The organism is Campylobacter sp. P255 (assembly GCF_003627915.1).
Lineage (GTDB): Bacteria > Campylobacterota > Campylobacteria > Campylobacterales > Campylobacteraceae > Campylobacter_D.
The window spans coordinates 1-57671 of sequence record NZ_NREN01000008.1 but is presented as its reverse complement, the minus strand read 5'-3'; the positions used below and the strand labels follow the sequence as shown (position 1 = coordinate 57671).

The window sequence follows — 57671 nt, the reverse complement described above, 5'->3', positions numbered from 1 at the left end:
TTCACGCAAGAAGATGCAGAAAAAGCAAATGCAAAACTTATTGTTGCAGACTTTGGCGCAGAAAGCTGTGGTGATGCGGTTAGATTATACTGGTTAGTAGATGAAAAAACCGATAAAATCATCGATGCTAAATTTAAAAGTTTTGGCTGTGGAACAGCAATAGCAAGTAGTGATACTATGGTTGATCTTTGTATAGGTAAAACCGTAGATGAAGCTGTAAAAATTACCAATTTAGATGTTGAATTTGCAATGAGAGATAACCCAGAAACTCCTGCGGTTCCACCTCAAAAAATGCATTGTTCTGTTATGGCTTATGATGTTATCAAACAAGCAGCAGCACACTATAAAGGGGTAAACCCTGAAGATTTTGAAGATCAAATCATTGTTTGTGAGTGCGCTAGAGTTAGTCTTGGAACCATCAAAGAAGTAATTAGACTTAATGATCTACACACCGTGGAAGAAATCACTCAATTTACCAAAGCAGGTGCTTTTTGTAAATCATGTGTAAAAGCAGGTGGGCACGAGGAAAAAGATTATTATCTTGTTGATATTTTGGCTGAAACTAGAGCTGAAATGGAAAGAGAAAAACTAAAAGATCAAAGTAAAACTGATATAGCTTTTGATGATATGACTATGGTAAAACAACTAAAAGCCGTAGAAGCGGTGCTAGATAGCGATGTGCGCCCAATGCTACATGGAGATGGTGGAGACTTAGAAGTAATCGATATCCAAAAAAGTGACAGTAAAAATATAGATATTTACATACGCTACCTTGGTGCTTGCAGTGGCTGTTCAAGTGGAAGTGGCGCAACTTTATACGCTATAGAAAACATCTTGCAAGAAGAACTAAGTCCAAATATACGCGTTATACCAGTTTAAGCAGTTTTTTTCTGCTTAAACTTTTTAATTTAAAGCCTTTTTATGTTAAAATATTATTTTATTAATTTTTAAAAAGGCTATTTATGCAAAGACTTCAAACCTTTGTTCAAAGCGAAACTTTTCCAGGTGTTTTGCTGATATTCTTTACCGTACTTGCACTCATTTTACAAAACAGTTCTTTAACAGATCAATACACTAACTTTTTAAATATACCTTTTGGTTTTCAAGCGGGAAGTTTAGAAATTTTTAAACCTTTGCTTTTATGGATTAACGATGGCTTGATTGCGATTTTTTTCTTTGCAATTGGACTTGAGTTAAAATACGAAGTAACTAAAGGTCAACTCAACAGTGTTAAAGCTATGTCCTTGCCTGTATTTGCAGCACTTGGTGGTATGATTGTCCCTGCGTTGATTTTTGCATTTTTTAACTATAAAGATCCTTTCGCCCTACAAGGTTGGGCTATACCTACTGCAACTGATGTTGCTTTTGCTGTGGGAATTTTAATGCTTTTGGGCAAACAAGTACCCACCTCTTTAAAGCTATTTTTACTTTCTTTGGCAATTTTTGATGACTTAGGTGCGATTATTGTGATTGCATTGTTTTACACAAGTGAACTTTCAGTATTTGCGATGATTGCTGCTTTGGTTTGTATTTTAGCACTTTACTTACTTAACCACTTCCATGTCACTAAAAAATCTTTTTATATTATCATTGCAATTATTTTTTGGATTAGTATGCTAAAAAGCGGGGTACATGCAACCTTAGCAGGAGTAATCACTGCTTTATTTATACCACTTGAAACTAAAAGCGGAAAATCTTTTCTAAAAGAAATCGAACACGATCTAGCTCCTTGGGTGAGTTATTTTATCTTGCCTATTTTTGCTTTTGCAAATGCAGGGGTGGATTTAAAAGACATGGATCCAAGCTTTATGTTTTCATCAGTAAGTCTAGGGATTATTCTAGGTTTATTCTTAGGAAAGCAAATTGGCGTGTTTTTGTTTTCTTATATTAGTATCAAGTTAGGTTTAGCAAAATTGCCACAAAATGTTAGCTTTAAACAACTCTATGGCGTTTGTATTCTCACTGGTATAGGTTTTACCATGAGCTTTTTTATCGATGGCTTAGCTTATCAAAATAGTGATATTTTTGCATATTCTGACAAACTAGCCATTTTAGTTGCGTCACTACTAAGTGCTGTAGTTGGGTATGTTTATCTCAAGCTCATATATAGCCTTAAAAAATGAAATTTAAAAGCTTCCAAAACTTTTTATCACTTGAAATTTTAGGAGGATTGTTGCTTTTAGTCGCAACCATCCTCGCGCTTTTACTTAAAAATAGCCCTTATGGGGAGCATTATATGCATTTTTTAAGTGTAGAAATGGGCTTAAAAGTTGGATCTTGGGAGCTTTTTAAACCTTCGCTTTTATGGATTAACGATGGCTTGATTGCGATTTTTTTCTTTGCAATTGGACTTGAGTTAAAGAAAGAATTTGTCCAAGGAGAATTTAAAACTCTTAGCAATATCACCTTGCCTTTAATGGCTGCTATAGGTGGCATAGTCGTACCTGCTTTAATTTTTTGTGCTGTAAATTTTAACGATGCATATGTTTTAAAAGGCTGGGCTATACCCACTGCGACTGATACTGCATTTGCTCTAGTAATTCTTGCCATGTTAAAACAACGCATACCGAGTTCACTCAAAGTTTTTCTAGTGTCTTTGGCTATTTTTGATGATGTGGGGGCTATTTTAATTATAGCTATTTTTTATACTAATGAACTTTCAACTCTAGCTTTTTTTGTTGCATTTTGTTGTATTATAGGATTATTTTTACTTAATCGCTTAGGTAATGAAAGAAAATCTTTCTACTACATACTTGGTGCTTTACTGTGGCTTAGTGTTTTAAAAAGTGGTGTGCATGCAACCTTAGCAGGTATTATCACTGCTTTATTTATCCCGGTTTTTACAAAAAATAATCATACATTACTAGAAGAAATCGAACATGGCTTAAAATTTTGGATTGCTTTTGTGATACTACCACTTTTTGCTTTTGCAAATGCAGGAGTAGATCTTTCAAAAATTGAAACACATATGCTATTTAGCGGCGTAAGTGTAGGTATTTTCCTAGGCTTGTTTATTGGAAAACAACTAGGTGTGTTTGGTTTTGCCTATATGGCCATTAAATTTAAACTTGCAAAATTACCCAAAGATGCAAATTTTAAACAACTCTATGGCGTTTGCATACTTACTGGTATAGGTTTTACTATGAGCTTTTTTATCGATGCGCTTGCTTATGAAGTTAGTGATATATTTAATTTTGTAGATAACTTTGCTATTTTACTAGCCTCGTTAGCTTCGGGTGTTTTTGGGTATTTTTACCTACGATTTGTTCGTTAATTAAGTTTTTTTTAAAAAAAATAAGATATAATTTCATTTCTTAATTAATTTTAAAAGGCCCATTCGTCTAGCGGTTAGGACATCGCCCTTTCACGGCGGTAACACGAGTTCGAGTCTCGTATGGGTCACCACTTTTTTAATTTCCTTTTTGATTATCTTCCTTAAAAGAAAATATTGGCAAAGACAATCCATAATGTATCGCTAAAAGACGTGCGATTGTTCCTACGATCAAAGAAGCAAGAATTACCCATAACTCATCTACCCCTAAAACATGCAAAACATAATATAAAGCTCCGGTTAAAATAGCCACACCTGCATAAATTTCTTTGCGAAATACCAACGGGATTCTCGTACACAAAATATCTCTTAAAATACCACCAAACACCCCTGTAATCACCGCCGAACTCACAGCCACAATGAAACCATATCCCATTTGTATAGCAATTTGAGCTCCTAAAACACTAAAAACAACCAAACCAATAGCGTCTAAAATCAAGAAAAGTTTTTCAAGCCTAATCACATATTTAGCTATTTTTGTTGTAACAATTGCTGCAACGCAAATTAAAATCACATATTCTGGGGTTTTTATCCAAGTAAGAGGATGATGGTCTAGTAAAATATCTCTGATTGATCCTCCGCCAATTGCGGTCACAAGTGCTATAAAAATCACCCCAAAAAGATCCATCTTATGGCGACCCGCTGCAATAGCTCCTGTCATAGCATCAACAGTAATCCCGATAATATAAAGCACAGTTAAAAGCATGATGAGTTAAAACCCTTGTTAAAACAAGGGTTAGTTTTTACTTACAATATCAATGATATTTTGAGCCACTTTTTTTGCAATAGGCTCAACAAATTCAGCCGGAGAAGTAAACCCTACACAAGAGCAATTAATCTCACCTAAAACATACTTATCTTTCCCATTTTCATCTGTATCTAAGATAAAATCTGCTGTCCAAATTAAAGGAATATCATAATTTCCAAGTTTAGTACGAATTTCTGGCAAGGTTGCTAAGAACCAATCTACCAATTCTTGCCAATCTTTTGGCTCATCGTATCGATATTTTGCACCTGAAAAAAGTGTTGCTGAAAAAGCATCAGCACCTTCAGCTGGCTTTTTATGCACTACATAAATTGGAGTATGATAGAGCATTAAAATTCTAATCTCCCCTTCTTTGATGCGTGGTAAAAAAGTCATATCTACCAACATGCCATTATCACCTACAATGTATTGCTCACAAAAGTCCATAAATTCACCAAGTTCTCTTTCTTCTGTGTGATTATCTTTTGCTTCAGTACATTTGATTTTTGCATTTAGTGGCACACTCACAGTTCCTGCTGGTAACTCATCTATCAATCTTACACGCCAAATTCCCTCACCTGTTGAACCACGATTTTGCTTTAAAACCCTCTCTCCTTTTGCCAAAGTTTTCACAAAATTTTCTTTAAAACTCTTTATATCATAGTATGCGTAAGTATCTTCTGGAACCAATGCTGTTTTATTTAATTTAGTAAGTGCATCTTTAGCACCATATCCTATCATCGCATCAGGGTGAGGCATACCTATAACGCCATTAGCACAAAGCTTTCTTAGCATATCAAAATACTCATTTTCTTCTTTTAAGTTTCCTGGATTAATCCTAGAAACATAAGCATCGGCGTTATTTTTTACATACTCATAAATTTCATCTTTTTTTGCCACCTCGAAAAAGATTACTTCAGCATTCCAACCTTGCTCTTTTAGGGCATTTACCATAGGCATAGTGTCTTTTCTATGTCCATCTTCACCTTTATCGCTTCCGCCTCTTACTTCAAAAAAAACAATATTTTTTTTCATGCTACTCCTTTTTTTAAAAATACCCTATCATCTTATCTAAATAAGTATTAATTTTTTATTTATTTTTCTTATATATTTGTTTTAAATTATTTAAATTTGAACTAGCGTTTAAAAGCAAAGCATCTGCGATGCATATTGCCACCATAGCATTTACCACCACGCTTCCTCTTATCCCTACACAAGGATCATGCCTACCTTTTAACTCATATATGATATTTTCCCCTTGAATGTTTTGAGTTTGTTGGGGTAAAAATATAGACGGTGTTGGCTTAAAATAAGTTTTAATATCGATAAAATCCCCATTAGAAATTCCACCTAATACCCCACCGCTATGATTACTCAAAAAACGATCATTTTTTAATTCATCATTATTTTCACTTCCATACATATAAGTACTTTGAATACCACTTCCTATTTCTATAGCTTTAACCGCATTGACTCCCATAATTGCATGTGCAAGTTTGGAATCAAGCTTATCATACAAAGGTTCTCCTAAACCTTTAATAGGGTTTTTTACTCTAGTAAAAACTCTTGCTCCTATGCTATTTTTTGCCTTTTTGGCTTTTAAAATTTCATCTTTAAAGCTTTGCTCTAAATTTTGATCCAAAGCAAAAACTTCACTGTTTTTAGCATGATCAAAATCAAATTCATCACTACTCAAACAACTATCAATCTTTCCTACACCAAAAACACCACTCACAACCTCTATATCAAACTCTCTCAAAAGCATACAAGCCAAAGCTCCTGCTGCTACCCTTGCCGCACTTTCTCTAGCGCTAGATCTTCCACCGCCTCTATAGTCTCTAATGCCGTATTTATGATAATAAGTAAAATCAGCATGAGCAGGGCGAAATACATCTTTTTCATAATCTTTCGAACGCGTGTTTTCATTCATTATAATAATACTAATAGGAGCACCTGTTGTATAGCCTTCAAAAACACCACTTAAAACTTGAGCCTTATCTTCCTCTTTTCTTGGTGTGCTAAAAGAATTTTGCCCTGGTTTTCTTTTGTTTAGCATCTCTTGTAATAAATCAAAGTCAAATTTAACCCCTGCAGGCATACCATCTACTACACAACCTATAGCTTGACCATGTGATTCACCAAAGCTTGTAAATTTAAATCTTACTCCGAAACTATTCATAGTTTTCCTAATTTCTCTAATGCAATTTTTGCGCATTGTTGTTGAGCTTCTTTTTTGCTACCCGCGGTTGATCTTGCCACTTCTACACCTTGAATTTTCACTGCAATTTCAAATTGTTTTTTATGATCAGGTCCAAAAGCTTTTACTACGATATACTCAGGAGTTCCTGCCATATTTGCTTGTGTAATTTCTTGTAACCTTGTTTTATAATCCTTAAACAAACTCTGTGTATCAATATGCGGGTAAACTTCTTTTAGTAAAGTCAAAGCTATATTTTTGGTTTTTTCAAAGCCTATTTCCAAATACAAAGCACCCATCAATGCCTCAAAAGCATCTGAAAGTATAGAAGGCTTATTGCGACCATCATTGTTTTCTTCTGCAATAGACATAAAAATACACGCACCAAGATCAAGTTTTTGTGCTAAAGTTGCGAAAGATTTTTCATTTACCAAAGCAGCTCTAAGTTTGGAAAGGTTTCCTTCTGAATCTTTTTGAAATTTAAAAAACAAAAATTCTCCCACTACCAAATCCATCACCGCATCTCCCAAAAACTCCAATCTTTCATTATTATAAGGTTTTTTATAACTCTTATGTGTTAAAGCTTCGATGAGTAATTGCTCGTTTTTAAAATGATAATTAAGCTTGTCTTGGAGTTTTTTAAGCATTTATTGACCTTTCTTCTTGGAGTTTTAAAGCTGCATTTCTAGCCAACTCATCACAGCGTTCATTCAACTCATGACCATTATGTGCTTTAATCCAAAATGCAGTGATTTTATGATCTTTAGCCACTTTTAAATACTCTTTCCAAAGATCGGTATTTTTTTTACCTTTAAAATCTTTTTTCACCCAACCTTCAAGCCATTCATTAATACTTTGCACCATTAAATTTGAATCAGTATAAAGCTTAACCTCACAAGGCTCTTTCAAAGCCTTTAAAGCCTCGATAATAGCCATTAACTCCATGCGGTTATTGGTGGTATTCTCACAAGCTCCGCTTTGTTCTTTTTGGTGGTTTTTGTATATCAAAACATAAGCCCACCCGCCAAAACCAGGATTATTCAAACAAGAACCATCGGTGTAAATTTCAATACTTTTCAAGCTTTTACCTCATAATAAATCTCACATGTACCAAATTCATAACAAAATGGACAATGATAAAAAAACAAAGGACTTTGGTTTTTGCAATTATTACACACATAAGTAAAGCTAAGATTTGCATTGAGTTGATTATCGTTTAAAATTTTTAAAATTTTCAGTTTTTGGTTTTTAAGTGTAGCAACTTGGGTGGTTAAATTTTTAGCATAGAAAAATTCATGGTATTTTTCATCTTCTAGATAAAGCGGACTTTTGCACTCATTAAGCAAATCAATAACATTTTCAAATTTAGGTATGCATTCTAATCTATCTTGATAGTGCAAGAAACACAATCTCAAAACATACTCATTTTCTTTGCTTAATGCTAAAATTTCTTTCATCTTTTGTGTTTTTTCTTTAGAGCTTGCTTGAATTTTTAAAGCCTTAACTAATGCTTTTTCTGCATATATATTTTCTCCTAGCTCAAACAAACACTCCAATACATCTAAAACTTTATCGTAATCTTTGAGTTTTAAATAGACAATTTTTAAAAGCTTCAAGCTTTCTTTATTGCGTGCTTTAATTTTTAAGGCATTTAACAAAGCTTCCACGCTACGCTCTAAAAATCCCGCCTTGAGATAAACCTGTGCTAACGAAAAAAATATAAATTCTTTCTGACTTGCTTCGCTTGATTTTTGTAAAGCAATGAGATAAATTCCCACCGCTTTTTCAAATTCGCCACTTTTGGTAAAAATTTGTGCTAAAAAATTTAAATTTTCTATGCTTAGATTAGCGTTTTTTAAAATTTGCTGATGGGTAGAGTTGATTTCAAATTTTTTAACAAAACGATCAAGCTTGCTTTTTTGATCTTTATTTGCAAAAAAACTCCATATATAGTGCGAACTAGCAACAACAAAAATCAATGCAGTTAGCACAATAAGACCAAATAAAGGATCGCGGTATTCTACAAAGAAAAAATCCATAATCTTACAACTTTAACTTTCAAATTTATAACAATTATAGCTAAATGCTTATATAATTTTCTTTAAGGTTTAAAGATGATAGAACAAGCAAGTATAGAACAACTTTTACAAAAAACAGATATAGTTGATATTATAGCTCATTATGTTGAAGTGAAAAAACAAGGCTCTAGCTATGTGTGCGTTTGTCCTTTTCATGATGATAAAAATCCTAGTATGCACATCAACTCTGTGAAAGGATTTTATCACTGTTTTGCATGCAAAGCAGGAGGTAATGTTTTTAAATTTGTAATGGACTATGAAAAATTAAACTTTGTAGAAGCAGTGGAAAAAGTCGCCTCTTGGAGTAATTTCTCGCTAACTTACACCTCGCAAAAACAAGACAATAAAAAATCTATCATTCATATATTACCCACTCTTAATGCCTTTTATAAGCAAAATTTATCAAAAAACAAAGAAGCCCTTGCTTATCTTTATAAAAGGGGTTTGAATGATGAGGATATTAGAGCTTTTGAACTAGGTTTTGCGCCAAGTTCTAATGAGACACTAAGACTATTACAAAATGAGCAAATTACCCAAGAGGAAGCTTTAGAAGTAGGCGCGATAAAACAAAATGATAATGGGGTTTATGCAAGCTTTATCAACCGCATTACTTTTAGCATTTATGATCATAAAAATTTACTCATAGGTTTTGGCGGTAGAACTCTAGATGAAGCTAATATGGCAAAATACGTCAACTCACCTCAAAGCAAACTCTTTGACAAATCACGTGTTTTTTACGCACTTAATTTAGCAAAAGATGCGATTTACAAACAAAAAGAAATGATAATATGCGAAGGCTATATGGATGCCATAGCATTTCACAAGGCAGGTTTTAAAAATGCTGTAGCGGTTTTAGGAACTGCTTTAGGAGAACATCATATACCTTTAATCAAACGATTTGAAGCAAGAGTGATTTTATGTTTTGATAATGACAACGCAGGACTAAATGCTGCGGTACGTTCAGCACATTTGCTAAGTTTGGCAAAAATTGATGGAAAAGTAGTTTTAATAGAAGGCGGAAAGGATCCTGCTGAACTAGTCGCTACCCATCAAGAAAAACTACTTTTTAATATCTTAGAAAAAGGTTTGGAGTTAGGAGAATTCTACATAAGAAGTTTGATTTCAGGATTTGATCTAAATTCTGCACTGAGCAAGCAAAAAGCTTTAGAAGAAGTACAAAAATATACTTTTAATCTTGAGCCTTTAATAGCTAATTCTTACACTACTTTAGTGGCAAATCTTTTGGGCGTAAATATCACATATATTAAACTTTCTAAAAATACAAGAAAAAATTTTACCCTATCAACCCCGGTTAGACAGAATAAAATCAACAATATAAGCGAACTTGAACTGTTGAAATTCTTATATGAAAATCCAAAAGCCATAGGACTGTTTCAACTTTTAAGCGCAAAAGAGTATTTTTTGCACCAAGATATTGCTAAAGCCATTATTGATCAAAAAGACTTTGAAGATCCAAATATAAGAGAACTTTATGAGGTAGAAAATATAAAAATTCTAAACAACTTGGAAGAATTTCTATATGCCATATGTAAAATTAATTTTGCACACTTTAATAAGCTAAAAAATTTAACTTTAAAGCAAGCTTTTAAAAAACAAATTTACAACCTTCTTAATCAAAATTTAGAAAAAATCAAAAAAACCTATCAAGATGATGAGAAGTTTTTCAACCATCTCATGGAAGTTTTAAAAAATATACAATTTCTTGACGATGAAGACAGTTTGGAATTATTTTTCATCCGCTTACAAAAAAACATCAAAGATAAAAATGCTATTTATCATGAGATCAATGATGAAGTTTTTTAAACAAAAAACCGCATAAAAATTAAAAAACATTCACTACAATGTTACGAAAAATTTGAAAGGACAAAATGAAAGCATTAGCACTTTTTAGCGGTGGACTTGATTCTATGCTTGCTATAAAACTCATAAGTTCTCAAGGCATAGAAGTAAAGGCTTTAAATATCAACATAGGCTTTGGTGGCACAAGCGACAAAAGCGAATTGATGGCAAAACGCGCTGCAATGGCAGGAGCGAGTTTTGAAATGATAGATGTAAGAAATGCGTATTTGCAAGAAGTTTTATTTAATCCTCAATATGGCTATGGAAAACACTTTAATCCTTGCATAGATTGCCACGCATTTATGTTTAAAACAGCTCTAGCTATGTTAAAAGATGAAAATGCAAGCTTTATCATCACAGGAGAAGTGATTGGCCAACGCCCTATGAGTCAAAGAAATGACGCTATGGCAAAAGTTAAAAAACTAGCACTTGATGAGGAAGATTTGATTTTACGTCCTATGTGTGCAAAAAATTTACCCCTAACCAAACCTGAACGCGAAGGCTGGGTAGATAGAGAAAAACTAGAAAACATAAGCGGAAGAAGTAGAAAAAGACAGCTTGAACTTGCTGCAAAATTTGGATTTGAAGACTTTGAAAGTCCAGGTGGTGGGTGTTTACTTACACTTGAAAGTTTTTCAAATAAAATTAGAGATTTTATTCGATTTGATAAAAATATGGAAGTAAATGACGCGCAACTTTTAAAATATGGTCGCCATTTGAGATTGCCTAATGGATCTAAAATGATAGTAGGTAGAAATGAATTAGAAAATCAATTTCTAAAAGAGCTTAAAACTGAAAAATATGAAGAATTAAAATTATTTGATTTAGTCGGCGCTTATTCTTTAGTAGATGCAAATATCCACCCACAAGATCTTGAACTTGCATTAAGCATAGCACTAACTTATGCCAAAACTCAAGATAATACTACCTACAAAATAGGCTTTAAAGATAAAATTTTTCAAAGCATGGCTTTTGAAGATAAAAATAAAATTCAAGCATACTTTATAAATTAAACTACCCTTTAAAGGGTAGTTTTTTAAAATTTCTTTCTTCTTACTTCTGCCACAATTTCAGCTGACATAGAATCAACTTCATTGGCAACTGAGTTAGTTGCATGTGCAATTTGTGAATTTTCTTTAGTTAAGCCGTCTATCACCGAAACAGATTGATTAATTTGTGAAATTCCCAAAGCTTGTTCTTTAATACTTTCACCCATTTCATTGATAGATTGAACTAAGATATTTGTATTAGCTTCAATTTCACCCAAAGACTTTTGAGTTCTTTCAGCTAGATTTCTAACTTCATCTGCAACAACAGCAAATCCTCTACCATGTTCACCAGCACGTGCAGCTTCAATAGCAGCATTTAATGCAAGTAGGTTAATTTGATCTGCAATATCTCTAATCACATCAGTTACATCTTTAATATCACCGCTTTGCTTAATAACCTCTTCTGTTCTTGCCGCAACTGCGTTCATAGATGCACTCATCTCTTCAACTGCTGCTGCACTTTCTTGTAGCGAATCAGCTTGTTTTTGCGCACCTTCATTCAGCTTTAACACACTTTCTTTTAAAGCATCAGCCTTAGTTTGTAGCATCTCACCTTGACTTAGCGAGGCTTGAAGCATTTTTTTAATCTCTTCGCCTACTGAATTGAGTGATTTTTCTATTTTACCTTCTGCATTTTCAAGCTTGTCTGAAAAATCAAGGTTTTGGAAACTTGCAAAAACTCTTTCGATTTCGTTTAAATCCTTACCGATTTTCATTTGCATATCATCAAGCATTTTATTCAATACTTCCTTAAGCTCTACAAGCTTTGGATTTACTGGATTGGATTCTATTCTTTGAGTAAAATGGCCTTTTTCTATATCACAAGATACTTCTAAAATGTTTTGCACTGTTATTTCATCTTTCTCCAAACAATTATGGATATATTGTACATTATCATTAATCATTAATGCCATTTTTCCAAGCTCATCATTGTATCTAGGAACCAAAACTTCAACAGTTGGTATCTCATGGTTTAAGTATCTAAAAAACTTCAATAAATGCGCTTGCAGTCTTTGAACCCTCAAAGTTACGATTTTCTTCACTGAAGTACTTATAACAACAATGATAAATACAACCGCGATAAGGGAACAAATCATAATGATATTTGTAATCTCAACAATAGGTGCATATACGGTTTTATTAGGTACTATAGCAAGCATAGCCCAGTGAATGCCTGTATTTGGCCAAACTTCAAAAACCTTAATAGCTCCATGGTACTCTTCACCATCATCTGCAATATAATTAATAGGTTTTGCTTGAATTGTTTTTTGCTCTTGCAAAATAAATGTTGCATTTCGGTTTACTTCATTGATTTTTTTAGTAACATAATCAGCATTTGGGTGTACCGCTATAGTCCCACCACTAGCTATAACCATTCTCCTAGCACCTTCATAAATTGATCTTGAAGTATCATTCATAAAATCAGAAATAGGCTTAAGATCAAACAACATGCCAACTACACCTATTGGCTTGCCCTTTTTATCTATAATAGGTGCAGCTACATTCAAACCTAAAAATTTGCTTCCATGAATGTTGTACCATCTTGGTTCACCAAAGTAAAGTTTACTTCCGGTCATCAAATTCTTAATGGCTCTTGTTTTTACTATTTCTTCACTCGCAGCTAGGGTTTGCATACCACCTGCATTATGAATATCAGTATCTCTCATTAAGACCATAAATTCACTATTATCAGTAAAGTACTTTGGATCAACTCCTAAATTTTTATACATAGCACCATCTTGCAAATAGTAATATCCATAGGCTATGTCACGGTTTGCATCGATCGCCTCTCCAAGAATATTTTCTATTCTTTTTGGATTAATAGCACCTTCACTAATGAGATTGTTTAAAGTTCTTTGAGTACCTATGGCACTTACAAATAAAGATTTAATAGTAGCCTCTATTTGATTACCATAGCGATGACTTGATGCCACCAAGGTGTTATCGATTTGATCATTTAAAATTTTAGTAGATCTATCTATGATAATCATAGACAAAACACCTAAAATCAACAACACAGTTACTATAGTTATGGCAACAATTTTTGTTCCCAAACCCCAATTACGCATTCACTCTCCTTCAATTTAATTAATTTTTTGTTGTAATTATAAATACTTATTATTAAAAATTAATAAATTATGTTATTTTTTTGTTTATTTTTAAAAATAAACAAAATAAAAAATATATTTTGTCTCAAATAGTGATAAAATGGGGGGGGGGGAATGAGTTTTTTATAAAATAAATTATGGTAATCTTATTTAATATATATTAAATATTACAAAATCACTAACTCCACTCTGACCAATTATATTAAGACTATATTTACCTTTTTTTAAATCTAAAGATAAAAAATCCTCTGAGCCTTCATGAATCAACTCCTGATTTAAATACCAAAATAATTTTTCTTTTTTTGGGTTAAAAAGTTTTACAATCAATTTTTGTTTTTGCTTGAAATCTTTAGGCAAAACGATGTTTAAATGATTCAATGGATATAAAATTTTAAATTTTTCACTTGTATTTTGAATGGTTTGTTTTTCTTTTGCAAAAAATGATTGTGCGTTTGAAGGCAAATTTAAAATGACCTTTTTCTTTGCATAAATAAAGTCCTTATCCAAGGAATTAACTTCTTTTCCATTATATACAAATACTTCTTTTAATAGCGGAGAAACTCTTAACACATTAGCACTTTGAGGATAAAGCACTTCTTTGTAACCAAAACCATGCTTATATCGATAAGCTGTTTGATTTTCTATCTTGATCGAAATCAAATCACCAGGTTGATCAAACTCCAAATTCATATCATCAAGCAAAGATAAAAGCTCGAAAAATAACTCGCCTGCAACACTCACTCCATATAAATTTGCATTTGCTTCGCCACTAAAATTACCCACCCAAACACCTAAAGTGTATTTTGGAGATGTTCCTATAGCCCATGCATCCTTTCTACCATAGCTTGTACCAGTTTTCCACGATACAACTATGTTAGAATCATATTGCTTTAACCCTGCTCTATCTAAGCCTTTTAAAACTTGCAAGGTTAAAAAACTAGCACCGCTACTGATTATTTTTTTGCTTTCTTTATGATAAGCATTTTCTTCGTATAAAAGCTCATTAAAAGTTCCATAATTTCCAATCCCCAAATAAAGTTTAAGCATATCCTCCAAGCTAAATTCTTTTGTCCCTAAAATTAAAGAAAGTCCGTATTTTTTAAAATTATCATCATTAAATTTTAAAATATCTTTGAGTTTAAAAAAGAATTTTTCATAACCATACTCTAAAAGCAAATTTACAAAAGGAATATTAAGTGACTTTTGTAAAGATTCTCTTGCGCTAATTAAACCATGGTATTTTTTATTTGCATTTTGCGGTGCAAAATTAGAAAAAAGTGTAGGCACATCAAGCAATAAAGAATCAGGCACTATAAGCCCCTCATCTATAGCAAAAGCAAAAAGCAATGGTTTTAAAACAGATCCGACGCTGCGTTTTGCTATGACTCCATCAATCTGACCAAAATTTTCAAAATCATAAAAATCATTCGAACCCACATAAGCTAAAATTTTACCGCTTTTAGTATCAGCAAGCAAGATGGCTAAATTTTTTATACCTTTTTGCTGCAGTTTGTATGCATACTCTTTCGCTTTATCTTCAAACCGAATTTGAATGTTTTTATCTATACTCGAAACAACTCTTTCCTTGTTGACTAAAAGTCTTCGGGCTAAATGAGCTGCTATGTTTTTTCTTGGTTTAAAAGTGGGAAGTTTTTCCGCCTTTGCGAGATTTAAAATGTCTTGAGAAAAATACCCTTTTTTGAAAAGTCTATCAAGCAAGGCATTGCGTTTTTTCAAAAGCTTATCTTTATTTTTTTCAAGATTAATCAAACCAGGATTATTTGGAAGCACCGCAAGCAAAGCCGCTTCGCTCCAAGTGAGGTTTTTTAAATCTTTTTCAAAGTAAAATAAACCAGCACTTGCGACACCAACTAGATTTCCACCATAAGGAGCATTATTCAAATAAAGTCTTAAAATTTCATCTTTACTATAAAAACTTTCTAAAGCAAAAGCCTTGATAACTTCATTAAATTTATTAAAATATGTACGTTTATTTTGCTCTAAAAGTTTAATAGTCTGCATAGAAATGGTGCTTGCACCACTTCTTTTGCTTGAAAAAAGATTATTTTTAAATGCTCTTACAAGCGCTAAAAAATCCACCCCATAATGAGAGTAAAAGTTTTTATCTTCATATAAAACCACCGCGCTTTTTAGTTTTTGTGGTATAAATTCACTTTCTAGATGCCACTGTTCATTAGGATCTAAAAACACACTAAGAAGCTCTTTGTTTTTATCCAACAAAACCTTACTATAAGTCCCTTTAAACAAATCCTTGCTATCAAAACTAAAATAAACCAAACCTATATAAAAACACAGGCTTAAAACACATAATGCAAGGCTTATTTTGACTTTCACTGCACCACTTTAACTCTTTTACTCTCACTTAAAGCCTTATAAGCATCATCATACATTGCCTCAGCATAAGCCCCACTTAAAGTATATACACCTGGGATTATAGCACTTAATTTTACAAAAAACTCTCTAGTTTCATCATGATGTAAAGGAAAGAAATACATAATTTTATCATCTCTTATATCCATAAAGTCATAGTAAGAATTTCTTACAAAATCGGGAGTATCTTCTCCCAAAAGATCATGCACGACCTCCCACCCACTTGGTAAAATTTGAGTTAATGCAAAATGAGAAGTGCCTGGATAGTTTTTGTTAGAAATTTTTAATTTCATATAGAAAATTTGAGAGCTTTTAATCGTACTTTCATCGATTGTATTGCCATTTTCATCATAGAAACTTCTTTCTATATCTATACGCTGTCTAAAAGGTTCAGCAATACCCTTTTTAACGCCTTCTATGCCAAAATGCACATAAGTGTCTTCTTTAGCCTCTATCAAAGCACTACCTTGGTTAAATTCAAATTTTGCAAAAGATGAATCAAGCTTTTGATTTTCATGGTTGATTGTTAATTTTGCTTTAATGGTTTTAGAGACATTATCATCAAAACTATTAGCCAAAGCATATAAAGCATAGCCTATGCTTTGAGTGCTAAGCCAGGCATGACCTTCTAAAGTTTTTTTAATATCATCTAACAATACATCGTTATTTTTATCATAGATTATTTTATATGCATTTGCAATAATCGCTTCATCTCTTAAAAAAGACCCATAAGTATCAGCATAGCTATCTTTATTATCAGGTTTTGTGCTTAATTGTTGTGCTATATTTAACGCCACCTCATCAAAGCCTGCTAATTTATATGCTGCACCAAGTTGCCAAAGACTTACACTATCCAAACTCTTCATATACGCTTCATCTTCATAAATAGCATTCATAATGCTTAAATTTGGCTCCTTGGCTAAAGCAAGCAAATATAAAGAATTGATTCTAATGTTTTTATTACTTGTATTTTGAATGTATTTTTTTTCATAATCTAACCATGCTTTAAACATTCCATCGCTTACATAATAGCCTCTTTCTTTAGCCAATATCATAAACATACCCGCATAATTGCTTCCCCATGCATCAGAGTCTTTAAGCCCTTGCCAATAAGCAAACCCACCATTTGCTGTTTGAAAATTTGCATATTTTCCCAATAGCGCATTAATATTGTTGATATTTTTTTGTTCATTTGCTCCCTGATCAAGCTTTTGCAAAAAAAGTTGTGGTAAAACCGCTGAAGTGCTTTGCTCTATACAACCATAAGGATAATGTTGTAAATACTTTAATCTATGATTTATATTTAAAATAGGCTTAGAACTCACACTTAAAAATGCCACTGGGTTTATATAATCATCTTTGATTTCAAATTTCATAGAGCTATTGGCGGGAATTTTGTAAGAATTTCCCTCATACGTGATGGTATTTAAAGCCTTAATGTCAATTTGAGTATTTTGAGTATAAGTATAATTTTTTGCATTCAAGCTAAGTTGTATTTCTTCTACTCCGATCTTACTTGCATTTACTTTTGCATTGATGTAAATATCTTTGGTTTTTTCACCTTTAAAATCAATCTTAATTTCGTTTTTATCAAAATTTATGAGAGAATTTTTAGCATTGAGTTTAAGTGTTGCACTTTGCACATCATCATCTACTTTAAACACTTGTACCAAAAATTTAAATTCATCATTAATTCTTAAGGATCTTGGTAAAGTTTCAAGCATTACAGCAGGTGCGCTAACTTGTATATTTTTATCAGCACTTCCAAAACCCACATCATTGTTTGCCACTACCATAACCCGAAGCGAACCCAAATAAGAAGGCATATTAAATTTTACTTTTGCGTAGCCATTTTCATCGCTTTGCATTGGCTCTTGAAACAAAACAACCGGCTTAAAGCGTCGTGCTTTTTCATCGTTTTTGCTTTTTTCCGCTCTTGAACTTAATAAAACATCACCGCCTGTAGTCAATACCTTTGCAATATCTGAAGTATTTTTAGCAATGATTTTGTCATAAGTATCATATATGCTCATATTAAAACGAATTTTTTGATAAAAATACTCCCAAATATCTGGCGTTTTAAACGCATTAACATCTAATAAACCCTCATCAACAATCGCTATAGTATAAGTGTATTTTTGTTTATTTTCGCTTTGAATTTCTACTTCAAAATCTTGCTTTGGTAAAACTTTACTAGGTGCTTTTATATCTAACTTAATTTTACTTTGCTCATCCGCTACTTTTAAAGCAAGTACACCAAAAAGCCTTAAAGCTCTATCGTTTACATATTGGTTGTAATCTTGAAGCAAAATAACACTAACATACACATTAGGTGTATATTCTTTTAAGATAGGAATTTCAACCTTGGTGGTATCTTCATGTGTATTGATTACAAAACGCTTTAGAATTTTTGTATTGTCATTTAAAGTTACAATAGCCTTTGCACCTTTGACACTTTCAAACTCTACCACGGCAATATCATTTGGATTGTATTCTTTTTTATCACTTTTTATTTTTAAAGAACTTACAATATCTGCATTACTCGGGGCTCCAAAACTATTTACATAAAAAAATTCTCCCGTGCTTGTCTTTCCTTGTATATCCTCAAGCTCTATAAACATCTCACCGTGATAATCTTTTGGATCAAATTCAATTTTAACTGGTTTGTTTTCACTTAAAACCACTCCTTGTGCTACTACTTGCGTATTTTTGTCTTTTTTTAACGATTTTAAAAAATCATCATAATTATCATAATCCCACCACCATGAATAGCTATTTGCATAAATAGTGTATTTGATTTCTCTATTTGAAATTAGCTTTTCGTTTAAATCACTCACAATGGCTTCGAAATTAATTATTGAATTTGAGTTTAGATAACGATTTTCTAAGCGTTTTAATCCTACAAAATCATCATGCAAGATAATTTGGGTTTTTGAGCTTGCTTCTGCTGATCTAGAACCTTTTTCAAAAACCCTTGCTTGAATTGAAGCTTCTAGATTATACGGTGCATTTTTCAAAAATTCTTTTAAAACAAAAACACCTTTTTCTTGCCCTTTTTCATCTAAAACACCTTCTATATTGTCACTATAAGTTTGCATGAGTACACTAGGGTTAGAAAAAACATAATTAGGGTATTTTAAATTGCGATATTCTTGTTTGCGAACCAACAAAGATGCTTGGAAATTCAAAGCACTAGCAGGACTTCCAAAAAGATATCTAGAGCTTAGATTAAAATCCAACTGATCTTTGTTTTTAGTTTCTTTTTCCGTTTGCAAACTCACTTTTATACGATTTGGAATGATATTTTGCACCAAAATTTCTTTATCAAAAATTGAATCAGCAAATTCAACCCTAGCTAAATAAATTCCACTTGGAGCTTGCGGGCTAAGAGTGATTTTTTTATAAAAAGTTCCATTACTCAAAGGAAGTAGTTTGATTTTATCAAGAATTTTTTTATTTTGTGGATCAAAAAAACTTAAAGATATCGGGTGCTTAAGCACGCCTTTGTCATTTCTTGCAACCATGTTTAAGTGTATATCATCACCTGGTCTATACACCCCTCTTTCGGTATAAATAAAAACTTTATTCTGTGAGTTTAACTCCAATCCATCTACATCAAAGCCATCATAAAGCAAAGGAGAACTTAAACGCAAAATAGAAGCTTGTTTGTCTTTTGATGCGATCACAAACAAGGCTTTTGATTTGTCTATATTTTCAAAAATAGCTAAACCGTCTTCATTGCTTATTTTAGAAGCTAGAATTTGATTATTTTTACTAATCACATCAACCTTAACTCCACTTAAAAGCTTTTGGTTGGTATAATTTCTAACATCTACAATAAGTTTTTTATCTAAACTTTGAGCAATGAGCGCTATGTCAGAAAAAATTAAATTTTTACTCACTTTTGCTTTTTGATCAAAAAATCTATACTTTTTCCAACTTTCCATATCCTCATCAAAAACATAATCTACATCTTCTTCTTTAAAATACAACTTAACAATAAAAACTCCACTCAAATCTTTTAAAGCATCTAATACTATTTCGCTTTCTTGCCATTCGTTTTTACTATATTCGATATCAAAATCTCTCTTAAGCACTACTTCGCTGGTATAATCACTCTCTGAAAATATATCACTATCATAATCGCTTACATTTTTAAAACCTTGCAAGTTTTTATACCTTAAATACTCACTTAAATTATTTGAAAAAACTTGCCAAACTTCTAAATGAACTTTTTTTACGTTTAAAGTTTTAAAGGCAATTTTTTTACTTGCTTTACTAGATAAAAAAACTCCTTGATTTGAAAAACTTATAGCTGGCTCATAGTCTTTAAGACTTACTTTGGCTTTAAAGTTTTGCTTAGTGTTAACACCGCTTTCGCTTTTAATGCCTTGAGCTATTTGAATTTCATAGTCTTTATTTGGAACAAATGCTCCTATAAGTTTAATTTTATTACCATAAGCTAATGCCTTAAAATCTACTTCAGGAGAAACAAAAATCAAGTCTTTTAAATTTTGATCTTGCGAAACATTTTGAGAAAAAAGCAATTCTATGTTTTTATTTGCTATATTTGCGCCTTGAAAGACAAAATCGCTTTTTGCTAGCAAAATACATTCATATTTGATATTATTTTCCAAGCCCAAAACTGCTTTATCAAACAAAACTTTTATATTTGTATTAGTGTTTTGGCTTTTTAAAGGCTTAGAATATATACTCGCCATGTTATCTTGGATTACAATTTGATCTATTGTTATATTTTGATTTTCTGCGTGTATTTGAAGTGCTTTACGCAATATATCCTCATCAAACACATAATAACTTTGCAAATTTAAAATCAATACGCTTTCATCATTAGATATATTTTGAAAATACCCCTTAATGTCTAATTTTTCATATGGAGTTTGAAAGTTTAGTTTTATTGTTTCGCCTTTTAATATATCGTTTAGATCTATCATTACATCGTATTTTTGATTTGCTCTTAGCGGGATAAAAATATCCAATCTTTTTGGATGTTCAAGTGTATATTTAGCTTTAATTGTTTGACCATTAACCACAACTTCTCTTTCTTTAATAACACCTAGCTCTTGATTTGTGATATTGGTATTAAATTCTATAAAAATACTTTGGGAGTTTTCATCAAAACCATAAGCTCTTATCATCGAATTTTTTTCTTCGCTTTTAGAGCATGCAGTAGTAAAAATTGCTATAAAAAATATCATTAAACCATATAAAAATCTTTTCATAACCGTCCTTAAAGTAAAGTAAATTTTGCAAATTATATCCAAATTCACTCTTGCTTCACTTAAAAAATTATATAATTCTCGCATAAAAACAAAGGAGAAAAAATGAAAAAGAAAATTGCTACCTTATTAACAGTTTTAGGTCTTTCAAGTGCTGTTTATGCAGATGGAATTTATGGTGTAATTGTAGATGTAAATGATGGTGCAAAAACGATTTTAATCGACACAACTTATGGTCAAAAAATGAATATCAAAATTCTACCAAATACAGAAATTGATATGGATGATTGTGGTATTTTTGGTATGGACAAATACGGTACTTTTAGAGATTTAAAAGTAGGTACTTTTATAGAGGCTGAAGTATTCCATGGATATGCTCAAACTATGCCAAATCCACAAACACCAAATCAGGTACAAAACATAACTGCCAAAGAGATTAAAATTGAATGTAAAAAAAGAGCTTACTAAAATCTTTGCTACAATAACTTCTAAAAAGGAGTTATTGTAATGCGCTTTTTATTGGTGTTATTCCTTGCTAGCACCTTTTCATTTGCTTATAAAATTCAAGGTATCTTAAAACATACCTCCAAACACAGCATAAGCTTACAAACAAGCTTTGATAATAATTTAATCATTACTATATTACCCCAAACTCAAATCACAATTTATAGTTGCGGAATTTTTGGAAGCAACAAAAAGCAAGCTAACACACAAGAATTAAAAATAGGAAGTACAGTTAAAATCAGCGGGAAGAAAAATGGCAGTATTATTATCGCAGATAAAGTGATTGTAGAATGCGATAATAAAAGAAGAGCTTATTAAGCTAAAAGCTCTTCTTTTTGTTCTTTGGAAATTTTTTCAATATAAAGACTTTGTGAAGGGAATGCAAAGCTTAGTTTGTTTCTTTCTACAATTTTCATCAACTCAAGTAAAATACTTTGTCTTGCCTCTCTAAAACCACCTGCATCTACTGCTTTAGTGTAAAAATACACTTCTATATCAATAGAACTTGCACTAAATCCACTTACTGCAACATAGGTGTTATTCTTATACCCTTCTAGATCATTTACTGATACTAAGTTTTGTCTATATTTTGCACGTGTGCCGCCATGATTTAAAGCGCTATCATCTACTTGCGCAATCAAAGGACTTGTTGCTAGTAAATACCTTATGTCTTCTACACATTGCTCAAGTTGCTCAGGTGTTGCATCATAGGTTACACCAATAAACAACTTCACATGACGTCCAATTTTTCTTTTGCTCCAATTTTTGATATTTGTTCCCATGATGGTTGAATTCGGTAAAAACACCAATGAATTATCAAAAGTTCTAATAGTAGTTTTTCTAAGTCCAATCTCAACGATAGTTCCTTCTATACCTGAAATTTCCACCCAATCGCCTTGATTAAAACTATTATCAAAAAGTAAAAGCACAGAAGCAAAGAAATTTGCTATGATGTCTTTAGCTGCCAACGCCACAGCCAAACCACCTATACCCAAAGAAGCAATCAAAGCAGAAATATTAAAACCCAAATGCGATAAAACAAACAAAGCAGCAATAACTATAATAATAAAATATAAAATTTTAATAATCAAATTTACCACTTCACGCTTGCCACTTTTTTCAGCAAGCTTTGCAACAATCACCATGCCATAACTATCAAAAATATTAATCACAAGCCAAGCAGTAAGTATGGTATATATAATAGACAAGATATTGCCAATTCTTATATCCACAGGTGCTGGATAGTAAAAAATAGTAAAACAAATTCCCACTGCATATGCAAATAAAAACCAACCTACAGGCCCTCGAAGTTTTTCAAGAAAATGTGTTTTTATTTCTAAATTTTCTGACTTTTTACCAAATAAATGGATCAAGATAAAATACAAAATTTTCGCAAGATAAAATTTCAACGAATAAAAGAAAATAATCACTGCGATAGAAATAACAATCTTACCAACATTTACTCTAGTTACAGTAGTTTTTTCATTGATATAATTAATCGCATTTTGCAAACCCAAACCTGTAAATAAAAAATTAGTTTCGAGCAAACTTGCATTATTTCTTAAATACGCCAAAATTTCATTGTAAGATTTAATGGTGTTTCTAAGCTCATTTTCATTATTTTCTAAAGTTCTAAGTTGAATAATATCATTGATATTTTCTTTATCTAAAGTAAAATTAAACACCATATCTTCTTTTAGTGAATCAATGCTTTTATCGATGATATTTTTAATCTCTTGACTTTGCGCACCTTGTATGAATACTTTCTCAAGTTCAAAAATACAAAGATAAAAATGCTCCGCAGAAGTTAAACTCAATAGCTTGATTTTGCTATCAACATACTCATAGTATTTTTTACGAGCTTGAGCATTTTCTACGCTTTTTTGAAGCTTGCTTTTTGTCTTTAAAAATTCCTTCGCCTCCTCATCATCGATTTTTTGTGAAACTATTTTCAAAGGCAAAGTAGTTAAAATAGCATTTTTTTGTCTTTCTATCTCTTTAATATTGCCTTGAAATTCACTACTATTGGTGTCACTATTTTTAAAACTCTCCAAAAGCAAATTAAGATCAATGTAATTTTGCACCAAAGCAAAAATACTATCTTTATTTTCTAAAGGGTTTTTTTCTTGTGCATATAAAGTATTAAAAAATAAAACCAACAAAACAATGGAAAATATTTTTTTCATGCTTTTTTTATCCTTTCTTGAATTAAAACAAAATTTTCGAAATTAAAGTCATATTCGTAAATTTCGCCTGTTTCTATGATGTAATACCAAGCGTGGAGTTCGATTTCTTTTTTGTTTAAAGCTTCTTCCACGCCCGGATAAGTTAACAAATTTTGCAAAGAATTGACCAAATTCATTTTTTCAGTCATCCACGCTCGCATAGCAATATCTTCACCCGCTATTTTTAAAACCTTATGCTTTATAGGCTCAAGCAAAGTAAGCCATTTTTTTACATTAGGCATTGTTTTTAAATCACCCTCGCTTGCGTATAAAGCTGCACAACCCCCACAGTTGCTATGTCCACATACGATGATATTTTTAATATGTAAAGAATTAAAAGCATACTCAATAGCAGAAGTTGTTGCTAAAAAATCATCTCCTACTCTATATGGTGGAACGATATTGCCTATATTTCTTACAACAAAAAGCTCACCTGGACCTGTATTGGTGATTAAATTAGGTATAACCCTAGAATCTGCACAACCTATAAAAAGAGTGTGCGGATTTTGCTTGTTTTTCAAACTTTCAAAAAGTTCTGCATGCTCTTTAAAATCCTCTTGCATGAATTTCAAAGCACCTTCGATCAAGTCTTTCAAGAAAAAGTCCTTTTTTGATTTTAATAAAACATTATACTAAATTATTTTTACTTAAAATAAATCCACAAATTTATTTTTTATTTTATTTTTATGCACTTTTAATCTTTCGTTTATCTTTTTTTTGTAAATTTTAGTTTTAAAAATTATTGGAGGATTTTAATGAGTCTTTATGATAGAGATTATTCTAACTCTAAAACTCAAGAATTTGAAGGTTATGCTAGAAGTGATTTAAGCATTTTTATAAAACAAACTTATCAGCTTTTTGCTGCTTCACTCTTAGCTGCAACAGCCGGTGCTTATATAGGAATTTTTGCTCTAGCGCATTTGTTTGCACAATCTCAAGCAACTTTTTGGATTTTATTCATTGTAGAAATTGGATTGTTATTTGCGCTACAATGGAAAAAAAGAGAAGCTCCGCTTAATTTGGTTTTACTTTTTGCCTTTACTTTTGTTTCAGGTCTTACTTTAACACCGCTTTTATATTCAGTTTTAGCCCTACCTGCTGGAGCTAGCATTATTGCGCAAGCTTTTGCTTTAACTACAGTAGCTTTTGGTGCTTTAAGCATATTTGCTATGAATACAAAAAAAGACTTCACCATGATGGGAAAAATGCTTTTTGTAGCTCTAATCGTTATTGTGGTGGCTTCTTTAATTAACATCTTTTTCCAAAGCTCGCTTTTAAGTTTAGCGATTTCTGGTATAGGTGCGATTTTGTTTTCTTTTTACATTCTTTATGATACTCAAAACATCATTAGAGGAAACTACGAAACACCAATCGAAGGTGCTGTTGCGCTTTATCTAGATTTTATCAACCTTTTCATTTCTCTTCTTAATATTTTAAGAAGCTTTAACAGTAGATAATTTTTTGCGAGATTTTTTCTCGCAAAATTTCTTTACCTCTTTCAAGTTTTTATCAAACTTTTTAAGTTAAAATACTCATTTTATTTTCAATAAGGAAAATTCATGACTACTCTTTTAATTATTTTGCAATTTGCAATAGTTGTAATCATTTGTATCGCTGTTTTATTACAAAAAAGTTCAAGTATAGGACTTGGAGCATATAGCGGAAGTAATGAAAGCTTATTTGGCGCAAAAGGTCCTGCTGGGTTTTTAGCAAAATTTACTTTTGTAATGGGTATTTTACTAATCGCCAACACAGTTGCTTTAAGCTATATGTATAATAACACTAATTCTAATTCATTAGCTGAAAAAGCTGAACAAATTTTACCAAAAGCACCTGAAGCAAATACCACTAACATTCCAGTGGCACCAAGTGCACCAACAAGCGAAACCAACACTAGCAAATAAAAGGACAAACTATGCTCAATGAAATTTATGCTAAACAAAAACAACAATCAGATAAAAGTCTAGAGGCCTTGAAAAAAGATTTTACCACCATAAGAACAGGCAAAGTAAACATTAACATACTAGATCATATCCATGTAGATTACTACGGTAGCGCAACTCCACTTAATCAAGTTGCAACTGTTTTAGCCACTGATGCTTCAACCATTAGTATTACTCCTTGGGAAAAATCTATGCTTAAAGCTATAGAAAGCGCAATAGCTGCGGCTAATATCGGAGTAAATCCAAACAACGATGGCGAAAGTGTGAAATTATTCTTCCCTCCTATGACAAGAGAACAAAGAGAAGAAAATGCAAAAAACGCTAAAGCTATGGGAGAAAAAGCTAAAGTAGCGATTAGAAACATTAGAAAAGATGCAAATGATGCGGTTAAAAAACTAGAAAAAGACAAAGCAATTTCTGAAGATGAAGCAAAAAAAGCTTACGATGAAGTTCAAAAACAAACCGACAACTACACTGCTAAAGTAGATGAACTAGTAAAAAATAAAGAAGTAGAACTTTTAAAGGTTTGATAATGAATTTAGAACAAATTTACAAAGATTGCGGGGCGTATTTACAAGGACATTTTTTGCTTAGCTCGGGCAAGCATTCTGAGTTTTATCTTCAAAGTGCTAAAGTTTTAGAAAATCCAAAACTTGCAGGTGAGCTTTGCGATGAGCTTGCAAAAATAATTGCAAGTTTTAATATCAACTTTGATAGCATCTGTTCTCCTGCTTTGGGTGGAATTTTAGCAGGATATGAGCTTGCTAGGGCTTGCAACAAGCGCTTTATCTTTACTGAACGCGTAGAAGGAGTGATGAGTCTTAGACGCGGTTTTGAAGTAAAAAAGGGTGAAAAATTCATTGTTTGTGAAGACATCATCACAACAGGTGGATCTGCACTTGAAAGTGCAAAAATTATTGAAAGTTTAGGTGGAGAGGTAGTAGGTTTTGCAGCTTTAGCAAACCGTGGTTTTTGTGCAGTAAAAAATTTAAACAATCCAAGAAAAGAAAATGCAAAATTACCTGAAAATTTACCATTATTTGCATTAGGAAATTTCGAATTTGATATCTATGAAGCAAATGCTTGTCCACTTTGCGAAAAAGGCACTCAAGCTATCAAACCTGGTAGTCGTGGAAACTAATGAAAGCTAAAGCAAAAATAGCCACTCGTTGGCTTAGATTTAAAGCCTTTTTGATTGATCTATTTTTGCTTTATGTGCCTATTTTGTACTTATTTTATTTTACTCTTGGCTCTAAAGAAGCCTTTTTAAATAATCAATTTATAATTTTTTTATGTTCTTTGATTTTTGGTATCTTACAAGCTTTATTTTTAACCAAAAAAGCTCAAAGCCCCGGTCTTAAAGCTTATGATTTATACTTAGTGGATCTTAAAAATGGCCACAAGCTTAATTTTTTTAGAATACTCTTGCGTTATATTTTTTTTGTTGTAAGCTTTGGCTTTTTGATTGGCTTTTTGGTAAGTTTTTTAAGAAAAGATAGCTTAGCTTTACATGATATTTTAAGTCAAAGTGCGATTGTTACAAAGGTAGAAAAATGAATAGAAAAAGAATTTATAATCCAAAATCAAACGAAACTCTAAATGATAGAAAAGTTTTTAACGGCAATCCTCATGGTATTTTAAATTTTACTAAGGCAAAATACACTTGGGCTTTAAAACTTTGGGATTTAATGGAAGCTAATACTTGGTTTCCTAAAGAAGTAGATACAACCAAAGATGCATTGGATTATCGCTGTAATCTCACAAGTGCTGAAAAAAGAATGTATGATTTAGTTTGGTCTCAACTCATCTCAATGGATAGCTTTCAAACCAACAATCTTGCTGATAATATCAACCCATATATCACAGCACCTGAAATTAATGCAGTTTTAGCAAGACAAGCTTATGAAGAGGCAAATCACTCTAAGTCTTATGCTGTTATGGTAGAGGCTATTTGCGAAAACACAGATTTAATCTATGAGATGGAAAAGCACGATGAAACTTTAAGAGAAAAGAACGATTTTATTTCGAGTATCTATGAAGAATTGGCTGGAGAAGTAGATGATAACAAGCTCTTGCTCGCCATGGTGGCAAATCAAATTCTAGAAGGGGTGTATTTTTATAGTGGTTTTACTGCTATTTATGCCCTTGCACGCGCAGGAAAGATGCTAGGTTCAGCGCAAATGATTCGTTTTATACAAAGAGATGAGATCACACATTTGCTTTTATTCCAAAATATGATCAACTCGGTTCGTAAAGAAAGACCTGATTTGTTTAACGATACCAATGTAAACAAAATCTATGATATGTTTAAAAAAGCAGGTGAACTTGAAATCAAATGGGGTAAATACATCACTCAAAATCAAATCATGGGCTTTACAGATGATATTATAGAAGAGTACATTCACTATCTTGTTGATCAAAGGCTTACTGCTATTAATTTAGATAAAATTTACAATGCTAAACACCCGATTAAATGGGTTGATGATTTTTCTAAATTTAACGATCAAAAAAGTAATTTCTTTGAAAGTAAGGTTACAAACTACTCCAAAGGAAGCTTGAGTTTTGATGACTTCTAAGTCACAAAACTTCTCTTGTTGTATATTTTTATTAAATAATTTCTCTACTTTTATTTAATATTTTTTATTCATTTAATATTTTTTTGTATAATTCTTGGTTTTATTTTTTAATAAAGGGGTAATTATGGAGTTTTTAGAACTTTTGTTAATCTTCATCGCCATAGTTCTCATGATAGTTAAACCTGAAAAAGAAAAACTTGCTTTTTCAATACTTATAATTTCATGGGCTATTATGGTATTTGACTATTTAGGTCGTAAATCAGGCGCAATTTTAGGCCTAATGAATCTATAAGGTGGCAAACATGTGTGATATTAACAAAACTAAATTCTTTTATTTTTTAATGTGCATGGCAGGCTTTTTAGTGATTTTAATGCCTGTTGGAACTGCAAATCTAATTTTTGGATATATGCTAGGGGATAGTCCTTGTACATCGTGTTGGGGGCAAAGAGAATCTATGATTTTTATCGGTGTAGCGGCTTTATTTATCGTTCGCTATGGTATAAAAGGTAAATTTTTAGCTTTTCTTTTAATCGCAACAGCATTTGGTTTATGGCAATCATTCAACCACATAAGCTGGCACGCACATCGTGATCTTGATCAAGGTTTTGGTTTACCTATTTTTGGTTTACATACTTATTTTTGGGCTGAAGTAGTATTTTGGGCTGTAGTTTTACTACTAGGTGTTATTTTTGCATTTGCACCAAAATTTGCTTCTTTTGAAAAAGAAATGGAAGGTGCTAGCTATAGAAAATTAACCAAATTTAATCTAGCTGCTATGGTTATTGTTGCATTTATTGTAGCTTCAAATATATTCCAAGCTTTTGTAAGTACTGGTCCTGTTCCATACAGCGGGCAAGGTGATCCTGTTCGTTTTAGCTTAAATCCAAAATACATCATTTGGTCTGACTCTGGCTGGAGCAAAAGTTGGAAAAGCTTCTCTGTACTTGGACCACGCGATGTAAAAGATCCTGACTTTGCTTTTGCACCTGCAAGTGAAAAACTTGGTATCAAATTTGACAACAACACAAGCAATGCTCCATTTGCAAATATCAATGGTACTTTAAAAATCACAAGCGAAACAAAAATCGATTTTCCAAAAGCAATCAATACACTTGATTACATTCATGGAGAATATGTTGCAAGTTCAAAATGGGAAGTATTTTTCTTAGATGACAACTTCAGTATTAAAACTGATTTTCTTTTAGATCCTTACTACTCAGCAACAATTAATCCTATCGTAAGTATCATTCCTTACTTAGACAACAAATACATCTTAATGGGTTCAAACAAAACTTTCTTAAGATTTGCACAAAATCCTAACGCAGATGATGCGGTACAGTATGCTCATTTTATGAAGGGTGCGGATAAATTTGAAGGTACAGGAAAAGACCTAGGACGCGGTAGAATTGACACAGTAAGAGCTAAATTCAACCACATCTTAAGCACAACAACAGATGGCAAATACATGTACACCGCTACAGTTCCAAACAACAAAGATGCAAAAACTTTTGTTATTTCAAAAATTTCTTTAGCGGATAGAGTTCTTTCGGCAGAATTTACTCCTAAAGCTGATTTAAAAGAAGGTAAAACCTTAGGTGATCTTTACATCACTTCAATGGCGTACAAAGATGGCAAAATTTATGCTCTAAGCAAAAAACACAATGTAATTGCAGTAATTGACTTAGCTAAAGAAGCAATCGTAGAAGCTATTGCGTATCCAGAAAGCATTACTAATGCAAGAAGTTTATTCTTCAAAGATAACAAAATGCATATCTTATCTTATCAAGATGGAGCAAACATCCTTTATACACTTGATTAATCTTAAGGCGTTTTACGCCTTAAGAATTTAAAGCTAGATAAATAAAACTTAAGATAAAATAACACTTTTTATTCAAGGAGTGCTTATTGATTCATTTATTTGAGCAAAAACAATGCCAAACTATGGCAGAAGAAATTCGTAAAAACACCTTTATCAATGAAGAATTATTCGAAGCTTTTTGTTCAACTCCTAGAGAAATTTTCTCTCCCTTGAAAATGCATGCTTATAGACTAGATGCGCTTCCTTTAATGGGTAATCAATGGATAAGTTCACCTTTAACTGTAGCCAAAATGACTATGGCGCTTGATTTTAAAGATGCAGATAGTGTTTTAGAAATAGGCTGTGGCAGTGGGTATCAAGCGGCAATTTTAAGTAAGTTAATAAGAAGAGTATTTACTATAGAACGCATTGAAAAACTTGCAATAAGCGCTATAGAAAAATTTAAAAAACTTAATTATTCTAATATTCATGTTAAATTTGATGATGGCCAAAATGGTTGGAAAAATTACGCACCTTATGATCGAATTTTACTTTCTGCTTACATAGAACATATTCCAAGTATTTTGTTTGATCAACTCGAAGACGGTGGAATTTTAGTCGCTCCTTTACTAATAGGTGAGCAACAATTCATCACTAAATTCACAAAAAAAGAAGGAAAAATTGAAAAAGAGATCTTAGATGAATGTCTTTTTGTGCCTATTAAAGATGGTAAAGAATAGTTAAAATTTCATTTTTAAAACAACGAAGCCATATTCATCTTTATATTCACTCTCTTGTAAAAAACCATTTTTCTGATAAAATTTATATGCCTTATAATTATCTTTATTTACTTCAACATATTTCAAATGATAATTATTTACAGCTTTAGATATTAAAGCAGTGCCTATACCTTGGTTAAAATATTTTGACCTTAAAAACAACATTTCAATTTTATCATCCACAAATGCTAAAAATCCAATCATTTCATCTTTATCATAGCAAATCAAATAATTTAAACTAAAGAATACTTGAGAATTTAAAAGATCATTTTTAATCTTTTCTCTATCAAAATCAGATAAAAAATCATGGGAATGTTTCACACTATCCTCCCATATATCAATCAATTTATCCTTAATATTATCTGTAATTTTTTTAAAATATTTAATTTTAATATAATTATTTTTAAACATAAGCTTCTTATAGGATTTATTTTTTTATAATTATACAAAAAAAGGAATATTATGAGTTTTAAAAAAATACTTTTTGGTTTATTTACAGCCAGTACGCTTTTTGCTTATGAGCAAATGCCTCAAAACGCCTCGCATGGAAATTTTATAGATCAAGACAAGTGGAAAAATTTGGATCCAAATTGGATCTACTGCGAGAGTGGATATAACCAAAATTTTCTCAACTTACACACCAAAAACGCAAAACACTCTCAAAATCTTTCTTTGGGATTTAACTATACCAACGATTCTTTTGGTTTAATTAACGATGGATACACCATAAAAATGCACTTTGCTAGCAATGGAAGTCATATATTGCTCAATGACACAATTTACCACCTATCACATTTTCACTTTCACGCTCCCTCTAAAGTCTCTATCGACAAAAAAACTTACCCTTTAGAGGTTCACTTTAGCCATGTTAGTCAAAAAGGTGATGTGGTTGTAGTTGTGTTATTCTTGCAAGAAGGTGTGGAAAATCCTTTTATCAAAAAGATCATGCGTGCTTTTCCCAAAAAAGAAGGAGATAAACTTTATGTACAAGGCTTAAATGCTAACGAATTACTACCTAATAGCACTCACGATTTTTATCTTTTTAAAAACAAACTTAACAAACCTTGTCAACAAAAAATCACCTGGGTAGTTTTAAAAGAAACATCTCATGCCTCTAAAGAACAAATTCAAACAATACAAGTACTAATGGGTAAAAATAACGAGCTTAAAACTGAAGAAATTCAAACACTAAAACAAAGCGATCATTCTTCTAGCAAGTAAAATAACTTGCTAGATTATAGTTATTCTCCTGGGAAATGATTAGGATTTTTCCAAGGACCATATTTGACTTTAATATATTCTTTTGGATCTAAATTTTGTTGCGGTGAAGCAAAATACTCTGGTTTAAGCGAAGGAGATTTGCTATATGCTGTATCTAGGCCTGCTCTATTTTCTGTAGTTACAATAGGCATTCTTACAAAACCTGTATTTACATATGCTGCTATATCCAAAGCTTCATCATCGCTTAAGATAGGATTATCCGCGCTTGCCCCAAAAGGCATGGTTGATTTTAAAAATCTTGCTAAAAACGGGATCATAGCCATATGTCCACCATCTGGATAAATCAACAATGAAGGGTATAAATGACCACCACCTTTTTCATAATTATCATTTTTAAGTCCTAAACCTCTTTCTCCATGACATACAGCACATTTCTCATCAAAAAGTTTTTTTCCTTTAACTGGATCAGCCATTCTATTAGGAAAATTCATTTTAGCAAAGAAGTCACCTTGTAGTTTTACTCCATCTTTTATACCATAAGCTTGCTTAAGCCATTTAAAATACGCCAAAATAGCCTTCATTTCTTTTGAATTATCTGGAAATTGATGTGAATTTACACCACCCATTCCACGAATTCTATCTTCTAAAGATATAATCTTCATGGTTTCAATATCAAGCTTTGGATAGTTATTAAAAACATTTAAAAATGGGATAACGTATTTTTTTGTACCCGGTAAACCATTACCATCATCTTCCATATGACAGGCAGCGCAATTTACTTCATTTTTTGTTATTTTCAAACTACCATATGGCCCCAAAGTTCCCTCTGTATCTTTTAACAACTTAATACCATAACGGATCAAGTCACCTTCTTTTCCCTTTGGGACATCATCAATACTTAGCTTTTTATTAGGCCATTGTTGCATAGGTCTATTTGAAAAATCTTTAAAATACTCCACACCCTGTTGATCGCTTAGCTCATCGCCTACTTTGTATTTTGCTATATTATTAGCATTTAAAACAAGAGACAAGCTTAGTAAGAATAAAATTTTTTTCATCACTAACTCCTTTAAATATCTTATAGCTATATTCATTAAATAACTAAAGTTTAAATATAAATTTTAAAAATGATCTTTTTACCGTTTTAAGTCTTAATGCATTACAAAAAGTAGCACTATGAAAAATATGAAGTAATATTAAATTTTATCGCAGAAAAGCCTGAATTTTTAACAAATTCACCCTAAATAGTTTAAAGTTTAATTCGCTAGAAATTTTTAAATCCGCAAAAAAAGGATTTCTCAAACTAGCTATAAGCAAATAATCGCCTTTTTTAAATACTCTTTGTGCAGAGAATTCTTTTTCTTTTACCTTATCAAAGATATTTTCACTTGATTGGATATCTTCTTTTAATTTCTTACTATAAAGCAAAATTCCACAAAAGAAATTCCCAAATTCATCTTTAAATTTTACATCGTAAAAACTAAAATCATCAAAAATAAAAGAATTTTGCGAATGATAAGTTTTTAAAGAAAAATCAAAAGCAATTTTTTCAAAATCTTTTTGATCTAAACCTTGCTTGTTAAATCTAGCATTGTTTTGCTCTAGAAAATCTTCACACATTTTAAACACTAACTCATCACGTCCCCACATGAGCTTTCTACCTAAAATTCTAAAAAACAAAACTCCTGCCAATACCGCAAAAAATAAAGCTATAATCACATCTTTACTAAATTGAAAAGCAAGAAAAAATATCACTAAAGCTTCTGCAAATGCTAAAATTTGCAGAGCTTTAAGTCTTTTATTTAAAGCTTGTCTTATGGCTTCAAAATCCATTAAGACTTTGCCTTTTCCATTCTTTTTCTTTGAGTAGGATCAAGATATCTTTTTCTCACTCTAATATTTTGTGGAGTAACTTCTACAAGTTCATCCTCTTCTATCCACTCTAAAGCTCTTTCAAGGCTTAATTTTCTAGGTGGCACAAGTTTAATCGCATCATCACTACCGCTTGCTCTAACATTGGTTAGATTTTTCCCTTTAATAGGATTAACATCTAAGTCATTTGGACGAGAGTGCTCACCTATAATCATACCCGTATATACTTTTGTTTGAGGATCGATAAACAACACCCCTCTATCTTGTAAGTTAAACAAAGAATACCCTAGCGCAACACCATTTTCCATAGAAATCAATGCGCCATTGTTTCTTTTTTCAACCGCTCCACTAAATGGACGAAACTCTAAAAAGCTATGGTTCATCACACCTTCGCCTTTAGTATCTGTTAAAAATTGCGATCTAAATCCTATAAGCCCGCGCGCAGGAATTTCAAACTCAAGTCTAGTTTGACCATCTCCTGTTGGGGTCATGGTTTTCATTTCAGCTTTTCTTTTGCCTAGTTTTTCAATAACCACACCAGTAAAATCATCAGGCACATCAATCACTAAGTGTTCAAATGGTTCGGTTTTTACCCCATCTTCTACCTTAACGATAACTTCTGGTCTTCCCATGCAAAACTCAAAGCCCTCTCTACGCATATTTTCCGCTAAAATGGTTATTTGAAGCTCACCTCTTCCGCTTACTTTAAATTTACCCTCACCTGTGCTTTCGTATTTCATAGCGATGTTGGTTTTCATTTCTGCTTCTAAACGTTCTGCAATTTTATTTGAAGTTACATGCTTACCTTCAGTACCCGCCAAAGGACCATCATTTACTGAAAATACTATACTTAATGTTGGTTCTTCTATGTGTAAAGGATCAAGTGGCATAGGGTTGTTTGGATCCACCACACTATCTCCCACATCTAAAGCTTCAAAACCTGCAATCGCAACGATATCGCCTGTTCCTGCTTCATCAATATCCATTTTTTCTAGACCCATAAAACCAATAAGTTTTGAAATTCTTCCATTGATTTTAGAACCATCTGCCTTAGCTAGCATAACATTTTGATTTTTCTTTACTTTACCGTTAAAAATTCTTGCAATCCCTATCTTACCAACGAAATTATCATAACCTAGAGTAAAAACTTGAAGTTGTAAAGGATTTTCATCGCTACCACTTGGTGCAGGCACACGCTCGAGTATAGTTTTAAACAATGGCTCCATATTTACACTTTCATCTTCAAGCGCAAGTTTTGCATAACCATTTTTAGCCGCTGCATATACCACTGCAAAATCAAGTTGTTCATCATTTGCCTCTAGAGCTACAAAAAGATCAAAAATTTCATTGATTACTCTTTCAGGATCAGCAGCTGGTTTGTCGATTTTATTGATAACAACGATAGGTTTAAGTCCTAAAGACAAAGCTTTTTTTACCACAAATTTAGTTTGTGGCATAACTCCTTCTTGCGCATCAACTAAAAGCAAAACTCCATCAACCATTTTTAAAACACGCTCAACTTCTCCACCAAAATCAGCATGCCCTGGAGTATCTATGATGTTTATCTTGGTACCTTTGTAATTGATAGCAGTATTTTTAGAAAGTATAGTAATACCTCTTTCTTTTTCTATATCATTGCTATCCATTACACGCTCTGCTATTTGCTCGCGCTCACTAAAAGTTCCTGATTGTTTTAAAAGCTCATCTACCATGGTAGTTTTACCGTGGTCAACGTGAGCTATAACAGCTATATTTCTAATATTGTCCAAGTTTTTCTCCAAAGTCTTAAATTTAAAATCTAATATTATATAGAAAAAATGCTTAAAAATTAAGATTAAAAATTTGGAACGCTTGTTGCTTTTGTCTGGATAACAATTATTTTTAAGGAGAAAAATATGTCAAACTTAAACACTCAAATTTTTAATGCTAACTTAGAAAAACAAGGAACTTCAGTTTTAAATAGCAAGTATTTTATGGAACTTTTAAACTATCTAGAAGTAGTAAATTCAAACGAAGAAAAAGAACTAAACTATGCAAAACTTTCAGGAAAAATGAGTGAAATTTTAGATGATACTCATAATGAAAATGCTATCTTAAATGCTAAAAATATAGAAGAATTATTAGTAATCTTTAAAAATTTTAATCTTTCTCATGAAAATTTAAAACTTGATTGTGCAACACAATTACAAAATTTATTTCCAAACTTAGCAAAAAATAATTTTTTAGTAGGTTAATAAATGTCTAATATCCAAGCTAGTGATGCTTTAAATTTACTAAGCATCACTCCACAAAATGAAAACACAAGTAAAGATAGCGCTAACTCCCAAAGCGATGGGGAAGAATTTTTAAATTCTTTATTGCAAGCCATCAATGAAAAAGATGGAAGCTTGCCGAAGGATTTTAAAGCACCTCAAAAAGACAATAATAGTGAAAAAAATTTAAAAGAAACTACTAGCGATAAAACTTCACTAAATGAAAAAGATGCTTTAAAACTTTTCGATGGTGCAAATTTTATGCAAATACTTTCTTTATTGGAAGTTTTACAAAGTGATAGCAAGGATATTAAACTCAACAAGCTAGCCAAGGACAACACGGCTATCTTGAATCTTGAAAAAAACTTACACCAATTAAAAAATATCAAAAATATTAATGAACTTTTAAGTATCGCAAAAGAGTTAGGTTTAAATATAAAAAATATTAAACTAGAACAGATCAAAGAACTAAAAGAAACTTTTCCTAATCTTGACAAAAAAGGTTTTTTTGAAAACTCAAAACACAACAATACTCATATTTTTCAAGATTTAATCAACCAAAAAATGTCAAAATTACTCAAAGAAGAACCAAGCTCTAGCAAGAATATAAAAAGCAAAGAAAGCGAAGGGGTTTCCTTGCTTTCTTCTGCATTAAAAAATATCGAGTTGCCTAAAAAAGAAAAAAACACTCATGCTAAAGAAAAAATCGAAAGTCTTGATTTTAAAGATAATTTACTAGATAAAATCAAAACCCAAGATAACAAAGAAACAATAGACTTAAAAAACACCAAAAATGTCGGTAAAAATGATAAATTAAACAATATAGAACTTATCAATCTTACACAAAATAGTGATTTAAAAAAAGAAATTAAAAATAAAGAAAAAATTGACTTCAAAGACACACTAAAAGAAAGCAAAATAAGTCTTAGTGAAGAAGGTTTTAGTAAAAAAATAAGTTCTGTTTTAGAAAATTCAAAAGACTTAAAAAACGATCTTTCAAGCTCTAAAAACACACAAAATTTACAAAATCAAGACCTGAAAGTGAACTTAGAAAGTCTACTTGCTTCTCAAGATAAATCACAAAAGATAGAAAAAAGTGAATCTAACACAACTTCTTTTAGTGATATATTTAAAAATACCAAAGAAATCTCTAAAGATGATGGCGATCATCATGAGGAAAATTTAAATTCCTATGTAAGAGAAATGAATAGAGTTTCACATAATTTTGTCAAAAATCAAAATATCCCTATGAAAGAAACTTTTAATGATTTTGCACAAGAATTTAAAGAAAAACTAGAAAGCTATAAAGCTCCTATAACACGCTTTAGCATTACTCTTAACCCGCATAATCTTGGAGAGGTAGAAGTAACTTTGGTTCAAAGAGGCTCTAATTTAAATATTAGTTTTAATTCCAACCAAAACACCTTAAATCTTTTCATACAACATCAAGCAGAATTTAAAAACGCTCTTGTAAATATGGGCTTTACAAACCTAGAAATGAATTTCAATAACCAGGAAAGAAAAGAACAAAACAATAACCATCAAAAACAAAAAAATAACCATGAAAAAGAAGACAAGCTAAGCTTAGAACAAGAAATTCAAGAAAAGCCTAGCTTGGAAATGGTTTTAGCAAAATATTTTTAAATGGAATATTTTTTGCTTTAAGCTTTAAAAACATATAAAAAAGGATTTTTATGTCAAATATTAACACTCAAAATCTCCAAGGACCTTTGGCTTTTAATACCAAAGATATGCCGGTAAATGCAAACACTAGAGCAGGAGAAGGCGATAGTGGATTAGTTTACAACCCGGGTGCAGAACTTGATAAAGATGCGTTTTTAAAGCTACTTTTAATCGAGCTTCAACACCAAGATCCAACCGATCCTATGGATACTGAAAAAATGCTTACACAAACTGCGCAGCTTTCAGCACTTGAAATGCAAGATAACACTAACAAAACCATGACACAACTTGTAGATGCGATGACTAAATTACAAAATTCTATCGCAGCAAGTACAGGTATGAGCGCTTTGGCTGCAGTTGGTAAACTTGCAACCGTTAAAGATGACTATCTTGTGGTAGCAGATGATGATATACAATTTCAAATCAATATGTATCTACCAAAAGAACCACAAAAAGGGAAAAAGACTGATATTAACATTGATGATTTTAAACTTGAGAAAAACGGCGAAGACAAACTCGATATCAGCGGTAAAGTAGATAGCGAAATAGCTGAACCTGGAGAGACTATTTATGTTAAATTAGTTGATGATAAAGGTCAAGAAGAAACTGTCCAAGCAATAGTCGGAGAAGATCAAACCTTTAAAATAGTTGGCCATACCCCAAGTGTTGATATTAAAACAGCAAAAATAGATTCTGCTTATAAGTCTGATAGTACACCTGTTACCTTTACTATCTATAACGAAGCAGGAGATCCTGTAAGAACTATGAGTGTTAAAGATATGACAGCAGGTATGAAACAAATCGTTTGGGATAGAACCGATGATAGTGGAAACCCGGTACCTTCTGGTAAATACTATGTAAGAGCAAGCTACATAGGAGAAGATGGAACAACTGTTAACTCAACCTATGGTGCTTATCCTATCACTGGTGTTAAATTTGAAGATGGCGAAGCCCTAGTTGGTATGGGCGGTAGCTGGGTTAAATGGGAAGATATTAAAGAGATTACAGGATAAAATCATGTTTACAGCATTTTATAATGGAGTAAATGGAGTAAAATCTCAAAGCTTTGGTATAGACAACACCGCTCACAATATCAGCAATGTCAATACCGTTGGCTTTAAATACTCTGATGTAGCTTTTAAAGATGTATTTTACAGCACCGTTACCACCCAATCTTACAACAAAGGACAAAGTGGATATGGTAGTGTAGCTGGTGCAACTAATGATATTTTCGAGCAAGGACCTATCGTATCAACCGATAATGAATTTGATGTGGCAATTGCCGGAAAAGGTTTTTTTGGTGTAAGCAATGGCAATGGAGTATACTATACTAGAAATGGTGCTTTTAAACCCGATGCTAATGGAAACTTGGTAGATTCAAACGGAAATTACGTACTTGGGACAATGAACCCATCATTAAAAGAAATTCAGCTAAGCGATAGAGTTTCTAATATGTTTGGCCAAACACTTGGACAAAAAGTCACTACCGCTTGGACTGGAACTCCTGAGCAAAATTTTCAAATGGGTGGAGTTAATACACAAGGTCCTATTTCGGTGCCTAAAAACCTTTACCTACCACCTCAACCTACACAAAATATCACTTGGCATGGAAATTTAGACACTAGCACTAAAACTGAAGCGGTTAATGTAAGCGTAGATGCTTCTAAGTTTGAATTTAACAAAAATGAAGATGGTAGTGTAAATATTTCAGGTAGTGTAAAAGATGAAAAAATTTATGGCCTAAAACCTGGCGATACCATATATTTTAAAATCACCGATGAAAAAGGTGCAAGTCAAACTCTACAAGCTACATTAGATGAGAATTTAGCGTTTAACATCAACAACCAAAAGCTTGACAAAATAGACCTAGCAACAGCTAAATTAGATTCATCTCATTTAAGCGTAGAAAAAGAAGTAGCAGATAGCACCGAACTTTCTGCCAAACTCATCAATCCAGATGGATCAGTTAATTGGGTAAGAATAACTCTTGATAGAGTTTTACCTCAAAATGGAACCGACTTAGAATACAAAGCCCAAGCGCAAGTTTATGATAACAACGGCAATAAAATAGGCGGCACAAACAATGGATTGATTACCTTTAATGAATCGGGTGCATTAGTATCAAATACCCTTACTTCTATAGATAATAACGGCATCAAAGTTAATATCAACCTTGGATCTTACTATGATCCTAATATACCTAATTCAGGTTATGATGGTTTACATGCTTTAAAAAACAAACAGCCTTCAGTCCATACTCAAATCGATGGAAAAGGTGAGGGATTTTTAAATAACTACTCTATCAACACAGATGGAACAGTTGTTGCAACCTTTACCAATGGAGATCAAGTAGCCATAGCAAAACTTGCCTTGTATAATTTCACAAATGAACAAGGTTTAGAAAAACTAGGAGAAAATCTATACGGTCAAACAGGAAATAGCGGAAATCCTACTTTTTTAACCGATGCAAATGGAAATTTCAGTACAGCCACTTTTGAAGGTGGCAAACTAGAACAATCAAATGTAGATTTATCTGTAGCCTTTACCAACCTAATCACCCTGCAAAAGGCTTATGACTCAAGTAGCAAAAGCATTACAACTGCTGATCAAATGATACAAAAAGCAATCAACATGAAACGCTAATTTTAGCTTTTCATGTTATTTTATTCTTTTTTGATTTTGTTCAATAATATATTTTACTTCTTGCTCAAAAAATTCATAAACTCTAATTTGTATTAATGATTCTTCTTCGTTTTTATCGATCAAACGTTCAAGTCTATGAAAATTGACCTTTTTAGCATATCTTGGATTTTTCTTTAAAAGCATAGCAATATTTTTCAACAGTGAGTCCAAGTTCAACTCGTTTTTTAACACTCTTTCGACGTATTCTTTAGCAGTTTGCACTAAAATTGCTTGTCTGCTTTTATCATCAGGATAAATCTCACTTGCAATATCAGCTAAAATTTGCCAACTTTCTTGCTTGATGTTTTTCTTTGCTACGATCATTGCTGCAAAAGTTTTGGCTCTAAATTCCAAAGATAAATGACTAGGTACAAAAAATTCTCTAAATTTAGATAAAAAGTTTGCAAATATACTCAACATACTTCACCTCAATGTTTTTTAAGATATTTTAAGATATTATTTCAACTGCCTTCTCTTAGACCTGTGCAATGCTATTTTTAAGCACCGCTTCAGGGTGGGAACACAGCAGAGCACTTAGACTTAGTGTGTGCCGCAGCCATCTGGGAGAGGGTTTTTAAAGTTTAAAATACCCTTTTATATCTTCGCAAATTCTAAAGAAATTTACCCCATTAATGTTTGGATTGCTTTTAAAATAATCAAATATCCCATCAAAGCCACTTTCAAGCTCTTTAGACTTCACTCCATAACTAATCGACAATGCTGCCTCTATAAAAGCTGCCAATTTATCACAATACTTCAAAGCTTTTCCATCAATAGCCTTAAAACGATCCTCATTCACTGCATCTAAACTACCACTATAAACACTTGGTTTGTTGTTGAAAATACGATTTTCAAATTCATTTTTTACAAAGGCGCTTTCTTCATTTTGCCCTTCTCTAATACCAAGTATATAGCTAAATTCTTCTCTAAAAGATAGTGGTATAAAAGGTAAAATTTTTTCATTAATAAGTTTCATTTCATATTCATTGATGATTTCATTTAAACCATCTATGCCATATTTTACAGGAGAGATGATATCTCGAGTTAAACTTTCAGGTAAATCATGAAACAAAGCACAGTAAAAATTACTTTCTATCCTACCATCACAAGCTTTTACTTCTAAAGAGTAAAAATACGACAAAATCGCCACCACAAGCATATGTCCTAAAACCGCAGTTTCAGGAATTCTAGGAGTTTGCGCCCATCTTTTTTGAAAACGCAAACGCCCGCTTAGATCAATGATTTTTGAAATTTTTTGATTCAACGCGATTTTTCTAGCTCCAATTAGTTCATAATAATCTTCTAATTCTTCTTCCACTTTAGTTTTAATCTCATCAATATCATGCAAAAAAGAACTTGTTTGATAAACGATATTAAATTCCCATCTTGTAGCAAAATACGAAGCAGCTTTTAAGATCAGCCTTTCTTTGGCATGATCTTTACCTTGCAAAAAAAGTTCATAACGTTTTAAAAATTCACCATTATCGATATCTTGAATCATTGGTGCGATTTTACTTAACACCCAAGCACTTACTTGCTCATTTTTTGCACGCATTATTTCATGGTATACATCAGGGCGTATGTCCGTTACAACCACCCTGCTTAAAAATTCAAAAATTCCCGCTTCTATGATAAAGCGCATATTGACATCTTTTTCCATTTTAGCAATGAAATATGCGATGATAAACTTATGCGCTTGTTTATCAAGTTCGACTAAATTTGTCATTCTAGGATAATCATTCCATCTTGATATAGAAGCAGCTTTAAAAATATGCTCTATCAATTCTACACTAATCATCTTTTTCCTTTTTTTGCTGTGATTTTACTTTATTTTATAATCTTTAGCAAATTTTATTGTGGTATTATGATTTAATGTATATCATGTAATAACCTTAAACTCATCATCAGTGTAAATATAACACTCACAAGACATGGATAAATTGCATTTTTTGCAACGTGATTTATTTTATCTTAATTAAAATACGATATTTGCTATAAGCTTGCTTCAATTTATGATTTAAAAGTCTTTTGCTTCATTTAACTTAAGATAAATTTCATCATTTTTACTAAGTTCTTTATGGTGATAAATGCTAAAAATATGTCCTTCCAAACTCACATTTAGCTCATAAAAATCTCCATAAAACACGCATTCTAAAACACTAGCTTTTAAAGGAGTTTGTGAAGTTGAAATTTGTATATCATTAGGGCGTAAAATACCGTTTTTGCTTTGCAAATATGCTTTGAATTTCTCATCTAAAATTGTATTTGGATCTATAAAAAATGCCTCGCCCAAAAAGCAAGCACTATCTATGCTTTTAGGTTTATAAAAGAGCTCTTTAGCGCTTCCATAGTCTAAAATTTTGCCATCTTTAATCAAAGCGATATTATCTGATAAGTAAAAAGCATCATCTTTATCATGTGTAACAAAAATAGCACTAAGCTTATGCTCTTTTAAGATGTTTTTGATCTCTTTACGCATTTTAACGCTTAAAGTATGATTTAAATTTGAAAAAGGTTCATCAAAAAGTATAATCTTTGGTCTTGCAACAATAGTTCTTGCTAACGCCACCCTTTGGGCTTGTCCACCACTTAGCTCATTTGGGTAGCGTTTTAAAAGTGTACTTAAATTTAAAATTTCCAAAACCTCATCTAGTCTTTGCTTTTGCTCGTTTTTACTCAAAGAACTAATGCCAAAACATATATTTTCTTCTACATTCAAATGCGGAAACAAGGCGTAATCTTGAAACAAAACCCCCACATCACGATCTTGTGGAGCCAAATAAATATTTTTAGAAGCAACTAGCTTATTTGCGATATAAATACTACCATCATTAATTTCAAAAAATCCCGCTATACAGCCAAGCAAAGAGCTTTTACCACAACCACTCTCACCTAAAATACTGATAATCTCACCCTCTTTTAAACTCAAAGAAATTCCTTTTAAAACCTCTGTTTTTCCAAAAGATTTATAAAGATTATCGATTTTTAAGATTTCCATTATTATCCTTTTTGGTTGTTTTTATTTTGCAAATAATGCATTAAAAATGTAGGGATAATCCCAAATAACACTATAATCAAAGATGGTAAAGAAACATTGTAAATCAACTCATTTTCACTATAAGCAAATACTAGCGATGAAAGCGTTTGAAAACCTGAAGGTGAAAGTATAGTTGAAATAGGTAATTCTTTTAAAATATCCACACAAATGATCACCACAGCTAAGGCCAAATAATGCTTCATCAAAGGAAAATGAATTTGAGTGAAAATTTTAAATGGTTTTGACTTTAAAGTTAAATTAGCATAGTCGATATTTTTTGAAATTCGCTCATAACCTGATTGTGTTGCGAAAATTCCAGAAGCCAAAAATCTCACAAAGTATCCAAAAAACAATACCAAAAAGCCTCCACCTATGGCGTATTCAAACGATAAAAGATCAAATATATAATTTAACACACCCAAAATCACCAAAATGCCAACAGCCACCACAGCTCCAGGCAAAGAATATCCCAAAGTTGTCGTCCAAAGAATAAATCTAGATGCTTTTGTATTATTTAAACGTACCACAAAACATAAATAAAATGCCACTCCTACAATGGCAAAAGAACTTACCAAAGCCACACTAAGACTATAAAGCGCAGGGGTTAAGACATTATTTAAATTTTGCATAAAATCAAATCCAGCCCAGTAAATAAGCCACATCATTGGTACAATAAAAGCCAAAAATACCACTAAAAAGCACCATGAAAACGCTAAAAACGCTCTTATGCCCTTAAGCTCATCTTTTGGAGTAGGTAAAAAAACATTTTGATTAAAACTTTTTTTGCCTCTTTGAATTTTTTCCAAAAGCATTAAAAGCGCGATAAAAACCAACAAGGCTACACTTAAAGCTACAGCGCTAACCTCATCACCACCGCTTCCCCAAGTTCTAAAAATTCCTGCACTAAAAGTATCTACACCAAAATAAGCCACCAAACCATAATCGCTTAAAACTTCCATAGCCACCAAAAGTAAAGCACCCACTATACCCACACGGCAAAATGGTAAAATCACTTTAAAGAAAGTTTTTAAATTTGAAGCTTTCAGCGTTTTGGCACTTAAAATGATGTTTCCAAGTCCATATGCAAAAGTATTTTTAGCAAAAAAATACACATAAGGATAAAGCGCAAAAGATAAAATCACAACCACACCATATGCATTCATGATATCTATACGCCTATCAACACCCAAAAAAGTAGGTATTAAGCCTTGAAATTCAAACAAATCAATCCAGACAAAACCCATTACATAAGAAGGTATAGCCAAAGGTAAAATCAAAAGCCATTCAAAAATTTTCGAACCAAAAAATTTATAAAATGCAATCAAATAAGCGCTGATTAAACCAATAACCAAGCAAAGAACCAAAGTGCCAAATAAAATCCAAGCACTGCCAAAAATATAACGAGGTAGGACATTTTTACTTAAATGTTTTAGAGTGTGAACATCTATAAAAGGTAAATGCAAGATAATAGCAAGTATAGGCAGTATGATCAAAATACAGAAAAAAAAGGTGGCAAAAGACCACCTTAGACTTAAGAATTTCAAGTTTTATTTTTCCTTAATTATTTCCATTTAACTTCATCAAAAATCATTAACGCTTCTTTAGCATTACCCCAGTAAGCTTCAAAATTTGGTTTTTCAACTTTAAACTCACCCCATGATTGTAAAATTTTAGCAGGTTTTACTTCTTTATTTACTGGGTACTCATAGTTTTGATTGGTTAAAATTTCTTGCGCTTCTTTTGAAAGCATAAATTCGATAAATTTAACCGCTGCTTCTTTATTTTTAGAAGTTTTTAAAACACCTATACCACTCACATTGATGTGTGTTCCTCTACCATCTTGGTTTGGAAAAATCACTTTTACTGAATTTGCTGCTTCGATGTCTTTAGGATTTTTTGAGTTTGCTAAATGACCCAAATAATAACTATTTGAAATAGCCACATCGCCTTCTTTTGCGTAAATCGCACGAATTTGATCACGGTCTCCACCTTTTGGAGTACGTGCAAGATTATTTGCTATACCTTGAGCCCATTCTTTTGCTTTTTCTTTACCTAAAGTGTCAATCATCGCACTTAATAAAGAGATGTTATAAACATTGTTTGAGCTTCTTACTAAAACTTTACCTTTAAATTTAGGATCTGCTAAATCTTCATAAGTTTTGATTTCTCCATCTTTGATTCTATCTTTAGAAGCGATGATAATTCTTGCTCTTGTTGTAAAAGCATACCACTCGTTGTTTTTGCCTCTTAATTCTTTTGGAGAAAGTTTTTCTAATTCAGGAGAACTCACTGAAACAAAAAGATTATTAGTGCGAACTTGTTCTAAGTTTCCTGCATCTGCAGTCATAAATAAATCTGCTTTTGAATTTTTACCTTCAACCTCTAATCTTTTAGCAAGCTCATTTGCTTTAGCTTGTACCACATTGATACTAATACCTGTTTTTTCTTGAAATAGTTTAAAAATTCCTTTATCTGAATCATAATGACGATGTGAATAAATCGTTAACTCTTGAGCACTTAAACTCATCGCGGTTAATAAAGACAGTAAAACTACTTTTGCTTTCATTTTTAAGTTTCCCTTGTATTAAATTGAAATTGATAAGTATTATTATATTCTTTTAAGCTTTAATATTTTCTTAAAATTGATAAGTATTATTAAATAATAAATATATATTTTATTTTTATTAATTTTATTGCAAAAAATGATATTTTTTTATATAATTAGTAAATATATTTATAATTTTTTATCTATATAAGGAGAGTTCATGCAGCAAAACCGTAGAAACTTTCTTAAATGGAGTTCATTATTTGGCGGTTTAACTTTAAGTCCGATTGGCTTGAGTGCAAATTTACTACAAACCCCACCACTCATAAGCAAATGGGCAGGATGCAATGTAAATTGCGGTACAAAATGCCCTATAAAAGTCCATACTCAAGGTGGTATCATACAATATGTAAGCACCGATAATGAAGGTGATGATAGCTTTGAAACAAGACAAGCAAGAGCATGTGTTAGAGGTAGAAGCTCAAGGTATAAAGTATATAATGCAAACCGCATCACAAGACCCTTAAAAAGAGTGGGTAAACGAGGCGAGGGTAAATTTATACCTATCTCTTGGAAACAAGCACTAGATGAGATCGCTTCTAAAATGAAAGAAGTAAAAGAAAAATATGGCAATGAAGGTTTTTTCATGACATATTCTACTGGTTCTTATGGTTCTTTACTAGGAAATTGTTATGGTGCAATGTCTCCTTTTGCAAGACTTTTAAGTCTTTATGGCGGATATTTAAACTATCATAACTCCTACTCTACTGCACAAATTTCTAATGCAATGAATTTTTTCTATGGAGGTTCTCCTGCAAGCGATATAGCCACTTTAAGATCTGCAAAACTTGCTGTATTTTTTGGGGCAAATCATGTTGAAACAAGAATGGGAGGTGGTGGTATAGGATATGCCTACCAAAAAGCACTAGAAGAAAGTGGGTGTAAAATCATTCATATAGATCCTAGATACAATGACTCAATGATAGGCCATTGTGATGAGTGGATTCCTATTGTACCAGGTACTGATGCTGCCTTGATAGCAGCTCTTGCTTATGTCATGATAAAAGAAAATTTAATCGATAGAAAATTTTTAGACACTTATACCATAGGTTTTAGCGAAGCAACGCTACCAAAAGATGCTCCAAAAAATTCAAGCTATGAAAGTTATGTTTTAGGCTTAAGCGATGGAGTTGAAAAAACACCACAATGGGCAAGTAACATCACAAAAATTCCTGCTCGTCGTATTTTGCAACTTGCAAGAGAAATCGCAACTGCAAAACCTTGCTTTATAGAACAAGGCTGGGGAGTACAAAGACATTCTAACGGAGAACAAGGTGCTAGAGCTATTGCAACCCTAGCATGCATGATTGGGAGCATAGGTGTAGAAGGTGGCAACACAGGGTGTCGCACAACTTCTAGTGAAGTTTATAATATCAAAAATATATCTATCGAAAATCCTATAAAAGACTCTATACCTTGCTTTTTGTATACTGATGCGATTTATCGCGGAAAAGAAATGACTGATCTTAGCGATGGGGTGCGTGGAACCAAACAACTAAAACAAAACATCAAATTTATCTTTAATATCTCAGGAAATTGTTTAACAAATCAACATAGCACTATCAAAGAAGTTGATAAAATTCTAAGTGATGAGAGTTTATGTGAATGTATAGTAGATGTAAATGTAACTAGAACACCTTCTAATAATTACGCAGACTATATTTTACCTGATGCAACCACTTTGGAACAAGAAGACTTCTTACTTCCAAGTTCTGGATATTATAGCGATAGACCTTATATTGTTTACTGTCAAAAAGCTATTGAACCTGTAGGTCAGGCAAAACCTATCTATGAAATGTGTCTTGAACTTGCTAAAAGACTTGGCATAGAAAAAGAGTTTAGCGAAGGTAGAACACAAAAAGAATGGTTAAAATACCTTTATGAAGAAAGCAGAAAAACCAACCCTATTTTACCAAGCTTTGAAGAAATGTCTTCTAAAGGGCTTGTAAAATTTGATCCTGTTAAACCAGCAGTCGCACTTGAAAACTTCATAAAAGATCCTGTCAAAAACCCTCTAAAAACCCCAAGTGGTAAAATTGAAATTTATAGTATAGAATTAGCAAAAATGCAAAAAACATGGATCCTAAAAGAAGGTCAGCAAATCGTTCCTATTGCGGTATTTGAAAGCCAAAGAGAAGGTCCTTTGGATCCACTTAAAGAAAAATACCCTATACAATTTTTTGGATACCACTATAAAGGAAGAACACATTCAAGTTTTTGGGAAATTCCACAAATTAGAGAAGTCAACCCTCAAGAAATTTGGGTAAACACCATAGATGCACAGCAAAGAAAAATTAAAACCGGTGACACCATACGGGTCAAAAACGACCTAGGGGTTATTCAAGGCGTTGCAAAAGTTACCCCTAAAATCATACCAGGTTGTGCCGTAACTCCACAAGGAGCATGGGTAAAATATGAAAATGGTATCGATGTGGGAACTTGTGTCAATTCTTTAGCAAGCTTACTACCAACTGCTATTTCCAAAGGAAATGGTCAGCATTCTATTTTAGTTGAAATCGAAAAAGCATAAGGGGACAAAATGAAACTAGAAGAAAATTCACAATTTGGTTTTATGCTAGATCAAAGCAAATGCGTGGGTTGTAGAACCTGCTCTTTATCATGTAAAGACTACAAAAATATGCCTATTGGGGTTAATTTTCGCCGTGTATTTGAAACAGAAGGTGGAGAGTGGACCTGTATGCAAGATGGTAGCGTTGAGCAAAATGTATTTGCTTACTATACTTCAATATCTTGTAACCACTGCTCTAATCCTTCTTGCCTTAAAGCGTGTCCAACCGGTGCAACCATGAAGGTAAAATGGGGTATAGTTGTAGTAGAAGATAGTATGTGCATAGGTTGTAAAGCATGTGCTATGGCTTGTCCTTATGGTGCTCCACAATTTAATCACGAAAGTGGTCATATGAGTAAATGCGATGGATGCTATGATAGGCTAAAAGAAGGTAAAAACCCTATCTGTGTTGACTCATGTCCTTTTAGAGCACTAAAAGCAGGAGATATCACAAAACTTAGAGAAGCATATGGAAATTTATCCTCCATAACACCTTTACCCGACGCATCAATAACCCATCCTAATTTATGTATAGTACCTGAAAAAAACACTCTAGCTTCAGGCAATAAAAGTGCGATTTTTCATCTACCACAAAACCACCAAGGAGTAAAAAATGACATCATTTAGTCACATTTTAAGCGAAATGCCATTGGTGCTTTTTACCATTTTATCTCAAGCTGTTATAGGACTTAGTTTCATATATGCTCCAGCTTTCATCAACGGATACAAAAACCACACCCATTTGAAATCATTTGGCTTGGTTTTAGGCGTAGCTATGCTTGTTGCTTTTATCCCTTCTTTGTTTCATTTAAATGATATTACACACATTTTCAATGTATTAAATAGAATGGGGGTATTTTATGCTAACAATGCTTGGCATATAGGGTGGATGAATAATGAAATTTTATTCGTTTCTCTTGTATGTGCTTTAGGGTTTTTGCTTTATTTAAAAACAAAAAACTGGGTGTTTTACCTTGCATTAGTATGTGGAGTTTTAGGCATTTTCTTTATGAGTGGGGCTTATGGTGCGATGCAAGAAAGCGTTCCTACTTGGGATTTTAAGATAACCTTGCTTTATTTTTTTGCTAGTGCTGTATTTTTGGGAGCTATTGTGTATTATTGTTTTTTTGAAAATAGCGAACATGAAAGAAAAATGTCATTCTTTGCAGGTTTAATAGGCATAGGCTTATTAAGCACCGCAATAGTTTTGCAAACTTTACACGTAGGTCAGACTTGGATCATGGGGCTTGTAAATCCTTTCGATCTTTTAGGTGGTACTTATGTGTGGTTTATATCACTTTCTTTTGTCTTTTTAGGGCTTGGAATTAGCACATGGTATTTACACAACTACTTGCATGATAAATTCGAAAACAAATTTTTTGCGTATTTTGCCTTGTTTTGTTCTTTTTTAGGAGTATTTACCACTAGAATGCTATTTTATGGACTTATCAGCACACAAATCATGCTAGGACATTTTTAATGAAACAATTAGCTATAGATGTTTTTATAAGCTTTATACAAAATCCACCCAACCAAAGTTTACTAAACCAAATCAAAGAAAACAAACTTTGGCAAGATTGGTTTTTAAAAAACGAAAATCCTTTGCAGATAGAAGCCTTGAAACTTCTATCTAGCAATGAAGATGAAGCACTTATAGGAAGTGATTTTGTGAGTTTATTTATAAGCGATATTGAGTATACTAAAGCACCTCCTTTTGCTTCTTTTTATCTTGACAAAGACAAGGAAATTTACTCTTCAAATTCTAATAAAATCAAAGATATTTTTTTAAATCATCGTTTTTGTGATTTTTTAGAAAATGAACCTTCAGATAGTCTTGTTAATGAGCTTTTATTTATTAAAGAACTCATCAACACAAAAAACAACAAAGTCCTAAAAAATTTTTTAGAGAAAGAATTTTTTACTTGGTTTTATCTTTGGAGCAAAGATCTACTAAATGGCTCTAAAAGCAATTTTTACAAAGGCTTGTCAATGCTCATGGAAGATTTCTTTCAAGAACTAGAAAAAAATTTATAGCAATTTAACACAAATCAATTTTTTCTTTTTAACTAGGAGTTAGAATATCCTTTTTAGTTTTATAAAAAGGATATTAAATGACAAAAGAACAAATTCAAATCATCAAAAATTGTGTGCCTGTTTTACAAAAAAATGGCGAAATTTTAACTAAAGAATTTTATAAAATCATGTTTGAAGAATACCCTGAAGTCAAACCCATGTTTAACATGCAAAAACAAGCTTCAGGCGAACAACCAAAAGCCTTGGCTATGGCTATTTTAATGGCAGCTAAGAATGTAGAAAATTTAGAAAACATGCGATCTTTTGTAGACAAAGTTGCCATTACTCATACTAATTTAAATGTCAAAGAAGAACACTACCCTATCGTTGGTGCTTGTCTTTTAAAAGCTATCAAAGTGGTATTAAACGCAGATGAAGCTACACTAAAAGCTTGGAAAGAAGCTTATAAAGCGATCGCGCAATTTTACATCGATATCGAAAAAGAAATCTATGCAAAAAACAACTAAGCTTTGATCTTTCAAAGCTTAGCGTAAAAAAGCTATCCCTGCTTTTGCTATTTTCACATCTTCTTCTAAGTGTGCTCCACCCACACCTATACCCCCAACCACTACACCATCAATCAAAATAGGCACCCCACCAGGCATAATGGAAAATTGCTCATCTAAGTAACGAATATCTTCAGGGATCTTACCCTCTTTTACCCCTTTAAAAATCACTGCAGTTTCTCTTTTTTGCGAAGTAGCAGTATAAGCCTTTTTATAGCTAGCATTAAGCGTGTGCACTCCTGCTTTGTCATCTCTTAAAACCGCTAAAATTTGACCCGATTTATCTACTATAGTAATGCTTACATGAAAGCCATTTTTTCTTGCTTCTTTTTTAGCTAAATCCAAAATCCCTTCAACCATTTGCGTAGTTAAAACAGGCTCTTTAACAAGCTCATAAGATTTTGCCACCAAACTCACTCCCAAAAATACACATAAAATGAATATTTTTCTCATCTTTTTCCTTTAAAATTTCTCCACCGCATTTTTTGCTAATTCTTTAATATCGCCTTTGAGTTCTTGAATTTGACCATTTTGTGCTAGCAAAATCCGATCAGCCATATCAAAATACACATCATCATGGGTAATCGCAAAAATCGTCTTTCCTTGCTCTTTTAACAAAGGCAAAAGCTTGGTATAAAAAAACTTTCTAAACATAGGATCTTGATCAGCCGCCCACTCATCTAAGATCAAAATATCTCTTTTTTCAAGCAAAGCATTAAGCATAGCTAATCGCTTTTTTTGTCCTGCTGAAAGCTTTATCGTGCTAAAGGCATTCCCTACAAGCTCTACTTTTTCATTTAACTCTAAAACTTCAAGCCAATACGCCAAATCATCTTTACTAAATTTCTCATCTTCTAAAACATATTCAAACAAATGAAAATCACTAAAAATCGCACTAATCAAACCTCTATACTCATAGATATTTTCAGAAGTAATTCTCTCATCATCTAAAAAAATATCTCCTTTAAAATCCGTAAAAAGTCCCGCTAAAATCATAGAAAAAGTTGACTTACCACTGCCATTTTTACCGATTAAAAACACACATTCGCCTTTTTTGAGTTCAAAATCAACCGGTTTGAGTGCAAATTTTTCATTATACGCAAATGATACATTTTTAAAAGAAAGTTTTTGCCATGCTCGTTGTTTTTGGCATATATGAAATTCAGGAGTGTAGTTTTTTAAATTAAGATTAGAGATTTTATCTAAAGCAATCTTTGCCATTAAAAGCGTTGGAAAACTTCCTATCATACCTGCTAATGGTGCTCTTAAAAAAAGCACACTTAAAGCGATCGTTGTTGCATTTTGCAAGCTAGTCAACTCATACGCTAAAACGAGGTAAAACTCCACCCCAACCAAAGCCAACATGGCGCTATTGCTCCAGTTGTTAGATAAAATATGCAAAACATTGCCCATAGTGGAACTTTTTTTCTTTTTTAGTGCATTTTTTTCAAATTCATTTTCATAATAATACTTCGCTCTTAAAGGATTTAGCGTAAGTTCTTTGTGGCCTTGTAGGATATTTTGGTAATTTTTTTGCAAAGCATCATCATTTTCCCTTGCATTTTTAAAGTAAAAATACACCTTACTCATTAAAAAGTTATCCACAAGTAAAACACACACGATCCACACTAAACACAGTAAAAAAATTTCCAAAGAAAGATACGCGATGTATACACCAGTACAAATGATCAAAACACTTGATTGTATAAATTCAGGAAGTCTTAAAAGCCCAAAAGAAATACTACGCACATCGTTATTTAATGAAGCTAAAATTCTAGCTTTAGTAGTGTTTAAGATACTCAAAACACTTGTATTTAAAATTTGCTTGACCACTCTTCGTTGCATTTTAAAAATGAAATTTTGACCAAAAGCACTTAAAGCGATCTCCACAAAAGAAGAACTAAGAAAAAACACAAGCAATAAAAGCACAAAATACACGATGATACTAGAATTTTCAAGGCTTGATTTGAGTAGAAATTCATTAATAAACACCAAAGTTAACACACCAAGCATACTTGTAAAAATACTAAAAAGCAAAAAAAGAATGATTTTGATTTTATTTTCTTTAAATAACACCCATATAAATTGCATATTAAAAACCTAAGTAAGAATAAACGATCATTATATCTTTAAATTTTCAATATCAACTTAAACCACCCAACTCCCCAGAGTTTGCTAATAAGCATTAAGCTTTTTAGCTTAATGCTTATTAGAGAGTTTGCCTAATAAGGAGTTTGGTATTTATATACCATTACACACTTGTATTCTTGATTAACGTGCTTTTGTTTGTTGTTGTTTGTTGTCTATAATTATTTCAAGCAAACTCTGGGCAATTGAATAAACACTAAGCCTTTAAAAGGCTTAGTATATTAAAATTTAAAATCAAACTGCAGGTAACCAGTATGAGAATAAGCATTTTCTGCAAAAATTCCATTATAGTTAAACGACATATCTAAATCTTTTGCTAAAGAGAAAATTAAAGAAGCACCAGCATATTGATAAGTTCTTGGCAACTTTAAAGTTTCACTTGCTTTTAAGCTTGCAAAGTTTACTCTTGAATTTACTTCAGGATTGAAGTTAATTCTTGCGCCTGCTTCTAATGATGTGCTAATTTGCGGATGCCACTGATTAAACCATTTAATAGATGCTGTACTTGAAAAAAGGTTCAACTCGCTTTTATAGTATCTTTCATGATTTAATGCGCCATCACCTGTCATACTAAATGCCTTTGTAAAACCTCCTTCATAGTTTAATGATACTTCAGGCGTAATTACACTATCAACACCATTTAAATAAAAATTCATACCAGTACCTATACTTGCACCATAACCATAAGTATCTGTATTACCATTGGCCTCTCTTTTTCCTTTATCTATGAATTTTTGCACATCATTTTTAGTATAAGCTACTTTAGTATATGCCTTAATAAAAGCTTCTTTTATTTCATCTTCTAGCACAAGATTAGAATACTTCAAGCCTGCATATATGGTTTGCATTTTTAAAGAAAAATAATCTTTAGTATCCATATTAGCTTCTTCTGTTCCCAAATAAACTCCTAGCATTCCTATATCTCTTAAGGTATGAAAGCCTGCTATTATACCTTTGGTATGTCCTTTAGAATAATCACTTGTTCCTAAAAGCTTAATGCTATTTGATGAAAAGTATGGCAACACAAAGCCTTGGTAATGTTCATCTGCACTAAATCCTACCAAGTCTTTATTTTTCTTATGCTCATGAACCCTTGCATGTTTATATGCTACTCTTGAAGCATCATCCATTACAGTATCAATAAAGAATGATCTCATCATATAAGTATTAATTAAAGTTTGAGCCATAACAGAACCCACACCTGCACTTACATCAGCCAAGGTTTTATAAGTACCTGAGATCGGATCATAAAACAAACTCAATAAATCACTATTCGTACCAACATTGCTAGGTTTACTTACTCCACCACTACCACCATTGTGTGTAGTATTATCACTTACTATACTATCAGGGTTGATAGGTTTACTTGCATCGTAGTTTGAATCAGAAATATCAACCGTAACCTTATCGATACTTGTAGATCCACTACCACTACCACCTACACTTATAACCCCATCAAAACTACCATCTTCATTTGGTTTTACAACCCAATCATCCACTACAACAGCACCACTACCATTATTTGTAATATGATTACCATTGCTATCAGGTTTAACACTACCTTGGTTATTAATATGAATACCACTATTGCTATTATTAACAATACCTCCACCAATACTACCACTAGATCCATTTGATATAGAAGTATTACCACCACTACTTCCTACAGTGATAGCTCCACCCAAATTTCCATCATTTTTGATTTCCAAATCACCATTGTTATTTTCAATAGAACCGCTAATGGAGCCACTATTGTTAATTGAACCCAAATTTCCATCGTTTTTAATATTTCCGCCTATAGTTCCATTGCCACTATTGGTAATATTGCCCACAGAAGACCCAGAGCTCACATTTACATTTCCAGAAATTTGCCCATTACCTTGGTTGATAATATTATCTAATTTACCACCATCACTAACTTCTATAGAACCTTCTAGTTTGCCTTCGCCATCATTGATAATACCACCTTCTATAGCAGAATCACTCCCTTCTATTTTAATAGAACCTGTAACAACACCACTACCGGTATTAATTATACCTCCGCTAATAGAAGAACCTCCTTTAACAATGATATCTCCCTGTAATCTGCCATTTCCTGAATTGACTATACCACCTACTATTTTAGATTTGCCATCTAATTCAGTATTTCCATAAATAACACCATTGCCAGTGTTTAATATAGCAGGATTTATAATATCATCGCTAAGCATATTATTTGAAGCCGAAATTAAACCACCACCTTTAAGCTTAATACCACCTTTGCTTGGATCACTACTATCTCCTATAACTCCATTGTTGATAATACCTGCAGTTCCACCTGTTAAAGTTCCACTTACAGTGATATCCTCTGTTAGTTTTTGATTAGCCCCTATATAAAAACCAGCTATGCCACCATGAACTAAACCACCAATATTAATTTTACCGATTTGAAAAGGAACCTTAGGATTATTTGCTATATCTATAAATATACCATATCTTCCTGCTTGAATAGTGCCTGAATTATTGATATTATCAATTCTAGTTTGAAGCTCTTCGTATGAATACTTATCATTTCCCAAAGCTATGCCATCTTTAATAGCTATAATAGTTCCTGAATTATTTATAGTTTGCACTTGAGTTCCTAATGAAAAATACATACCATTATAAGTATCAATCAAACCACTATTATCAACAGTACCTATTTTAGGTATACCTTCTATATTACCCATATAAATTCCAGCACCTTGACCCAAACCTTCGTTTTCTTTTGTTATCATATCCACAGAACCGGTGTATTTTATAGTTTTAGAATTTTTTATAGTTTCAACATTTTTACCATTATCAGCCCTACCTGCCACGCTTATGCCTGTGTTGGAGGTTAATATTAAACCCTCATTATTAATTGTTTTTACTTGAGAGTTTGCTCCATAAACATAAATACCAGAACCAGAATTGTTAATAAATGGACCTGTGACGGGTTTGTTTGCAATTATAGTTCCCTTATTAACTATACTAGAAACCTTAGCGCCATCACTAACAACAATTCCCGATTTATTACCTATAATCGTGCCAGTATTATCAATATTATCAACAGTGGCTCCTACATTAATATACATTCCATAGTAGTTTTCACCTTGTATAGTGCCACTATTGGTTATAGTGCCGATACTTCCTGCATCAACTTTAACACCACTAACCTTGCCTTTGATAACGCCTTTATTATTTAATGTTTCAATTTTAGAATTTTGACCTTGAACAAATACACCATTCTCACTACTACTTATCATCGTGCCTTTATTATCAATGGCTGTAATAGTAGCACTATTATTTACCATAATACCCTGTCCACTGCTAGTTTCAATCTTGCCACTTTCAGTTACTGTTAAAGTGCCATTATCGGTTCCACTAATGGTGATTTGTCCATTTTTCTCATTGTTTATCGTACAGTCTTTGTTTTTACTATCACAGTTACTGATATTTTTTATTTTTTTAGTTTTAGTAATTTCAATACTACCATTAGAATTTTGATCACTTATAGTTGCCATGCTTGCATTGGCACAGCTAGCTAGAAATGAAATAGTTGCTAAAGAAAGAAAGGTTTTTTTGTAAAAAATGAGAGTTGGCTTGATGAATTTAAAGAATGTTTGATTTGGGAATTATCAATCCCCCCCCCCCGTGAAACAGCAAATTAGACATATTAACTCCTTGAATAAAAATTCTCACAATTCTAAATATTTATTATAAATTTTTTTTAATAATTTTTTTTAAACAAAAAACTATAAAATAATATATTTTTAAATATTAATTGAGAAAATAAGTAACATTTTAAAGTTTTATTATTTAAAAGTGATGAATGTTTCAAAATTTACCCATTTAAATACACTTTCTACTTTAGAAAAACCAGCTTTTTTAACATGGTTATATTTTCATTTTGGGTATAAGGTATGAAGAAATTTTCCAAAGCTTCTCTTTTGATGGAAATTTCTAGCTTACTATAGCCTTGTTCTAGTTTATACTGCTTATAAATTTGGATCACTTTTTGGCTATAAAAATCAACTAAGTTGTATTAAACGAGGGAGTGATTTTAGAATAACCCAACTCCCCAGAGTTTGCTAATAAGCATTAAGCTTTTTAGCTTAATGTTATTAGAGAGTTTGCCTAATAAGGAGTTTGGTATTTATATACCATTACACACTTGTATTCTTGATTAACGTGCTTT

The 57671-nt window shown here is 32.2% G+C and carries 49 protein-coding genes, 1 tRNA gene, 1 other RNA gene and 2 pseudogenes (1 of these 53 running past the window's edge); 29 read left to right on the top strand and 24 right to left on the bottom strand.

From position 1 onward, the window contains the following. From CKA54_RS05370 to CKA54_RS05355, 4 genes are all read left to right on the top strand, one after another. On the top strand, nt 1-879 hold the 3' portion of the coding sequence (locus CKA54_RS05370; protein WP_120760597.1) for an iron-sulfur cluster assembly scaffold protein. 93 nt of this gene lie to the left of the window's left edge; only the last 879 of its 972 coding nucleotides appear in the window; its start codon lies off the left edge, out of view; the stop codon is at nt 877-879. Nucleotides 880-962: 83 nt separating this feature from the next. Continuing rightward, nucleotides 963-2123: a Na+/H+ antiporter NhaA gene (gene nhaA, locus CKA54_RS05365; RefSeq protein WP_120760595.1), complete on the top strand. Its 1161-nt coding sequence runs from the start codon at nt 963-965 to the stop codon at nt 2121-2123. Then, on the top strand, nt 2120-3274 hold the full coding sequence (nhaA, locus tag CKA54_RS05360) for a Na+/H+ antiporter NhaA (protein ID WP_120760594.1): 1155 nt from the start codon (nt 2120-2122) through the stop codon (nt 3272-3274). The genes nhaA (CKA54_RS05365) and nhaA (CKA54_RS05360) overlap by 4 nt, the downstream gene beginning before the upstream one ends. A gap of 56 nt (nt 3275-3330) precedes the next feature. After that, nucleotides 3331-3405 (top strand) — tRNA-Glu (locus tag CKA54_RS05355). Nucleotides 3406-3410: 5 nt separating this feature from the next. Here the strand turns inward: CKA54_RS05355 and CKA54_RS05350 are convergent. Genes CKA54_RS05350 through CKA54_RS05325 form a run of 6 tightly spaced genes read right to left on the bottom strand, consistent with a single transcriptional unit; the run spans nt 3411 to nt 8312 of the window. Then, nucleotides 3411-4037 (bottom strand): trimeric intracellular cation channel family protein, encoded by a 627-nt coding sequence (locus tag CKA54_RS05350; protein ID WP_120760592.1) that lies wholly within the window; start codon nt 4035-4037, stop codon nt 3411-3413. 30 nt (nt 4038-4067) lie between these two features. Next, nucleotides 4068-5111 (bottom strand): Cj0069 family protein, encoded by a 1044-nt coding sequence (locus tag CKA54_RS05345; protein ID WP_120760590.1) that lies wholly within the window; start codon nt 5109-5111, stop codon nt 4068-4070. A gap of 55 nt (nt 5112-5166) precedes the next feature. Further along, on the bottom strand, nt 5167-6255 hold the full coding sequence (gene aroC, locus CKA54_RS05340; RefSeq protein WP_120760588.1) for a chorismate synthase: 1089 nt from the start codon (nt 6253-6255) through the stop codon (nt 5167-5169). Next, nucleotides 6252-6920 carry a ribonuclease III gene (gene rnc / locus CKA54_RS05335; RefSeq protein WP_120760586.1) on the bottom strand — a complete coding sequence of 223 codons (669 nt, stop codon included), beginning with the start codon at nt 6918-6920 and terminating at the stop codon, nt 6252-6254. Before rnc ends, aroC begins: the two co-directional genes overlap by 4 nt. Beyond that, entirely contained in the window at nt 6913-7353 is a 441-nt protein-coding gene (rnhA, locus tag CKA54_RS05330; protein WP_120760584.1) for a ribonuclease HI, read from the bottom strand. Before rnhA ends, rnc begins: the two co-directional genes overlap by 8 nt. After that, the gene (locus CKA54_RS05325; protein ID WP_120760582.1) at nt 7350-8312 is read right to left on the bottom strand and encodes a hypothetical protein; all 963 of its coding nucleotides are present in this window, start codon (nt 8310-8312) and stop codon (nt 7350-7352) included. Before CKA54_RS05325 ends, rnhA begins: the two co-directional genes overlap by 4 nt. A 75-nt stretch (nt 8313-8387) precedes the next feature. Between CKA54_RS05325 and dnaG the strand changes: the two genes are divergently transcribed. Then, on the top strand, nt 8388-10175 hold the full coding sequence (dnaG, locus tag CKA54_RS05320; RefSeq protein WP_120760580.1) for a DNA primase: 1788 nt from the start codon (nt 8388-8390) through the stop codon (nt 10173-10175). A 65-nt stretch (nt 10176-10240) separates the two neighbouring features. Further along, nucleotides 10241-11224, top strand: a complete 984-nt coding sequence (locus CKA54_RS05315; protein ID WP_120760578.1) for an argininosuccinate synthase — start codon at nt 10241-10243, stop codon at nt 11222-11224. A 23-nt stretch (nt 11225-11247) separates the two neighbouring features. On the opposite strand, the gene CKA54_RS05310 is transcribed toward CKA54_RS05315, so the two are convergent. From CKA54_RS05310 to CKA54_RS05300, 3 genes are all read right to left on the bottom strand, one after another. Continuing rightward, entirely contained in the window at nt 11248-13329 is a 2082-nt protein-coding gene (locus tag CKA54_RS05310; protein ID WP_120760576.1) for a methyl-accepting chemotaxis protein, read from the bottom strand. Between the two features lie 189 nt (nt 13330-13518). After that, nucleotides 13519-15723, bottom strand: coding sequence for a penicillin-binding protein 1C (pbpC, locus tag CKA54_RS05305; protein ID WP_120760574.1), 2205 nt, complete (start codon nt 15721-15723; stop codon nt 13519-13521). Further along, on the bottom strand, nt 15720-21002 hold the full coding sequence (locus tag CKA54_RS05300) for an alpha-2-macroglobulin (protein WP_172586671.1): 5283 nt from the start codon (nt 21000-21002) through the stop codon (nt 15720-15722). Before CKA54_RS05300 ends, pbpC begins: the two co-directional genes overlap by 4 nt. 102 nt (nt 21003-21104) lie before the next feature. On the opposite strand from CKA54_RS05300, the gene CKA54_RS05295 reads away from it, so the two are divergent. Next, nucleotides 21105-21467, top strand: a complete 363-nt coding sequence (locus CKA54_RS05295) for a hypothetical protein (protein ID WP_120760570.1) — start codon at nt 21105-21107, stop codon at nt 21465-21467. Between the two features lie 39 nt (nt 21468-21506). After that, on the top strand, nt 21507-21821 hold the full coding sequence (locus CKA54_RS05290) for a hypothetical protein (RefSeq protein WP_120760568.1): 315 nt from the start codon (nt 21507-21509) through the stop codon (nt 21819-21821). Here CKA54_RS05290 and CKA54_RS05285 read toward each other — a convergent pair. Together CKA54_RS05285 and CKA54_RS05280 are read right to left on the bottom strand one after the other, a co-directional pair. Further along, on the bottom strand, nt 21818-23689 hold the full coding sequence (locus CKA54_RS05285; RefSeq protein ID WP_120760566.1) for a mechanosensitive ion channel family protein: 1872 nt from the start codon (nt 23687-23689) through the stop codon (nt 21818-21820). The two genes, CKA54_RS05290 and CKA54_RS05285, sit on opposite strands and share 4 nt — an antisense overlap. Beyond that, the gene (locus tag CKA54_RS05280; protein ID WP_120760564.1) at nt 23686-24324 is read right to left on the bottom strand and encodes a carbonic anhydrase; all 639 of its coding nucleotides are present in this window, start codon (nt 24322-24324) and stop codon (nt 23686-23688) included. Before CKA54_RS05280 ends, CKA54_RS05285 begins: the two co-directional genes overlap by 4 nt. A gap of 159 nt (nt 24325-24483) precedes the next feature. Here CKA54_RS05280 and CKA54_RS05275 point away from each other — a divergent pair, with 159 nt between their 5' ends. From CKA54_RS05275 to CKA54_RS05235, 9 genes are all read left to right on the top strand, one after another. Beyond that, on the top strand, nt 24484-25185 hold the full coding sequence (locus CKA54_RS05275) for a Bax inhibitor-1/YccA family protein (protein WP_120760562.1): 702 nt from the start codon (nt 24484-24486) through the stop codon (nt 25183-25185). A 102-nt stretch (nt 25186-25287) separates the two neighbouring features. Then, on the top strand, nt 25288-25632 hold the full coding sequence (gene secG / locus CKA54_RS05270) for a preprotein translocase subunit SecG (RefSeq protein ID WP_120760560.1): 345 nt from the start codon (nt 25288-25290) through the stop codon (nt 25630-25632). Between the two features lie 11 nt (nt 25633-25643). Continuing rightward, a complete protein-coding gene (frr, locus tag CKA54_RS05265; protein WP_120760558.1) occupies nt 25644-26201 on the top strand; it encodes a ribosome recycling factor in 558 nt (185 codons plus the stop codon). Nucleotides 26202-26203: 2 nt separating this feature from the next. Further along, nucleotides 26204-26812: an orotate phosphoribosyltransferase gene (gene pyrE, locus CKA54_RS05260; RefSeq protein WP_120760556.1), complete on the top strand. Its 609-nt coding sequence runs from the start codon at nt 26204-26206 to the stop codon at nt 26810-26812. Next, entirely contained in the window at nt 26812-27228 is a 417-nt protein-coding gene (locus tag CKA54_RS05255) for an RDD family protein (RefSeq protein ID WP_120760554.1), read from the top strand. The genes pyrE and CKA54_RS05255 overlap by 1 nt, the downstream gene beginning before the upstream one ends. Beyond that, nucleotides 27225-28247: a ribonucleotide-diphosphate reductase subunit beta gene (locus CKA54_RS05250; protein ID WP_120760552.1), complete on the top strand. Its 1023-nt coding sequence runs from the start codon at nt 27225-27227 to the stop codon at nt 28245-28247. Before CKA54_RS05255 ends, CKA54_RS05250 begins: the two co-directional genes overlap by 4 nt. 124 nt (nt 28248-28371) lie before the next feature. Continuing rightward, a complete protein-coding gene (locus CKA54_RS05245) occupies nt 28372-28539 on the top strand; it encodes a dihydroneopterin aldolase (protein WP_120760551.1) in 168 nt (55 codons plus the stop codon). A 10-nt stretch (nt 28540-28549) separates the two neighbouring features. Then, a complete protein-coding gene (locus tag CKA54_RS05240) occupies nt 28550-30067 on the top strand; it encodes a disulfide bond formation protein B (protein ID WP_120760549.1) in 1518 nt (505 codons plus the stop codon). 89 nt (nt 30068-30156) lie between these two features. Then, nucleotides 30157-30786: a protein-L-isoaspartate(D-aspartate) O-methyltransferase gene (locus CKA54_RS05235; protein ID WP_120760622.1), complete on the top strand. Its 630-nt coding sequence runs from the start codon at nt 30157-30159 to the stop codon at nt 30784-30786. On the opposite strand, the gene CKA54_RS05230 is transcribed toward CKA54_RS05235, so the two are convergent. Further along, nucleotides 30787-31236, bottom strand: a complete 450-nt coding sequence (locus CKA54_RS05230; protein WP_120760547.1) for a GNAT family N-acetyltransferase — start codon at nt 31234-31236, stop codon at nt 30787-30789. Between the two features lie 51 nt (nt 31237-31287). Between CKA54_RS05230 and CKA54_RS05225 the strand changes: the two genes are divergently transcribed. After that, nucleotides 31288-32046, top strand: a complete 759-nt coding sequence (locus CKA54_RS05225; protein ID WP_120760545.1) for a carbonic anhydrase family protein — start codon at nt 31288-31290, stop codon at nt 32044-32046. A 20-nt stretch (nt 32047-32066) separates the two neighbouring features. On the opposite strand, the gene CKA54_RS05220 is transcribed toward CKA54_RS05225, so the two are convergent. From CKA54_RS05220 to typA, 3 genes are all read right to left on the bottom strand, one after another. Beyond that, the gene (locus CKA54_RS05220; protein ID WP_120760543.1) at nt 32067-33104 is read right to left on the bottom strand and encodes a c-type cytochrome; all 1038 of its coding nucleotides are present in this window, start codon (nt 33102-33104) and stop codon (nt 32067-32069) included. Between the two features lie 145 nt (nt 33105-33249). Next, a complete protein-coding gene (locus CKA54_RS05215) occupies nt 33250-33879 on the bottom strand; it encodes a poly(A) polymerase (protein WP_120760541.1) in 630 nt (209 codons plus the stop codon). Beyond that, nucleotides 33879-35687, bottom strand: coding sequence for a translational GTPase TypA (typA, locus tag CKA54_RS05210; RefSeq protein WP_120760539.1), 1809 nt, complete (start codon nt 35685-35687; stop codon nt 33879-33881). The genes CKA54_RS05215 and typA overlap by 1 nt, the downstream gene beginning before the upstream one ends. Nucleotides 35688-35813: 126 nt before the next feature. Here typA and CKA54_RS05205 point away from each other — a divergent pair, with 126 nt between their 5' ends. The 5 genes and pseudogenes from CKA54_RS05205 to CKA54_RS05190 all read left to right on the top strand — a co-directional run bounded on the left by CKA54_RS05205 (nt 35814) and on the right by CKA54_RS05190 (nt 40496). Continuing rightward, a complete protein-coding gene (locus tag CKA54_RS05205) occupies nt 35814-36152 on the top strand; it encodes a hypothetical protein (protein ID WP_039664678.1) in 339 nt (112 codons plus the stop codon). A gap of 3 nt (nt 36153-36155) precedes the next feature. Then, nucleotides 36156-37814 (top strand): flagellar hook-length control protein FliK, encoded by a 1659-nt coding sequence (locus tag CKA54_RS05200; protein WP_120760537.1) that lies wholly within the window; start codon nt 36156-36158, stop codon nt 37812-37814. A gap of 146 nt (nt 37815-37960) precedes the next feature. After that, nucleotides 37961-38299 (top strand): annotated as a pseudogene (locus CKA54_RS07790) (flagellar hook capping FlgD N-terminal domain-containing protein); the annotation flags it as partial. Continuing rightward, on the top strand, nt 38282-38866 hold the full coding sequence (locus CKA54_RS07785; protein ID WP_232087588.1) for a FlgD immunoglobulin-like domain containing protein: 585 nt from the start codon (nt 38282-38284) through the stop codon (nt 38864-38866). The pseudogene CKA54_RS07790 and the gene CKA54_RS07785, both read left to right, overlap by 18 nt. A gap of 4 nt (nt 38867-38870) precedes the next feature. Continuing rightward, on the top strand, nt 38871-40496 hold the full coding sequence (locus CKA54_RS05190) for a flagellar hook protein FlgE (protein WP_120760533.1): 1626 nt from the start codon (nt 38871-38873) through the stop codon (nt 40494-40496). 15 nt (nt 40497-40511) lie between these two features. Here CKA54_RS05190 and CKA54_RS05185 read toward each other — a convergent pair whose 3' ends face one another. Then, a complete protein-coding gene (locus tag CKA54_RS05185; RefSeq protein ID WP_120760532.1) occupies nt 40512-40955 on the bottom strand; it encodes a hypothetical protein in 444 nt (147 codons plus the stop codon). Nucleotides 40956-41007: 52 nt separating this feature from the next. On the opposite strand from CKA54_RS05185, the gene ffs reads away from it, so the two are divergent. Beyond that, nucleotides 41008-41105: signal recognition particle sRNA small type (ffs, locus tag CKA54_RS05180), an RNA gene on the top strand. A 4-nt stretch (nt 41106-41109) separates the two neighbouring features. On the opposite strand, the gene CKA54_RS05175 is transcribed toward ffs, so the two are convergent. The 4 genes from CKA54_RS05175 to CKA54_RS05160 form a co-directional block, all read right to left on the bottom strand. Next, nucleotides 41110-42333 (bottom strand): HD domain-containing protein, encoded by a 1224-nt coding sequence (locus tag CKA54_RS05175; protein WP_120760530.1) that lies wholly within the window; start codon nt 42331-42333, stop codon nt 41110-41112. Between the two features lie 219 nt (nt 42334-42552). Then, nucleotides 42553-43533: an ABC transporter ATP-binding protein gene (locus CKA54_RS05170; protein WP_120760528.1), complete on the bottom strand. Its 981-nt coding sequence runs from the start codon at nt 43531-43533 to the stop codon at nt 42553-42555. A 2-nt stretch (nt 43534-43535) separates the two neighbouring features. Beyond that, nucleotides 43536-45116: an iron ABC transporter permease gene (locus CKA54_RS05165; protein ID WP_120760526.1), complete on the bottom strand. Its 1581-nt coding sequence runs from the start codon at nt 45114-45116 to the stop codon at nt 43536-43538. 17 nt (nt 45117-45133) lie between these two features. Beyond that, nucleotides 45134-46138, bottom strand: coding sequence for a Fe(3+) ABC transporter substrate-binding protein (locus CKA54_RS05160; protein ID WP_120760524.1), 1005 nt, complete (start codon nt 46136-46138; stop codon nt 45134-45136). A gap of 199 nt (nt 46139-46337) precedes the next feature. Between CKA54_RS05160 and CKA54_RS05155 the strand changes: the two genes are divergently transcribed. The 5 genes from CKA54_RS05155 (at nt 46338) to cgb (ending at nt 51286) form a co-directional block, all read left to right on the top strand. Continuing rightward, entirely contained in the window at nt 46338-48707 is a 2370-nt protein-coding gene (locus tag CKA54_RS05155) for a DMSO/selenate family reductase complex A subunit (RefSeq protein ID WP_120760522.1), read from the top strand. A gap of 9 nt (nt 48708-48716) precedes the next feature. Further along, entirely contained in the window at nt 48717-49373 is a 657-nt protein-coding gene (locus tag CKA54_RS05150; RefSeq protein WP_120760520.1) for a DMSO/selenate family reductase complex B subunit, read from the top strand. Next, nucleotides 49360-50226, top strand: a complete 867-nt coding sequence (locus tag CKA54_RS05145; protein ID WP_120760519.1) for a DmsC/YnfH family molybdoenzyme membrane anchor subunit — start codon at nt 49360-49362, stop codon at nt 50224-50226. Before CKA54_RS05150 ends, CKA54_RS05145 begins: the two co-directional genes overlap by 14 nt. After that, nucleotides 50226-50780, top strand: coding sequence for a molecular chaperone TorD family protein (locus tag CKA54_RS05140; RefSeq protein WP_120760517.1), 555 nt, complete (start codon nt 50226-50228; stop codon nt 50778-50780). The genes CKA54_RS05145 and CKA54_RS05140 overlap by 1 nt, the downstream gene beginning before the upstream one ends. A 77-nt stretch (nt 50781-50857) precedes the next feature. Then, entirely contained in the window at nt 50858-51286 is a 429-nt protein-coding gene (cgb, locus tag CKA54_RS05135; protein WP_120760515.1) for a single-domain globin Cgb, read from the top strand. Between the two features lie 18 nt (nt 51287-51304). On the opposite strand, the gene CKA54_RS05130 is transcribed toward cgb, so the two are convergent. The 4 genes and pseudogenes from CKA54_RS05130 to CKA54_RS07780 all read right to left on the bottom strand — a co-directional run. Continuing rightward, nucleotides 51305-51778: a heme-binding protein gene (locus CKA54_RS05130; RefSeq protein WP_120760513.1), complete on the bottom strand. Its 474-nt coding sequence runs from the start codon at nt 51776-51778 to the stop codon at nt 51305-51307. A 9-nt stretch (nt 51779-51787) separates the two neighbouring features. Beyond that, nucleotides 51788-53416, bottom strand: a complete 1629-nt coding sequence (locus CKA54_RS05125) for a multidrug ABC transporter permease/ATP-binding protein (RefSeq protein ID WP_120760511.1) — start codon at nt 53414-53416, stop codon at nt 51788-51790. A gap of 278 nt (nt 53417-53694) precedes the next feature. Beyond that, a complete protein-coding gene (locus tag CKA54_RS05120) occupies nt 53695-56997 on the bottom strand; it encodes an autotransporter outer membrane beta-barrel domain-containing protein (protein WP_120760509.1) in 3303 nt (1100 codons plus the stop codon). Nucleotides 56998-57288: 291 nt separating this feature from the next. Next, nucleotides 57289-57503: pseudogene (locus CKA54_RS07780) on the bottom strand (carboxy-S-adenosyl-L-methionine synthase CmoA); the annotation flags it as partial. Nucleotides 57504-57671: the final 168 nt, after the last annotated feature.

Bases quoted from the DNA above. Each gene is read 5' to 3' on its own strand.
- CKA54_RS05255 (WP_120760554.1), top strand. From the start codon at position 26,812: ATGAAAGCTAAAGCAAAAATAGCCACTCGTTGGCTTAGATTTAAAGCC.
- CKA54_RS05285 (WP_120760566.1), bottom strand. From the start codon at position 23,689: ATGAAAAAAATATTTTCCATTGTTTTGTTGGTTTTATTTTTTAATACT.
- CKA54_RS05275 (WP_120760562.1), top strand. From the start codon at position 24,484: ATGAGTCTTTATGATAGAGATTATTCTAACTCTAAAACTCAAGAATTT.
- CKA54_RS05245 (WP_120760551.1), top strand. From the start codon at position 28,372: ATGGAGTTTTTAGAACTTTTGTTAATCTTCATCGCCATAGTTCTCATG.
- nhaA (WP_120760595.1), top strand. From the start codon at position 963: ATGCAAAGACTTCAAACCTTTGTTCAAAGCGAAACTTTTCCAGGTGTT.
- CKA54_RS05250 (WP_120760552.1), top strand. From the start codon at position 27,225: ATGAATAGAAAAAGAATTTATAATCCAAAATCAAACGAAACTCTAAAT.
- CKA54_RS05170 (WP_120760528.1), bottom strand. From the start codon at position 43,533: ATGGAAATCTTAAAAATCGATAATCTTTATAAATCTTTTGGAAAAACA.
- CKA54_RS05350 (WP_120760592.1), bottom strand. From the start codon at position 4,037: ATGCTTTTAACTGTGCTTTATATTATCGGGATTACTGTTGATGCTATG.
- pyrE (WP_120760556.1), top strand. From the start codon at position 26,204: ATGAATTTAGAACAAATTTACAAAGATTGCGGGGCGTATTTACAAGGA.
- aroC (WP_120760588.1), bottom strand. From the start codon at position 6,255: ATGAATAGTTTCGGAGTAAGATTTAAATTTACAAGCTTTGGTGAATCA.
- CKA54_RS05215 (WP_120760541.1), bottom strand. From the start codon at position 33,879: ATGGATTTTGAAGCCATAAGACAAGCTTTAAATAAAAGACTTAAAGCT.
- nhaA (WP_120760594.1), top strand. From the start codon at position 2,120: ATGAAATTTAAAAGCTTCCAAAACTTTTTATCACTTGAAATTTTAGGA.
- CKA54_RS05325 (WP_120760582.1), bottom strand. From the start codon at position 8,312: ATGGATTTTTTCTTTGTAGAATACCGCGATCCTTTATTTGGTCTTATT.
- CKA54_RS05130 (WP_120760513.1), bottom strand. From the start codon at position 51,778: ATGAGAAAAATATTCATTTTATGTGTATTTTTGGGAGTGAGTTTGGTG.
- CKA54_RS05125 (WP_120760511.1), bottom strand. From the start codon at position 53,416: ATGCAATTTATATGGGTGTTATTTAAAGAAAATAAAATCAAAATCATT.
- CKA54_RS05345 (WP_120760590.1), bottom strand. From the start codon at position 5,111: ATGAAAAAAAATATTGTTTTTTTTGAAGTAAGAGGCGGAAGCGATAAA.
- rnc (WP_120760586.1), bottom strand. From the start codon at position 6,920: ATGCTTAAAAAACTCCAAGACAAGCTTAATTATCATTTTAAAAACGAG.
- CKA54_RS05175 (WP_120760530.1), bottom strand. From the start codon at position 42,333: ATGATTAGTGTAGAATTGATAGAGCATATTTTTAAAGCTGCTTCTATA.
- CKA54_RS05220 (WP_120760543.1), bottom strand. From the start codon at position 33,104: ATGAAAAAAATTTTATTCTTACTAAGCTTGTCTCTTGTTTTAAATGCT.
- CKA54_RS05190 (WP_120760533.1), top strand. From the start codon at position 38,871: ATGTTTACAGCATTTTATAATGGAGTAAATGGAGTAAAATCTCAAAGC.
- CKA54_RS05290 (WP_120760568.1), top strand. From the start codon at position 21,507: ATGCGCTTTTTATTGGTGTTATTCCTTGCTAGCACCTTTTCATTTGCT.
- CKA54_RS05315 (WP_120760578.1), top strand. From the start codon at position 10,241: ATGAAAGCATTAGCACTTTTTAGCGGTGGACTTGATTCTATGCTTGCT.
- CKA54_RS05185 (WP_120760532.1), bottom strand. From the start codon at position 40,955: ATGTTGAGTATATTTGCAAACTTTTTATCTAAATTTAGAGAATTTTTT.
- CKA54_RS05120 (WP_120760509.1), bottom strand. From the start codon at position 56,997: ATGGCAACTATAAGTGATCAAAATTCTAATGGTAGTATTGAAATTACT.
- CKA54_RS05140 (WP_120760517.1), top strand. From the start codon at position 50,226: ATGAAACAATTAGCTATAGATGTTTTTATAAGCTTTATACAAAATCCA.
- CKA54_RS05145 (WP_120760519.1), top strand. From the start codon at position 49,360: ATGACATCATTTAGTCACATTTTAAGCGAAATGCCATTGGTGCTTTTT.
- CKA54_RS05160 (WP_120760524.1), bottom strand. From the start codon at position 46,138: ATGAAAGCAAAAGTAGTTTTACTGTCTTTATTAACCGCGATGAGTTTA.
- cgb (WP_120760515.1), top strand. From the start codon at position 50,858: ATGACAAAAGAACAAATTCAAATCATCAAAAATTGTGTGCCTGTTTTA.
- secG (WP_120760560.1), top strand. From the start codon at position 25,288: ATGACTACTCTTTTAATTATTTTGCAATTTGCAATAGTTGTAATCATT.
- frr (WP_120760558.1), top strand. From the start codon at position 25,644: ATGCTCAATGAAATTTATGCTAAACAAAAACAACAATCAGATAAAAGT.
- CKA54_RS07785 (WP_232087588.1), top strand. From the start codon at position 38,282: ATGTATCTACCAAAAGAACCACAAAAAGGGAAAAAGACTGATATTAAC.
- CKA54_RS05150 (WP_120760520.1), top strand. From the start codon at position 48,717: ATGAAACTAGAAGAAAATTCACAATTTGGTTTTATGCTAGATCAAAGC.
- CKA54_RS05155 (WP_120760522.1), top strand. From the start codon at position 46,338: ATGCAGCAAAACCGTAGAAACTTTCTTAAATGGAGTTCATTATTTGGC.
- CKA54_RS05205 (WP_039664678.1), top strand. From the start codon at position 35,814: ATGTCAAACTTAAACACTCAAATTTTTAATGCTAACTTAGAAAAACAA.
- CKA54_RS05230 (WP_120760547.1), bottom strand. From the start codon at position 31,236: ATGTTTAAAAATAATTATATTAAAATTAAATATTTTAAAAAAATTACA.
- dnaG (WP_120760580.1), top strand. From the start codon at position 8,388: ATGATAGAACAAGCAAGTATAGAACAACTTTTACAAAAAACAGATATA.
- CKA54_RS05240 (WP_120760549.1), top strand. From the start codon at position 28,550: ATGTGTGATATTAACAAAACTAAATTCTTTTATTTTTTAATGTGCATG.
- CKA54_RS05300 (WP_172586671.1), bottom strand. From the start codon at position 21,002: ATGAAAAGATTTTTATATGGTTTAATGATATTTTTTATAGCAATTTTT.
- CKA54_RS05310 (WP_120760576.1), bottom strand. From the start codon at position 13,329: ATGCGTAATTGGGGTTTGGGAACAAAAATTGTTGCCATAACTATAGTA.
- CKA54_RS05225 (WP_120760545.1), top strand. From the start codon at position 31,288: ATGAGTTTTAAAAAAATACTTTTTGGTTTATTTACAGCCAGTACGCTT.
- CKA54_RS05200 (WP_120760537.1), top strand. From the start codon at position 36,156: ATGTCTAATATCCAAGCTAGTGATGCTTTAAATTTACTAAGCATCACT.
- CKA54_RS05295 (WP_120760570.1), top strand. From the start codon at position 21,105: ATGAAAAAGAAAATTGCTACCTTATTAACAGTTTTAGGTCTTTCAAGT.